Here is a 56,415-nt window from a genome sequence, read left to right as displayed (position 1 = left end):
CCTTCAGCGGGGCCAATCCGGCCCGCGACGCGAAGAACGAAACAAGGATTTACGAACATGACCAAGCTCGCTCTCAGCGTGGCCGCGATGTTGCTTGCTTCGAGTGCCGCCTTTGCCGGCAGCGACCATTTCGACGCCGACACTGCCAATCAGCCTGTCGCTTCCGTCGACACCAATGCCACCGCCTCGATCCCTTACACGGCCCGTGTCGACACCAGGGTGACGACCGGGCCGAGCCGGCCGGCGACCAAGACTGATGCGGACGAACCCGGCCAGGGCATCTGGGGCCGCTGAGTTCAGGGGGCGGGACAGCCCCGAGGTCCTGACCCAGCCCGCGATCAGGACGGAGGGCCATGTGGCGTGGCCCTCCGTCGCCCTTCCGCCACAACAACCCAGGAGACCACCATGTTCAGCATGACACGCCGCACAGTGCTTCAATCCGCCGCCGCCGCCGCCGCTTTCGGCCTGGCCGGCAAGCTCGAATTCACCCGTCCCGCTTTCGCGCAGACCCCGGTCGAGCCGACCGTCGGCTTCTACAAATACACGGTCGGCGACATCGAGGTCACCGCCATCTATGACGGCATCTGGAAGAAGCCGCACGACCCGGCCTTCATCAAGGATGTCTCGGTCGAAGACACCAAGGCGGCGCTCGCCAAGGCGGGGCTGACCACCGACTTCATGCCCATCCCGCTCACCGTCGTCGTGCTGAAGATGGGCGGCAAGCTGATCATGATGGATGCGGGCTCGGGCGTCGGCCAGTGGCAGGCCAATGCCACGCACCTGCCGGCCAACATGGCCGCTGCCGGCATCGACTACAATGCGATCGACACCATCATGATCTCGCATTTTCACCCCGACCATGTCTGGGGCCTGATGGAGAAGGGCACCAACACGCCGGTGTTCCCCAATGCCGAGCTGATCGTCAACGCCACCGAATACAATTGGTGGACCGACCCGACCCGGCTGGCCAAGCTGCCCGAGGGCCGCAAGCCGGCGGGCAAGCGCATCGCCGAAAACTTCCCGAAATGGAAGAACTGGAAGCTGGTTCAGGACGGCGCGGAAGTGGCGCCGGGCATCCAGATCGTCGCCGCCCCCGGCCACACGCCGGGCCACTCGGTGTACCTCGCCAATTCCGGCAAGGAGCAGCTGATGATCTCGGCCGACACCATGTATGTGCCGGCCCTGCTGGCGCCGCATCCGGAATGGCAGGGCGCCTACGACCAGGATGGGCCGACCGCGATCACCACGCGCCACAAGATCATCGACCGGGTGATCGCGGACAACATCCGCATTTCCGGGTCGCACTTCCCGTTCCCGGGCACCGGCGTCTTCGTCAAGGACGGCAATGCCTATGGCTTCACGCCCATGCAAATCTGAGCCCGTTTGGAAATTCTACTCCGGCGGCCATCTGAAGGCGTTTTCTGCGCTTCCGGTGCTCACGTACCCAAACGTACGCTGCGCTCCGGTTCTCGAAACCACCATCAATTTCGAAACGGTCTCTCAACGCTAACGCACAAAACCAAGCGAGAAAGACAATGAAACAGCTTCTTTTGGGCAGAAACGCCCTGTTCGGCCTGCTCGGCGCCATCGCCGTGCTGACCGTCGTTCCCGTCGCAACGATCATGCCGGCCTATGCAGTGGATGATATCGAGGGCGCCGATGCGCCCGACCTCACCGCCGTCCAGGCCAAGATCGCCGCCAAGGACTACAAGGGCGCGCTGGCCGATCTGCGCGACCTCGCACAGGACAACCAGCAGGCCGACGTCTACAATCTGCTCGGCTTCACGCTGCGCAAGACCGGCGACGTCACCACCGCGCTGACCTATTACAACAAGGCGCTGGAGCTGAAGCCCGACCACAAGGCCGCCCGCGAATATCTGGGCGAGCTCTATGTCGAGACCGGCGACATGAACAAGGCCAAGGAGCAGCTGGCCTCGCTGCAGAAACTCTGCCCCGCCGGCTGCGAGGAGCTTTCCGACCTGCAAAAAGCCATCGACACCAAGGTGACGCAGTAAAGCGCGCGCCATTTCCTCTCCCCCACGAGAGGTGGCTCGGCCAAGCCGAGACGGAGTGGGGGGCTGGCGCTAACCCACCCCACGCCAACCACCACAGTTTGGGCGCTCGTGGCTGGCGCCCATTGCCGGAGCCGGCGCCTCTCCCTCGAGCCGGCTCCGGCCTTTTCGAAGATCAGACCCGTCAGGCGCCGTGCTTGCGCGCGTCCCACGGCGGGCGGCGCTTGCCTGTGCTCAAAAATTGGAGGCTGACCATGACACCGAACGAGATCGCCGCGAAGCTCACCGGCCTCGCCACGAAATACCACATCAGGGACGTGACCCTGCTTGCCGGCCGCCTGCTCATGTCCTTCATCTTCCTGCATGAGGGCGTGACGCTGGCCACCCATTTCGACGGCGCCGCCAAGGCGATGGCCGCGCAAGGCGTCGGGCTGCCGCTGTTCGTCGCCACCATCGCGCTGCAACTGGGGGCAGGGCTCTCGGTGGCTTCAGGCCTGCTGACGCGGCTGGGCGGCATCGGGCTCGGCCTGTTCTGCCTGGCCACGGCCTTGCTTTTCCACGTCAACTTCGCCAGCCAGAACGAGCTGCTGCATTTCGAAAAGGACCTCGCCATATCAGGCGGCATGTTCGTGCTGGCCGCCGTCGGCGCCGGCCGGATCTCGCTGGACTGGCTGCTGGCCCGCCACCTGCAAAAGCGCCAGCGCGACAAGGAAATGGTCAGGGCCTTGCTGGCCGTGGAGAACCAGTTTTCGGTGGATGTGCACCTGCCGGTGTGAGGCAGCAAGGCCGGCCGCCTTGCGTATCGGCATGCCGCTCCAGGGCCCTGCAATACGCCCGCTCGCTGGAACCAGTCCCGGTGCCCCGCATTCTATTAGCGGAGGCTCAAGGAGTGTGTGATGAAAGCGGTTCTGGCACTGGTCGCAGGCTTCGTTCTCACCCTTGCGGTCTTTGCCAGCGGGCTGGCTTTCGCCGCCTGGCTGATACTGGCCAAGCCGGTGCATCAGGCCAGGCCCGCCGACAGTGTCTCGCAGCTGTGGACCAAGGACGCACAGCCGGTAGACAAGGCCGCGCCGGGCCTGGAGCGCGTGGCCGCCGCGCAGCCTCCCGCGCCCGACACCGCCGCCAGAGTGCAGTCGCCCGACCCGACCATTACCAGCGCGGTGGCGCCGGAGGCTGGCGAAGAGCAGGCCAGGCTGCCGGCTGCCCATCTCAGCTGGTGCGCGGACCGCTACCGCTCCTATAACCCTGACGACAACAGCTACATGTCCTACAGCGGACAGCAGCGCCCCTGCGTCTCGCCCTATCTCGACACCAGTGCCGACGCCGGCCAGGCCGCGCAGCAGCCCGACGAAGTCAGCTATGTCGAGGGTGGCGCCGCGCCGCTGGCTGCGACAGCGGATTTTTCGGACGACCACGTCCAATCCTGCTTCAGCCGCTACCGCTCGTATCGTCCCGAGGACAACAGCTACCAGCCCTATTCCGGTGGTCCGAGGCGCCAGTGCGAATAGGCGACGCGCGCCCTCCCATCCGGCAGTTCCGCTTGGACCAGCGATCACGCAGATTTTTTGGATCATTCGGATCGATGCGGCGTTCCTCCCTGACACGAAGGAGGAACGGCAATGGGCGACGAACGGCACGAGAAGATCCAGAAGCGCGCATACCAGATCTGGGAGCGCGAAGGCGGCGGCGATCCCGAGCATCATTGGCACCGGGCCGAGGCCGAGATCGACAGGGAAGCCGCCCTGCCGCTGACAGCCGACGACGCGCTGCCGCGCGAGATCGCCAGCACCGACGTGCTGGAGGTCGAGGAACTGGCCATGCGCACCGGCATATCGGGCGACGAGGCGCAGGCGCTGCTCGATCGCCTCGGCACCGACCGCGCTGCGCTGGAACAGGCAGCGCGCAGCCTGAAGGCCAGGAAGCGCGCCAAATCCTGATCAGGGAGAGCGAGATGATCCGCAAACTCAAGGACGGCAAATACCGGCTCTATTCACGCAAGAAGGATGAGAAGACCGGGAAGAGGCGGAACCTGGGGACGTTCGATACGCGCGAGGCGGCTGAGAAGCATGAGAAGGAGGTGCAGTATTTCAAGCGGCATTGAGGGGTGCCTCTGCAGCGCCAGGCGTCGATCTCATCCCTTGGTCGGCTCTTCGTAGATGCCGATGATGAAGGAGCCATGCGCCTGAAATCAGGAAGGCGAACAAAACGATGGTTCCAAGGGCCGCGATGTAAAGGCCGACGCCGCGCCCGAGAATAAGGAAAATCGCGCCTGCAACTTCGGCCAGGTAACACATCGTGCCGCCCGCCAGCCGCGGCCCGGTCAACCCGATGGAAGTCATCCCCGCCTTGATGGCCACGACATATCCTCTGACGAAGATGAATGTTGCTATGACCCAGAGGAAAAGCCATTCGAGGCCGGAAGATATTGACCTCCCAGGAGCGCCAGGCTGCATGCGATGAAAATCGCGCTGAAGCCCGACAGCATGTTGATTGCCCGGTTCTTGTGCGTCGTGTTGCGGACAATGCGTTCGGGATTGATCGCGACGAAGATCAACCCGGCAAGCCCCGCCGCGCCGCCGCCCACCATGACGAAGAAATCAGTCCATTGATCCAACATGACTTGCCCCCCGAGCTTCAGCCGGCTCGATGGGATCAATCTCGAATGGGCGTGTTAGCTTCGGTGGATGCGAGTGTGGACCACCTTCTTACAAGAATCTATCAAGTGATTGAAACACACCCGCGCTTCGCCAAAGAGTTCGGTTACCAACAACATACACAGCCTCCTTGGCGCGCGTGACGGCGACGTTCAGGAGGTTGGGTCGTCCGCCAGCCCATCCTCGTGCGCCGGTTTGCTCGGCATTGGGTGCTCCAAGGATAAAGAAGATCGCCTCGGCCTCCCGCCCTTGGACCGTGTGGACCGTTCCGACACGTTCGTACACCCAAGTGAACGGATTCTCGACCCATCCGTCAAGCAAACCGCTGGAGCGCAGCATTTCACGCATACGGTCCTGCACCACCACAAACGGGGTCACAATGTAAAAGTCAGGCGCTATTTCTTGCTGTCGAAGCTGTTTGAGCATCTCCAATAATACTTCGCCTTCCCTCTGGCACCATTTCTCCTGGCCGCGTCCTTCAACATCGATCCAGCGTGAGGGACCGAGGACATCCCGGATAGCCGAGGTATTTGCGGTCTTGGCCTGGACCATCAGATTCTCGTAGGCGATTGCATTCGATATGCCGAACATCGGCTCTTCGCAGCGCCGATGAACCAAAAGGGGAACTCCGACTTCCCGCGTACCGAAGCTGGTTTCGAAGGTGCCATAATATTCTGTTGCGCTGTCTGCCAGCGTCTGTGCAGACGCCCCTGGCGGGTTATAGATCAAGGGATCAACCCCGAATTGCTGACACATCGCTTCGGTCAGTTGGTCCGGGAGGACCACCACAGGTTCGATCTGAATCGGATCGCCGACAACGACTGCACGCTTTGTTCTTATCAACGCACCAACAGCGGCTTGCGGCAGCGCCTGGCCCGCTTCGTCGATGAGAAGCCAGCCGAATTCCTCGGGTCCGATCTTGGGGAACATACGAGAGACTGATGCGAATGTCGTCGAAACAACAGGCACGAGAAGAAAGAGAGTCGACCACAAGTGTGGGATAAGCGCGTCCTTTTCGTCACTGCCAAGCGAGCGAGTGCCAAAGCCGTCCATTAACGCATTCAGATTGTGCCGGATTGGCTGGGCGGCTGCATCAATGAATGCACGATGTAGTGCCATCGCTGCTTCAAAGACATCATTGCGAAGTCGAGCGGTTTTCTCGTCTAACCATGGGGCGGTCCTTTGCTTTTCTGCATGCCGTCGCTCGAAAAATTCCTCCGATGTGGGAGTTCCAAGATATTGGCTGGCAAGAGACGCGTGGCGTAGTCTGTCTTGCTCAATCGCTGCGATCAGGCTGGAATGCGACCTTCGCAGCCTTTCCATATCTGCCGTCAGCCTGGAATGTTCGGCGCTCTTGGTATCGGCTGCGTTCTTTAACGCAGCTAGCTTGCTCCTCGCTTCAGTCAGCCTTGTCAAAAGGGCGCCGTGCTCTGCTTGCCAAACGCGATACGCAGCAGTTCGGAAAAGGCGACCTAAGAATCCAGGGCGCGAGCGTAAGGCAACTGAGGCATCGCGCTCAAGCGTCTCTACGGTCGGCCGGTGCTTTTGCTGTAGCAAAGCAGCAGCTTGGGCAACTACGGCAGTGCGTTCAAGCAACGGCTGGAGGGACGCAATCTCGGTTTCAACCTTGGCAATCGCTGCCTGTCCCTTTGCAAGAGCTATCAGAAGATCGTGGATCTCCTGCAAATCCACGGTCGCTGTCTTTGCCTTTGCGAGTGCCTTGGCGAACTGCTGGCGTGCCTTGCCCCACCGCCGCAAGGCCTCTTCGTGATCTGCTGGCGGGCTTTCCTGTGCAACGATACGAGGCGGTCTTTGCTGTGTCCCGTTCTCGGTCTTTTCGTTGATCAGCTGCGGATTACCACTTGCCTGCTGCAAATAGCGCTGAAAGCCGATATCCTCATCCCACCAGAAGGTCTGGCGGAAATCGTTTCTATTTCGAGCGTTGCCGAGAACCGCTGCAATGGTGCCCCAGGTCTCGCCCTCCAGCAGCGCGTCTGAGACCGTTTTGAAGTAGCGCAGTTCCATCGCGTCGGCTGCGATAGCACTCATCCCCGGCAACTCGGCACTGACATTTTCCACCGCCTTGTTGTTTGAGGAAGCGACGATGATTTCGTGCCCGCGAAGCCTGTCGTCCAGTTTGTAGAGGTGAATAAACGAATTCCCTCTTTTAAGTTTCTGGCCGGAGGCCGACAGCGCGTCCTTAGGGTCGGTAAAGGAACAAAGAAGCTCTGCGCGCTTCGTGACGATAGCCGCTACAACGTCTCGCAGAAGTGTCGTTTTGCCGGTGCCTGGTGGACCGTTGACGGCGACAATTCCATCTGTTTTCAGATCATGCAGTGCGAGATTTACGGCACATTGCTGGAGCATCGCCAATGGGTGTCGTCCGCTGCCGGGCCAGGAGCCTAAGGGAAACTTTGCAGGCTCCAATGCATCTGCAAGCGCGCGATTGTCGGCCATCAAATTTCGCCGCGCTTTCGGCTTTTGGGCACCGATGTAACGTTTGAAATTGCCGGTAGCTTTGCCATCGGTGACCAACGCCTGCGCTCGGGCGAGATCTTCGAGAAAGAATGAGTTCAGTAAGATCGGTTCCGGTGGACCTTGTAACCTGAAGTATTGGTACGAGCGCACCGCAAAAGCCGGAGCTTTCGTAAAGCGAGAGTCGATTCCGATTTTCGCCACCAGCCAATGATGGGCCGCTTCGATCGCATTTTGCGTGAGAGGTTTAGATCGGCCCTCATTGTCCTCGATTACAACCTTTTGACCAAGCTCCTCGATCAAACGCCGTTCGACTTGGGACCATGTGCCGAGGGCACTCAGTCGTCCGGTCAGGGCCACTGGCACACCCCAACCGAAACTGGAAATAGACACGGAGTCGCCTTCAACGGGGCGGCCCTCCCGATCTACCATGATTGTCGCAAGTACGGCCTCGCCCCGCGCTGCCGGTCTCTCAATTCTGCTATCGGTATAGACCTGCAGAAGCGCAGAAACGGCAGCCTCCATGTCGACGCTACCCAGAATGATCTGATAATAGAGTTTCTGATTGGGCCGGCTGCGCTCACCGCCGTTTTCCCATGGAAGGTCAGGCCTATCGAGCGGCGCAATTCGGGAACGGTCGCCGCTCGCTAGGTCCTCAGGTTTGCGGAAGGACGGAGGTGAAAGGACCTCCATTGCAGTCCATGTTGACAACACATCGGCTGCATTGTTCGTGATGGGTGGCCGTTCCAGCACGGAGCGCGATGCTACCGGTATCGCTTCCCTTTCCGGCAGCGAGGGCTGTTCGATCGGTGAATGCTGCGAAGGCGTTGCCACTCTGGCGGGCGGCTCGGCTCTGGCGGCCGCATCCTGATTTCGGCTGCGGTTGCGTTGTTGGGGGGCCGTCCTCGGATTCGTACCCGCCGCTTGTATCGCTCGGCGCTTCAGTTCCTGCGCACGAGGTACTGTCCTCTCTGATAGTTCAGCAATCAGGAGCTTTAAAAAATCCGGATCATCGCGTTTTTCATCGAAGAGCTTTTCAAGCTCCGCCACCCCTTTTTGTATCAACGGTCTTGGAGGCATAACTCTTTACTCTACCTTGGTCGTCCAAAGTGTTTGCAGGTGATTCTTCTTGCGACTTATCAAGATTTTTGACGCGCCGTCCACGCTGGTGGTTCCCACAGTCGAATGCGAATCTCCGGACATGTTCGTCGCCACCGGCGACCAAGCCCTCGCCCGTCACTCTCAGCAACCTTCTTTCCAACTCCCTCCACCCCCTCGTTAACCATTCGTTAACCATTTCCTCACTAGCGTTTACCTCTCAGTAAGGATTCGCCAGCCGTGACCTTTGCCGCCCCCCTCGAGGCCAAATCCATTCGCTTTCGTGCCCGTTCTTTCGTCGCTTTCACATTGACCCCGGAAGCGCCCATGGTGGAGTGGCTGCAGGGGCTGGATCACTGGATCGGCAATTCGCCGGGCTATTTTGCCGGGCGGCCGGTGCTGCTCGATTTGAACGCTTTGAAGCCCGCTCCAAGCGAGATCGCGGCACTCGTGGCGGAGCTGGGGACGCGCGGCATCCGCATCTATGCCATCGAGCTGGAAGGGGCCTCGCTCGGGTCCGACCTGCCGCCCTTGCTGGTCGGCGCCAAGGAGGCGACGATGGAGGGGCTGCTGCCTGCCCGCAAGGGTGGGCAAGAGGGTTCCGGCAAGGAAGGCAAGGCTGCCGAGGGCAGGGCGCCGGACCATGGCACGGACGCCGGCGGCGTTGCCAAGGGCAAGGCTGGCGCAAGCAAGACTGAGGAAAGCGGGCCGCAGGTTTCGCACTACGATTCGGGCACGCTGATGATCAAGACGCCGATCCGCTCCGGCCAGGCGATCATGCATGCGCATGGCGATGTCATCGTGCTGGGCTCGGTCGCGTCCGGTTCGGAGATCGTCGCCGCCGGCTCGATCCATGTCTACGGCACGCTGCGCGGGCGCGCTTCGGCGGGCGCGCTCGGCAACACCGCCGCGCGCATCTTCTGCCGCCGCAACGAGGCCGAGCTTCTGTCGGTCGACGGCTGGTACATCACCGCCGAGGAGATGGAAGGGGTTTCGCGCGGCAAACCGGTGCAGGCCTTCCTCGACGGCGACGGCCTGCGCGTCGAGACTTTGAGCTGACCGGCCCGCAAGGCGGCTGAGCCAGATGGCAAGCTGGCAGGGCGACTGAATAAAGGCCGGCAAGCCGGCCCGGGACAACAAACGAATAACAACGGAGGCTTTTTTCATGGGCAAGGTAGTGGTGGTCACATCGGGCAAGGGGGGTGTCGGCAAGACCACCTCGACGGCGGCGCTCGGTGCCGCCGTGGCCAAGACCGGCAAGAAGGTGGCGCTCGTCGATTTCGACGTCGGCCTGCGCAATCTCGACCTGATCATGGGCGCCGAACGCCGCGTGGTGTTCGACCTCGTCAACGTCATCCAGGGCACGGCCAAGCTGTCGCAGGCGCTGATCCGCGACAAGCGGGTCGACACGCTGTTCCTGCTGCCGGCCTCGCAGACGCGCGACAAGGACGCGCTGACCGAGGAGGGCGTCGGCGACGTCATCGACAAGCTGCGCTCGGTGTTCGACTATGTCTTCTGCGACAGCCCGGCCGGCATCGAGCGCGGCGCGCAACTCGCCATGCGCTTTGCCGACGAGGCGGTCATCGTCACCAACCCGGAAGTGTCGTCGGTGCGCGATTCCGACCGCATCATCGGCCTGCTCGACGCCCGCACGATGCGCGCCGAACAGGGCGAGCAGATCGCCAAGCACGTGCTGGTCACCCGCTATGACGCGGGGCGCGCCGCGCGCGGCGAAATGCTCAGCATAGACGACGTGCTGGAAATCCTGTCGGTGCCGCTGCTCGGCATCATCCCGGAAAGCCAGGACGTGCTGCGCGCCTCCAATCTCGGGGCGCCGGTGACGCTGTCCGAGCCGCTCAATACGGCGGCCAAGGCCTATATCGACGCCGCAAGGCGGCTGGAAGGCGAGGATCTGCCGGTCGTCGTCCCCTTCGAGCGCAAAGGTTTCCTCGACCGTCTGTTGGGAAGGAGGGCGGCATGAACGTGTTCGACCTTTTCAAGCGGCGCTCCAGCGCGCCGGTGGCGCGCGAGCGGCTGCAAGTGCTGCTCGCCTATGAGCGCCGCAACCGCAGCCAGCCCGACCTCGTCTCCATCCTGCGCGAGGAGATCATGGCGGTGATCGCCAAGCACGTGCAGATCGACCAGGATTACCTGCAGGTCTCGATGGACCGCGGCGAGACCATGTCGACGCTGGAGATCGATATCCAGATCCCCAACAAGAGCGCCGTGCCGATGGCGATCGCGGGCTAGCGCCGACGCCATTTCCTCGCCCCCGCGAAGCGGGGGGTCCGAAGGACGGGCGAGACCCGTGGCTCGCCCCGGCAAGGTGGCCGCGAAGCGGTCGGAGAGGGGGCCGCGCGGCGCTGGCGGGATCCCTCTGAATTTATGTGAGGCCGAGCCATGCCCCCGCTCCGTCTCGGGCTTCGCCCGAGCCACCTCTCCCCCATTTCATTGGGGGCGAGGAACCCAGGTTCTGCAACGCTTGCGCCAGGCGCCCCCCTCTGTCCTGCCGGACATCTCCCCCTCAAGGGGGGAGATTGGCAGTTTCCGTGACAGCTCACCCCTTGCGACGTTGGTGATTGGCGAAGGCCGGCCCGACATCTGATCTCCCCCCTTGAGGGGGAGATGCCCGGCAGGGCAGAGGGGGGGGTGCTGTCCCGCCGACGTTGCCAGCCTCCCATCCCGTCCCGCCGCCGCGAACCGCCGTTTTGCGCGGGGCGGCGGATGACCAGGACGAGGGGGAGGCCGGCACCGCATCTGGAGAGTAAGCGATGGGCACCGGCCCGGGCGAATCGACAGGTCCGCCGCGAAGGAACGGTAACGAGTCCGCGCACCGCATGGCATTGGTGCGATCGCGCAGGGTGCCAGCGGCACGTCGTGGGCACTTGATTCGGAAGGCCGAGGGCCGCACCGGGAATCGCGGCCCCGGCCCTGTCAGTCCTGCGTTTCATGCTGGTAGAGCTCGTCCATCGAGAGCGACGCCAGGGCGCCGAAAGGGGCCTGCTTCTTCACCCGGCCACCGCTCAGGATCACCACGTCGTCGCAGAACGAGATGGTGCTGTGATGGTGGCTGATGACGATGGTCGTGCGCCGTCCCGCTCTCGACTTCAGGGTCTCGACGATGGCCGCCTCCGACAGCCCGTCGACCGCATTGGTGGCTTCGTCGAGGATGAGCAGATCGGGGTCGCGCACCAGCGCCCTGGCGAGCGCGATCCGCTGCCTCTGTCCCGCCGACAGATTGACGCCCCTGTAGCCGACCAGTGTCTCGTAGCCCTGAGGCAGCCGTTCGATGAATTCATGCGCCTCGGCCAGCTTCGCGGCGCGCTCGGCGTCTGCGAGCGTCGCCGCGTCCTGGCCGTAGGCTATGTTCTCGAAGATCGTGCCGTCGACCAGTTCCAGCTCCTGGCTGGCCAGCGCGATGTGGCGCCGCCACTGGCTGGCGTCGATGTGGTCCAGCGGCGATCCATCGACGAGGATCCTGCCGCTGTCCGGTTCCACGAAGCGGCACAGAAGGTTGACGATCGTCGTCTTGCCGGCGCCGGAGCGGCCGATCAGCGCCGTCGAGCGGCCACTGTTGATTTCGAACGTCGCCGCATGCAGCACCACCTCACGCTGGTCCGTGCCGGAATAGGTGAACGTCACATCATCGAACTCGATGCCCCGGCGCAAACCGTGGAACGGCCCGTCGCCTTGCGGCGGCCTGGGCTTGCCTGCCGGATCCAGCATCCATGTCACCTCTTCCAGCGATCCGCTCAGGCCCTGCAACTGGCTCCACGAGCCCTGCAGGGCCCGCATATGCGGCTGCAGCCTGTAGAGCAGGATGACGAAGGCGATGATCAGCGGGAAACTCACCTGCGCCAGCCAGGCGCCGATCACCACCGCCAGGAACAGCATGGCGTGGAGAACCTCCGTCAGCGGCGGCAAAGCGCCCTGGCGGACCTGCAGGACGAAGGAGGCGCGGCGAACCCCGTCGGACGCGGTGTCGAAGATCGCCTTCTCCCGGCCCTCCTGGCCGAAGATGCGGATCAGGCGTCCGGCATGCACCAGATGCAGCATCTGCGAGGCGAGGTGGCTGTTGCGCGAAGCGACGCTTCGGCTGGGCTCCTTCAGATTGGCCGAGAGGATGGCGTGCGCGATCTGGACGAGCGCCAGTCCGAGCGTGACCAGCAGCGTCATGCGCCAGGACAGCAGCAGCAGAAAGGCCAGCAGGATGATGGCGGCCGATGCGCTGACTATCGCCGACAGCATGATCTGGATGGCATCGGACGCCCGCCAGGATTCGTTCGAGATGATGTTGAGCAGGCGTCCGGGGCTCTGCCACAGGAAGAAGGGATAGCCGACCCGCAGGAGCTGCTCCGACAGTGCGCTGCGGATCGAGTGACTGGCCTTGCCGGAGATGAAGGTCGTCAGCAGCGTGTTGGCGAAGGCGAAGACGTTCTTCAGGATGATGGAGCCGAGGATGGCGGCCGAGATGACGACTAGCCGGTCGCGCTCGCTGAAGCCCGATCCGACTTGCTGGAGAACAGCGGAGAAGCCGGCCATTCCCGTCGCGTCGGCGTGCCCCATGATGATGCCCAGCAGCGGGATGATCAGGCCGATGCCGAACCCTTCGAGGGCAGCGCTGACCAGGCCGAGGCCCACCACGGCCGGAACCAGGCGCAGTTGCCGCGTTCCGAAGGCGCGGAACAGCATCGGCAGGCCAGGCGGGAGCAATGGCATCAGAGCGGTGCCTCGGCATTGGCTTGCTGGTCCTGCCGCACCGGCTCGGCCTGCGGCCGTCCTGACAGCAGGAGCAACGCGTATCTGGCGGCGCCGAGCACATTCATGCCGACGATCGGCCAGTGCGACAGATCGAGTTCGCGATCGAAGGCGGGCCCTCCCGTCAATTCCCGCAAGGCGCCTCTCACGGCCCAGTAGAAATGGCGAAGCAGCCAGGGCGCATGGCGGACATGTTTCAGGCAGAGCCCGCCATTGCCCAGGCTGTAGTCGCGGTGGAGCTTTTCGATGGCTTTGCGATCGCGCCGGCCGTGGTGGTGGAATATCGTCATGTCGGGCACATACTCGACCGGGATGCCGAGCAGCACCGCCCGCACGAGGTAATCGGTATCCTCCGCCGACCGCAAGGGCCCGCCCGCGCCGAAGCGCTCGTCGAAATAGCCGATGCGGGCCGCGACGTCGCGGTGCATCGTCATGTTGCAGCCCAGCACGAAGCCGCCGGGATGAATATCGGGCGTCAGCCGCTCGCGCACCCGCGATCGCTTGATCGTGAAAGGCAGGTCCCTGGGATCCCCAAGCTCGACACCGCCTCCTCGGATGAGCCCCTGTTCCCCGGAAGAATAATGCCGTTCCAGATCGCGCAGATAGTCGCGATGCACCGCGCAATCGTCATCGACGAAGACCAGCACGCGCCCCCTGGCGCGCCTCAATCCGGCATTACGGGCCGCCGCCAGTCCGGGGCGCGGCTCGCTAATAGGTGTCAGTGGAATATCCGACATGGCGGCGATGCCGGCCAGGCGTTCCGCCGTGCGGTCGCTCGAGCCATTGTCGACGACCACGAGCTCGGCCGCGAAGCCGGCATGGGCACGGCACGCGGCCTGCACCGACTTGATGCAGGCCTGGAGCACCGCGACGCGGTTGCGCGTGCAGATGATGAAAGTGACTTCCGGCGCCGATCGTTCCGGTCGCGGGCCGGCCGGGGCTCCGACAAGCGCCGTCGAACGATCGCGCCTCAGAGGTTGGTGGGCTTTGACGGTCATGCCTCTAGCCCACCCGATGAGATGCCAGAACCGCCGCGGCGGGCGCGGATTTGAAGAAATATTCCACGGCGTCCGCTTGCTTGCCGGCCGACAGCGAGGCGCGACTGAGCCACGGCGCCCAGGCGCCCGGCCGCAACGCATATTTTTCGCGCCGGCGGATGGCGTTCCACTTCGCGGTCCGCGTCAGCAGTTCATGCGCCAGTGCGGGCTGCTTTTCGTCGGCGACGAGCTGGTAGAGAAAATAGAACAGGTTGAGCGCGCCGGCCTCGAAGCTCGGCCGCGTCTCGTCCGGCAGCGAGCGGATCCGCTCCTCCAACGCGAGAATGAAGTCGGCCGCACGGGTAATCGTGTCGAAATTGACCGCTTCGCCGATGTCGCGCAGGTCCCGCGTGGCTTCCGCGAGGCCCTCGCGCTCGAGATTCTCGGCCACGATGCGCAAATGCGTCCTGCGCATCTCCTTGCTGTGGCGGCTGGTCACGCTTGCCTGATGGACGCGGTAGACGAGCAGGTTTTCGGGCATCATGGCCGCCGGGTAGCGAGCGGTCAGCCGCCTGAAGAGATCGAAATCCTCGGCGTGCCTGTAGGTCGGGTCGTAGTTGAGGTCGGCGTCTTCGATGACCTTCCTGTTGTAGACGACCGTCGGGTGCATGAAGATGGTGAAGAACATCGCCAATATGGGCATGCGCCCGAACCGGAACACCGGATCGGGCTTGCCCCTGGCGATGCGGCCGCGGATCAACATGTCGACGCCGGCGCCGCAGAAGCCGAGCTCGGGCCGCTGTTCGAACAGCGCCACCTGGCGCGACAGGCGCCAGGGATAGGCGACGTCGTCGGCGTCCATCCGCGCGACCAGTTCGCCGCGCGCGACCGCCAGTCCTTCGTTCAGGGTCGCGACGAGGCCGCGGTTCTCGCGCGAGATGATCGAGACGCGGCTGTCGGCCTGCCGGTATCGCTCGAGAATCTCGAGCGAATTGTCGCTCGAGCCGTCGTCGATCGCGATGACCTCCAGGCGGCCGTAGTCCTGCCGCAGGATGCTTCCAAGTGCCGCGGCGAGGTAAGGTCCGGCATTGTAGACCGGCAGCAGGACGGAGACGAGCGGCGCGGCGGTCATCGTCTTGCATCCGTTCGCGGGAGGTCGAGGGATGGCGTGGGGCCATCGGGCGATCCGCCGGGATAGGCTGGCGCCGGCCTCGCAAACCAGCCGGCATGACCGGCCTGGGCTCGCCGGACATAGGGGAAGTGGCGCTTGAGGCTGTTGAGCGGCCTTTCGAAAACCAGCCAGGAAATCGAGGCCACGACAACCGTGGCGGTGCTTGCAACCAGGAACCGCCCCGGCCCTTGCTCCGAGACATTGAGCGGAATCCAGGGCTGCGACTTGATGGCGAGCGACAGCAATATCGGGTGATAGAGATAGACGCCGTAGCTGACGCGGCCGAGGGCGAGCAGCGGCGGCAGTTCCGCAAACCTGCCAGGGATGCCGCCAAGGCCGCGCGAACAGGCGGCGACGACGGCCATCAGCGGCACCAGGGGCAGGATTTGCAGCAGCAGCCAGCGGGCCCACTCCAGCGTCGGATCGGCAGGCGCCGGGACAAACCACTCGATCATCAGGAACGCGGCCGCGAAGGCAGGCCAGCCCAGCCGCATCCATTGCGGCAGGCCGGCGCCCCTCGACCGCCAGCAGGCAAGCAGCGCGCCCGACGCCAGCGCGTCCATGGATGCCGGCGGCAGCAGGTCGCGCGCCAGCGCCGGGGTGGCGGTGACCGGCCAGTAGAAGCGATAGGCCAGCGACAGTGCGATGACGCCGATGCAGATCTGTTCGAAGCGCCGGTATGGGGCCAGCAAGACGACCAGCGGCCAGGCCATATAGAACTGCTCCTCGATGCTCAGGCTCCAGAAATGACACAGCACCCAGGGGTTCCAGTCGTTGCGCAGCGCATACCAGAAATTCGACAGGTAAAGCGCATGCCAGACCAGCGATCCCCTGGACTGCTCCAGGTCAAACAGCCAGACGAAACCCAGCACGGCAAAATAGGGAGGGAATATCCGCAGCGCCCGCCTGATATAGAAGGACCGCAGCGCCGGGCCGGATTCAAACGCGGCGGCCGAACGCGCTTCCAGGAGCAGGCGGGTGATAAGGAAGCCGCTCAGAACGAAGAACAGCCGCACGCCGATATGGCCCCAGAACGAAGATCCTCCCGCCGCGTAGAAATGCGAGTACATCACCATCGTCACGGCGATGGCCCTGAGTGCATCCAGCTGGATGTCGCGGGCGTTTGCCATCAGCGGCTCCCAGGGGCGGCCTGATGTCCGCGATCAGGCTGGCGTGCGATTTCGAGCGGCAGACCAATGCATACGAAATTCGGCGGGACACCATCAAACCCGCGCTGTGCGAGCCTGCCTGCATCGATCTCGCAATCGACGGACGGATGGCTCAAGTCGGTGAACCCGGCGGAATCCTTCACGGCGTATGTCCAGTCGCAAACGAGTCCCCCGCCGGATGGTTCGTTCACCGCATTGTGCAGCGCAACACAAAAAATTTAGCGAACTGAAATACTCATGTGAGCAAGGTCAAAAACTGGCAGAAAGCCGCCGGGTTTTCGGATTTTGGCGATTTTCCACAGCATTTCAACCCTATGGTTCGAGTTGTATTGGCCTGCTCGCTTTGGTTGATTGAAAGCATTTCTATCAAGAGGGTAGCATCCGAAATTTCGTTAAAAAGCCCTCGATGTTTCTAGAATCTACATTTTACCTATTTGGGTATATTCGGAATTCTCTAGTGAATTTACTGAAATCATTGGCTTTTGCGGTGCAGCATAGTCGCCTTCTTTCGTCGGGCGACCACGCGGGCTTGCTTCCCCAAAGGGCAGGCATTCGGCCAAGCCGCAGGGTGTTGGAAGGCCTTTCACACGGCAAAGAGACCGCGGCTCGCCGGCGCCTCACACCGCCGCAAACACCACCGTCTGCGTCAAGACCGGGCCAAGGCTGGCCAAGGTGACGGGCAGTGACCGGTTTGCGCCTGCCATGGAGGCTGCCGGCATTTGCGATGGCGGCCTCATTCGCTTCCGATGCGGGCATTCAGTCCGGTCTGGCCGGCGGCCAGTTGCAAAAGCTGGGCACGCGAGGCGACCTCCAGCTTGCGATAGATGTTGTTCATATGGATTTTCAGCGTGCCTTTCGAGATGCCGATATCGAGTGCTATCCACTCGTATGGCTTGTCCGTGGCAGCGAGCCGGGCAATCTCCATTTCCCGTCTGGTCAGCCGTGACGACAGCTTCTGCCATTTGATCCGGCGGGACGCCTCAATCTCAAGGGCTTCGCCGACAATTTCGGCAGGCAGCCAGTGACCGCCGGAGGCGACCTGGTCAATGCATCTCAGCAGCGTGCCGACGCCGGACTCCTTCAGCACGATCCCGGCGACGCCGGCCATCACCACATCGTAAAGCTGGCCTTGTGACGCGCCAGCCGTCAGCATCACACAGCGCGTGGCCGGCGTTTCCTTGCCGAGTTCGACGGCAACGTCGAGCCCGCTGAACCCCGGCATGTTCAGATCGATCACCGCGATGTCGGGCAAGTCCTGCCTGATCCTGGTCACAGCGCTCCTGCCGTCCAGCGCCGAGCCGACAACCCTATAGCCGGGGTCGCGGGCAATCAGGTTTTCCAGGCCGTGCAGGAGCAGCGGATGGTCGTCGACAATGAACACAGTGGTGACCATACGCTTCAACCCCATCCGGCTCGCACACCCTATGCGATAACCCACCCTGGCATCAGCATCGCGCCTCCGACAAGAATTAGCAACTACTAATTAATGTCGATGCGCTTCCGGCACCAAGGTGCGTGGTGTCGGATTGAAAACAGGGCAGTTACGGGGCGTCATTGCCAGTCCGTGATTTGATAAGATCATGAACCTTGATCAACTGGCCTCGTCTTTGATAGTAAAATGCGGAAAGAGTTTCATACAGTTCGGATAACGTCGTGGTTTTTACTGAAATGACGATGCTATTTAACGATGTTGAATTTTCATTAGCGCCTATAACCACGGTTATATGGACGTGCCCATTGCAACCTGCGAAATATGGTTAGGGGAATATTAAGGTTCTGGCGGTCGGCGTTGATCGGGAGAGCCTGGGCTATGGGGCGTGGGCGTGGCAAGCAGCAAGACGGCACCTGTGTTCCGTCGTCCAGCGACGGCTGGCGAGGCGAGTTCAGACTCCGCCGCCGCTCCAGAACTTTTGTCCAAATTCGCCCCGCCTCTTTTCATCAAAACGATCGCTCATCGGTACGCCGCGTTCCGCGGGAGCCGGGCGCTCGGAGCTTGCAGTCAACCTGGATAGACGGTCGCGACATGAGCGCTGACCGGACGATACTGTGGAGGAAACAACAATGGCGATAGATCTGGGCTCGGGTGTCCTTCTCGAGGCAACGACCGAAGGTTCGGGAACCGGCAACTACGGTTCCTTCCTGCGGCTGCAGGCAACGAATATCGAGCAAGGCTTCAACACCGACCAGAACGGCAACGTCCTCGACAACAAGGCATCCTTCACGCACGATCTGCAATACGGCAACATGCAGTCGATCACGGTCGACGGCATCCAATATATCGAGTTTCGGCTGGACCTAAACGAAAGCAACAATGCGGCAAACGGCGACATCACGCTGACCGGCCTGGACATCTACATCTCCAATGCCGGAGCGACCCTTGCCAACTACACTGCAGGCTTTACGACAGGTTTCACCGGCATCTTCCATCTGGGTCCCGATCAGTTGCTGGTCGATTCCAACCATGGTTCGGGAACGGACGACTATCGGGTGCTCGTCCCGGTCAGCGACTTCACGGCGGCCGGTGTTTCCGCCGGATCCTATGTGACGCTGTTTTCGAGCTTCTCCGGTTCCAATGGCGGCTTCGAGGAATGGCGCACCCTTACGACACCCGGCACCGGCACCAGCACGCCCGGGATCGGCATCGACAAGATCACGATCGACGGAGCGGCAGCGGGCGACGGCCTGACGGTGCTCACCGGCGATGCGATCAGTTGGCAGTACACCGTAAGCAACACCGGCAATGTCGCCTTGTCGAACGTCGCCGTCACCGACAACCAGGGTGTGGTCGTGGCGCCGGTTCTCAGCGGCGGTTTCAACGTCGGCGACGTCAATCACAACAATCTGCTCGACACCACCGAGACCTGGAGCTTCACCGGCAGCGGTACGGCCATTACCGGCGGCTATGCCAATATCGGTCACGTTTCCGCTTTGGCAGGTGCGGTTTCCGTCTCCGACGACGACGGCTCCAGCTATTTCGGCGCCAACCCGCAGATCGTCATCGACAAGGTGACGGTCGACGGTGCGGCCAAGGGCGACGCCCTGACGATCCTGACCGGCGAACCGATCTCGTGGGAATACACGGTAACCAATGGCGGCAACGTCGCCTTGTCCGATGTCACGGTCAGCGACAGCGACGGCGGCGTGACGCCGGTCGCGGTGACCGGCAACGGCCATGTCACCAACATCGGCGACATCAACGACAACAACAAGCTCGACGTCGGCGAAGTCTGGAAGTTCTCGGCAAGCGGCACCTCCGTAACCGGCGCTTACAGCAACACCGGCACCGCCTCCGGCTCCTTCACCGACGATGCCCTCCATACCCGGACCGACACCGCCACCGACGATTCCGGCTATACCGGCGCCAACCCGCAGATCGTCATCGACAAGGTGACGGTCGACGGTGCGGCCAAGGGCGACGCCCTGACGATCCTGACCGGCGAACCGATCTCGTGGGAATACACGGTAACCAATGGCGGCAACGTCGCCCTGTCCGATGTCACGGTCAGCGACAGCGACGGCAGCGTGACGCCGGTCGCGGTGACCGGCAACGGCCATGTCACCAACATCGGCGACATCAACGACAACAACAAGCTCGACGTCGGCGAGATCTGGAAGTTCTCGGCAAGCGGCACCTCCATAACCGGCCCTTACAGCAACACCGGCACCGCCTCCGGCTCCTTCACCGACGATGCCCTCCACACCCGCACCGACACCGCCACCGACGATTCCGGCTATAGCGGCGCCAATCCGCATATCACGCTCGACAAGAAGACCAACGGCGTCGACCACGACCTCAACATCTTCCAGGGCCAGCCGGTTACCTGGACCTACGATGTAACGAATGACGGCAACGTCGCGCTCGCCAATCCAGCCGTCACCGACGACAAGGGCGTCACGATCACCGCGATCCTCGGGGGCGATCTCAGCCATAACATTGGCGATACCAACGTCGACGGCGTATTCGACATTGGCGAGACCTGGCATTACAAGGCCACCGGCATCGCGCAGCTTGGCGATTACGTGAACACTGCAACGGCCACCACCGATGCCTTTGTAGACACCGCCGGACATCCGCGCACACCGCTCGCCACCGACAGCAGCAATTACGAGGGCTTCTCGAACAAAGCGCTGACGCAAGGTTTCTGGGGCAGCCACAGCGATGCCTGGGACGGTGTCGCCGGCCACGAGAGCAATCCTACCAAGAGCGCCTTTGGCAGCGGCGTCATTTGGGGCCTGGACATCAACCCGCGCCACGACGGCAACCTGCTGCTCGGCGACAGCAATGGCAACGGCACTGTCGACGTCGGCGAACACACCCTGCTGATCTCGAACTCCCTGGCAAAGGCCATCGAATCGAGCTCGACTGGTGGCGACGCCCGCATCATCATGCTGCAGCAGGCGATCGCCACCCAGCTCAACATCGACAACCACGTCACCCAGCCCAACGACCTGATCAGCGAGGCGGTGATGTGGCTGAAGGGCGAGGGGGCATGGGCCGGTCTGGTCAATCTCGACACAAACCATGACGGCAAAATCGACACCAACCTCGCCGGTACGGCGCTGGCGGGCAGTGCCGTCAAGACCAGCTCGGATGCCTGGACCAAATATGTCGACGTCACCGATCCAAGCTCCGGCATCACAGACTGGAATGGCGGCAAGGAAGCCGACGGCGAGGGCCTGAAAAACGCGCTGATGTGGTTCAACCAGGGGCAATTGGTGACATCCGGGCCGGGGGGCCATGTAGCCTGGTTCGATGGGACCAACGTCGTCGACGAGCATCCCAATACGCTCGATCAATTCTGGCTCACGCTGCATGATGTGGGGGGGCTGACAGGCGTCGCCTGAGGCAGGCCCCCGGCCTTCCGGCCGGGTGCCTTAGCCGCGGCGCCGCCCGCATGACACGGCATGGGAAGGGGATCCACCATCTTCAGCTTGGCGCAGGCAAGGACCAGGTCCTTGGGTCTGGTTTTGATCGCCTGCGCCGTTTTTTTGGGACTGGGCGGCGTGCTGGCGCGGTCGCCCGGCCTTGTATCGGCCGGCCTGGCTCTGGCGGGATTTGGCGCTTTTGCGCTATTTCGGGCACGCGGTCGCGATAGTGCAGAGTCCGGTCCGGATGCCCCCCGCGTCGCGGCGGCGACGCGAGACCCCGCCAGTCCCGGTGTCCGGCAGCGACCACCCAAAGCCCGGCGGCAGGGGTCGGAACTCGCGGCGGCGATCAAATCCTGCCGCTCGGCCTTCATCGCCATCGCGCTGTTCAGCGGTGTTCTCAATGTGCTGATGCTGTCCAGTTCGATCTATATGCTCGAGGTCTATGATCGCGTGCTGCCGAGCCGCAGCGTGCCGACACTGATCGGCCTCAGCCTGCTTGTGGCCGTCCTCTATGCCGGGCAAGGCGTGCTCGATCTCATCCGCGGTCGCATCCTGGTGCGCATCGGCGGCGCCCTCGACGAGGCGCTGGGCGCTCGTGTCTATTCCAGCGTCCTCAAGCTGCCGCTCAAGGTCGGGCGCAACGGTGACACCATGCAGCCGGTGCGCGATCTCGACAGCGTGCGGACCTTCCTATCGGGCTCCGGGCCGACCGCCCTGTTCGATCTGCCGTGGCTGCCACTCTATCTGGCCATCATCTTCATGTTCCACGTGCTTCTTGGCGTGACGGCCCTGATCGGCGCGATCGTGCTGGTGCTGTTGACCATCTTTGCCGAGCGGCTGACGCGCAAGCCGGTCACATCGGGCACCCAGACCGGCATCGTCCGCAACGGCCTGACCACGACCGGCAACCGCAACGCGGAAGTCATCGCAGCCCTCGGCATGGGCGGCCGGATGGCGAAACGATGGGAAGAGGCCAACCGCGACTACCTCGCCGAGCAGCGCAGCGTCAGCGACATCGCCGGAGGCTTCGGTGCCGTGTCCAAGGTGCTGCGCATGCTCTTGCAGTCGGCCATGCTCGGCCTCGGCGCCTGGCTGGTGATCGACCAGCAGGCGACCGCGGGCATCATCATCACCGCCTCCATCCTGAGCGGCAGGGCGTTGGCGCCCGTCGATCAGGTCATCGCCAACTGGAAAGGTTTCGTGACGGCGCGGCAGGGCTGGCAACGGCTGAACAGGATTCTCGCCGCATTGCCGGCCGATGCCGAGCCGATGGCCATGCCGGCGCCGAGCCGACACGTCTTCATGCAAAACGTCAGCGTCGCCGCGCCCGGCACGCCGCGGCTGCTGGTGCAGGACGCCAGCTTTGCGCTGGAAGCGGGACATGCCGTCGGCATTATCGGCCAGAGCGGTTCGGGCAAGTCGACGCTGGTCAGGGCGCTCGTCGGCGCCTGGCCGTCCGCCGCCGGCAGGATCAGGCTCGACGGCGCCGACCTCGACCAGTGGTCGCCGGAGGACCGCGGCAAGTTCATCGGTTATCTGCCGCAGGACGTCGAACTGTTTGCCGGCTCGATCGCCGAGAACATAGCGCGTTTCGAGCCCGACGCCGATCCCGCACTGGTGATTGCCGCCGCCAGGGCAGCCGGCGCGCATGATCTCATCGTCGGTTTCCGCGACGGGTATGAGACGCAGATCGGCGAACTCGGCGAGGCCGTCTCGGCCGGCCAGCGCCAGCGCATCGCGCTGGCCCGCGCGCTCTATCGCGATCCGTTCCTGGTGGTGCTCGACGAGCCCAATTCCAACCTCGACGCCGAAGGCGAGCAGGCGCTGTTCCAGGCGATCGTTTCGGTGCGGCAGCGTGGCGGCATCGTCGTGCTCGTGGCCCACCGGCCAAGCGCGCTCGGCACGGTCGATTTCATCCTCGCCATGAACCAGGGCCGCGTCCAGGCGTTCGGCCTCAAGGACGAGGTTCTGGCCAAGCTGTTTCCGCGGCCGCAACCGGCTGTGGCCACCGTACCGCACCTCAGGCTCGCCACCGAAGAGCCGGCGCCATCGCCCGGCGTGGTGGCGGCAGGCGAGTGAGAAGCGCAACGATGCAGGGCACCTCTCACCAATCCATCCGGCACTACGTGCATTTGGGCCTCATCGCGGTCGCGCTGCTGGTCGGCGGCGTCGGCGGCTGGGCCTCGCTGACGCGGATTTCGGGAGCGGTCATCGCCTCCGGGGTCCTCGTCGTCGATTCCCATGTCAAGGATGTGCAGCATTCGACCGGAGGCATCGTCGGCGAGATCGCAGCGCGTGACGGCGACCGGGTCAAGCGCGGGGCGCTGCTCGTGCGCCTCGACCCGACTATGCCGGCGGCCAACCTTGCCGTCGTCACCAAGGCGCTTGACCAGCTGTCGGCACGGGAGGCACGCCTTGAGGCCGAGCGCCAGGGCTCCGGCACCATCGTCTTTCCGCAAGACCTTCTCGATCGCCGCGGCGATCCGGCGATCGCCGAGATGATGGCCGGCGAGCAACAAGTTTTCGAGACAAGGCGTGCGGGTCGTTCCGGCCAGAAGAGCCAGCTGCAGGAGCGGATCCTGCAGCTGCAGAAGGAGATTGGCGGCGACACGGCGCAGGTCGAAGCCAAGTCGCAGGAAATCACGCTCGTCGAAGAGGAACTGGCAAGCATACGCGCACTGTGGAAGAAGCGGCTGATCTCGATCGATCGCCTGACCGCCATGGAGCGCGAGTCGGCGCGGCTCGACGGCGAGCGCGGCCAGCTGACGGCGGCCCTGGCACAGGCCCAGGGCAAGATCGCCGAGATCAATTTGCAGATCCTCCAGGTCGACCTGGAACTCGGCACCGACGTCAACAAGGATTTGCGCGAGATCGACGGCAAGGTCGGCGAGCTGACGGAACGCAAGATCGCCGCCGAGGACCAGCTCACGCGCATCGACATCCGCGCGCCGCAGGACGGCGTCGTGCAGCAGTCCATCGCCCACACCATCGGCGGCGTGATCACCCCTGGCCAGACGATCATGCAGATCGTGCCCGACAGCGACAGCCTGACGGTCGAGGCCAAGATCGCGCCGAGCGACATCGACCAGCTCTGGGTCGGCCAGCCGGCGGCGCTGCGCTTCTCGGCCTTCAACCAGCGCACCACGCCGCAAATCAACGGCACGGTCGAACTGACCTCACCGGACACGACGACCGACCAGCGCACCGGCATCAGCTACTACACCGTTCGCATCGCGACCACGCATGCCGAGGTGGCACGCCTCGGCGCGGTCAAGCTGATTCCCGGCATGCCGGTCGAATCCTTCATCAAGACCGCGGACCGGACCGTGATCTCCTATCTCGTCAAACCCCTGCAGGATCAGATCAGCCGCGCCTTCAGGGAATGAAGGAGCTGCAATACCCAGACGGCAGGGCTGCTGGTGATCGTGCCACGGCTGGCGGGGCAGCACACGGCGTCGTGAACAAAATGTGTAACCAAAATCGGGGCCGGCCGTTTATGATGCGACGGAGGCCATGCGATGTCGCGCACCTACGATCTTGCATCCGATGTTATCCGGCGTGTCTACGAAAGGCGCATAGACGCGCCGGCGATCCTGGATACCGCCAGCGAATTTCCGAACGCGGCGAAATTCATCGGCGCCTGGCGCGACATACGCGACGAAGCGCTTGGCGTGCGTCTGGGCAAGGTCCCGCGCTTTCATGACATCATGCCGGAGCAGGCCGATGTCTCGGCCAATGACGGTCTCGACTGGCGCATGTTCGTGCTCAAGGCCTATGACATGGCGGTGCCGGAAAACCTGGCGCGCATGCCGGTTCTCAGCCGTTTGCTCGCCGAATGCCCGGAAGTCAAGTCGGCGGCGATCTCGTTCCTGGCGCCGCGCAAGCACATACCCAGCCATCGCGGGCCGTTCCGCGGCATCATGCGGTTTCACCTAGGCCTGGTCATCCCACGCCAAGCCGATGGCCGCCCGGCAACCATCATGATGATCGACCATCAGGAAAGACGGATCAGCGACGGCGAAGGCATGCTGTGGGACGACACCTATCCGCACGAGGTGATAAACGACGCCGATGAAGCGCGCATAGCCCTGCTCTTGGATGTCTGGCGTCCGGGCATGCCCTGGGACATGGAAATGCTGTCCCGGATGATCGTGCGCGGCGTGCGGGCGGGCATGCGCCGCCGGGGCGTGTCGTTCAGCGGCTGAGATGGCGAGGGCGCCAGCGCGCCTCGACACCTGTCTTGACCCTATCAAGCCGCCTTCACTGCCTCAGGACAGGCGGGCCGGTTGGGCCTATGCCGATACTGCCGCGTCAGCATATCGCGGCAGGGAAGGACAAACCGAAGTGACATCGATGCCGGTTGCCAGTCGCGAAGCGGCGCCTTTGCCTGTCGCGGCGCTGATGGGGGCCATGGTGTCGATCCAGATCGGCGCCGCCTTCGCCAAAACCCTGTTCCCGCAGATCGGCGCGCAAGGCACGACGACGCTGCGGCTGGTGATCGGCGCGCTGATGCTGATCGCGGTGCTGCGGCCCTGGCAGATGCGGCCGACGCGCGCCACCTTGCCGTGGCTGGTCGCCTATGGGGTGACGCTCTGCGCGCTCAACCTGCTGTTCTATGCAGCCCTTGCCAGGATCCCGCTCGGCGTTGCCGTGGCGCTGGAATTTTCCGGGCCGCTGCTGGTGGCGACGCTGGCTTCGCGGCGCGCCAGCGACTTCGCCTGGATCGCGCTTGCGCTGGCTGGCATCATCCTGTTGTCGCCCTTCATCCACTCCTTGCAGCCGTTGGATCCAACCGGGGTGATGCTGGCGCTGGCGGCTGGCGGCTTCTGGGCACTCTATATCGTGCTGGCGCAGAAGGCGGGTGCGGAGCTTGGCACCCGCACCACCGCCTATGGCATGGCGATCGCCGCCGTGCTGGTGCTGCCCTTCGGCGTGGCGCAGGCGGGAACGGGGCTGCTGGCGCCGTCGATCCTGGTCAGCGCGCTGCTCGTCGGGCTGTTTTCCAGCGCGCTGCCATTCTTCCTGGAGATGGTGGCGCTGACCCGCATGCCGGCCCGCATCTACGGCACGCTGACCTGCCTGGAGCCGGGACTCGGCGCGCTGGCCGGCTTCCTGTTCCTGCACGAAAGCCTGACCCCGCCGCAACTGGCCGGCATCGCCGCCGTCATTGTCGCTGCCGCCGGGACGGCGCTGACCTCGAAGCCGCCGGTGCCGTCGCCGGAATAGAGGTGGATGCCAGACCGCATGGCGACGTCAATTCGGCGCGAGCCGACGGCCTGTTGTCGTCAGAACTTGACGCTGAGGCTTGCCTTGGCGCCGTTGTCGACGGCGCCGCCGCCGAACTGCCCGGAATAGGACAGGCCGAGCGTCGCATTGGGCGACATTCTCATGTCGAAACCGGCTTCGATGACTGCCGCATCCCTGGCGATCGGCGCGCCGGCGATGGTGAAGGCGTCGCCGCCGGCGAAGGCGAAGCTTGAGGTCGGCGTGACGGCGCCGAAAGCGTGGCGCCAGCCGAGCATGCCGCGCGCGGTGGCATTGACGCCGCCCAGCGCAAAATCGGTCGAGCCGCGCAGGCCGAGCGTGGTGAAGGTGGCGTTGGTGCTCGTGCCGGCGCTGGTCAGCGCCGCGGCGCCCCCTCGCTCGGTGAAGCCGTCAGTGCGCAGGCTGACATAGGCGAGATTGGCGAAGGGTTCGAACTTGAAGCAGCCGCTGGTCTCGGCCTTGTAGGCGAGTTCGCCGAACATCTGCGCGGTGCCCGCATCGTAGTCGGCCGAGAGCGCATCCGTGAAGCCGCTGAAGGCGACGGAGCGCCTGGTCGAGAGGCTGCTCCAGCTGTAGGCGGCACCGGTGCGGAAGGCGATGGCGCCCCAATTGGTGCCGCCATAGAGGCCGAGATGGTAGCTGTCGCTTTTGCCGGAGGAATTGCGATCATCGGCGTCGAAGGACGAATGGCTGTAGCCGCCGAGAACACCGACGCGCCAGCCGCCGAGCAGCGTGTCGGCGCCGGCCAGCAGGCCGCCGGTCGAACGGTCGAAGGCGGCGGCATTGCCGTCGGAATCCACCTTGCCCCATGAGCCGAAAGCCTGGCCCCAGACGGCAAAACGATCTGTGTCTGCGGCGACCATTTCGGGGCCGCCCTCGCCATAGCCCATCACCGGGAGTGCTGCCGCGCCGGCATCGCCGAAAGCTGAAGCAATGCGATTGCTGGCGGCATCGCGGAGGAAACGGCTGTCTTCCAGCAGCATGCCCTTGGCCGAGGCATGGATCTCGCCCGAGAGCTGGTCGAAGGCGTCCTGGGCGGCCGCCGCCGTCGGCAGCAGCAGGATGGCATCGAAGAGCGGATTGCCGGCGCCAAGGCTGTCGGCGCCGCCGCCGGTGGCGATCTGGTTGGGCGTCAGGCCTACACTGGCAAAGCTTGCCTTGGCCAGGTTGAGATAGACATTGTTCGCGTCATAGGTGAGCGTCGGCGCGATGAAGATCGAGCTGCTGCCTTCAAAACTGACCTTGTCGAAGGCGCCGGTGACACCGCCTGCCGCCGTCACGATCGTATAGGTCGTGCCGGTCGCATAGTCCGGATAGGGGATGACGTCGACCGTGCCGCCGCCGATCGTCACCGTACCGGTGGCGCTGATCCGATCGGATGTGCCGCCGCTTTCGACTTCAACCGCATAAGTCGAGCCCGCCGAGAAGGTTGTGTTGCTCACATTGATCGTGCCGATCGAATTGCCCGGTGCAAAGGTGCCGCCCGAAGCAATGGTCACATTGCCTGCGGTGCCCGACCCGCCAAGCAGGCCGCCGGTGACATTGATCGCGCCGCCGAGCGAGCCGTTGACATAGAGGCCGCCGCCGAGAACGTTCGTCGTCCCGGTGAAGCCGGAGGAATTGCCGGTCAACTTGGTGATGCCGGCGATCTGGTTGATCGTCCCCACTCCGCTGATCGCCGAAGCGAAGCCATTGTTCGTACTGGTATGGTTGAAATTGAGCGTGCCGGTGCCGGCGCCGAACTGGATGCTCGCCGCATCGAGCGTGCCCGCGGCGGCTGCCGGCGATCCACTCGCCGCACCGATGTTCAGCGTGCCGACGGAGCCCGCCAGGACGGCGATGTTGACCGCGCCGCCGGCCGACACCGCGCCGCCATCCGCGACCGTCAGCGTGCCTGTGCCACCGGCGCCGACGTAGAGATCTCCGTTATTGGTCCATGTCGAGCCGGTGCCGCTGACGTTGGCCATACCGATCGACCCGCCAGAAAAGCCCAGATAGCCATCGGAGTTGGCGACCTTGCCGCCGTTCGAGACGGCCAATGAGCCCGTACCACGCTGACCGACGACAAGGAGGTTGCTGCTGGTCCAGGTTGAGCCCGCGCCGCTGACCGCGGCCGTACCCGTGGACCCGGTCTCAAAGGCCAGATAGCCGGCAGCGCTGGTGACCGTACCGCCGTTTGAGATCGCCAGCGTGCCGGTGCCGTTTTCGCCGAGATAGAGGGAAGAATTGTTGGTCCAGACCGAGCCGACGCCATCGACCGTCACGGCGCCGATGGCGCCCGCGGCGGAACCTGCAGTGCTCATCAGGTTGACGACGCTGCCGCCGTTCGAGATCGTCAATTTGCCCGTGCCGAAATAGCCGACGCGCAGGTCCGAGAAATTGGTCCAGCTCGAAGTCGGTCCATCCACCGTGACGGTGCCCACGGACCCCACGTCGTAGCCCACAGAGCCAGTCTGGTTGCTGACGGCGCCGCCATTGGCGATATCGAGCGTGCCGGTCCCTGATTGGCCGACAATGAGTTTGCCGGTATTCGCCCAGTTCGAACCCACGCCATCGACCGTCGCGGTTCCGCTGGAGCCCTGATAGTAACCCAAAATGCCGTCTACGTCGCCGAGGGCACCACCTCCTGACACGGAAACGGCGCCTGCTCCGCCAACGCCCACAGTAAAGCCGCCGATGTTCATCCAGGTCGAGCCGATGCCATCGACAGTTGCCTTACTCGAAGAATCCACCGAACCGCTACCCGCGCTTACGAAGCCGCCATTCGTGATCGCCAATGTGGAGATCGAACCGGCGCCGACCTGTAGATAGCCGCTGTTGGACCAATTCGAACCCGCACCATCCACGATACCGGTACCTACGCCGGCACCGTACCCAAGCACGGCATTGACATCGCTGACACTGCCTCCCTTTGTAATGTTCAACGTGCCGGAACCATCAAGCCCGATCTGCAAATCGCCGCTATTGGCCCAGGTCGAACCCGCGCCATCGACGAATACCATGCCGGTCGAGCCTGCTTTCGCGCCAACGGCCCCCGCGCCATTGCTGACCGTGCCGCCATTCGAAATCGTCAAGGTGCCCGTGCCGGCGTCGCCGACAAACAGGCTCGACGCGATGCTCCAGATCGACCCTATGCCATCGACCGTCGCCGCGCCGGTCGAGCCCGCTGCGGCACCGACAAAGCCGATGTTGCTGCTGACAAGACCGCCTTTCTGGATGTTCAGTATGCCGGTGCCGCCAGTTCCAACGTAGAGGCCGCTCGTGTCGCTCCAGATCGATCCGCTTCCGGTGACCGTAAGGGTGCCGCTCGAATCGGCATTGATGCCGAGGTAACCCGACATGGCGCTCACTGCGCCGCCGTTCTGGATCGTCAGCGCGCCGGCACCGTAATTGCCGATCGAGAGAAGGCCGGAATTGATCCAGTGCGAGCCCGCACCGTCCACCGTCGCGGCGGCGGCCGGGCTGAAATTTTCACCGATATAGGCGTTGGTATTGCTCACCGTGCCGCCGCTCTGGACCGTCAGCGTACCGGCGCCGTTCCAGCCGACATAAAGCTCGCCGGAATCGGTCCAGGACGAGCCGGCGCCGGCGACTGTCACGCTGCCGGTCGAGCCGGATTTGGCGCCGATCTGGCCGTTGGCGCTGCTCACCGCGCCGCCGCTCTGGATCGTCAGCGTGCCGGCGCCGCCCCAGCCGACAAGTAGATTGCCGGAATTGGTCCAGGACGAGCCGGCGCCGGTGACAGTCGCTGAGCCACTGGAACCGGCCTGCTCACCGATCGAACCGAGGGAATTGCTTACAGCGCCGCCGTTGGAGATGGTCAGAGTGCCGACGCCGGCATGGCCGATGAAGAGCGACGAAGTGTTTGTCCAGGTCGAACCCGGACCGTCGACCGTCGCCGTCCCGGTCGAGCCCGCGGAATATCCGAGATAGCCAGCAAGGTCGCTCACGCCGCCGCCGTTCGTGACCGCTAGCGCGCCCGTGCCCGCAACACCAACCTTGAGGTTTCCGCTGTTCGTCCATGTTGACCCCGCGCCGTCGATCGAGACGTTGCCCTTCGAAGCGACGCCTTTGCCGATGAACCCATCGGTGTCGCTGACTGCGCCGCCGTTGGAAACGTTGAGGATGCCGGTGCCGAAATTCGCGACCGTCAAGGTTGAGCTGTTGGTCCAGGCCGAGCCCGGTCCATCCACGGACAGGACCGCAAAGGCATCGTCGGCGTCCCCCAGGAAACCCCTGACATTGCTCATAAAGCCGCCATTGAGGATGGCGACGGTCCCCGTGCCATTCGCGATATAGAAATCGTCGGCGTGCAGCCAAGCCGATCCCGCGCCGTCTACGGTCACCGAACCGGTAGAGCCCGCGAACCTGGCAACGGAGCCTTGTGAATCGGTGAGGGTCCCGCCGTTGATGATTTTCAGCGAACCGACATCGCCGGCATTCCTTCCCACGAAAACCACGATCCCATTGGCGGCAAGGCCGCTTATCACCGTGGGGCTTGGGGTGAGCGTGCTGAGCGTGACCCAGGTAGCGGCGTCGGGCACCCCATTGGGAGTCCAGTTGCCGGGATCGAACCAATCGCTCGATGTCGTACCGTTCCAGACCGCGTCCGCCGCCGCTGCCGGCAGGATCGCTCCCGCCAGGCCGATCGTCAACGCGAGCGAACTGACGCTGGCCAGATGCCGAGGATGGAGCAAGGGCTTGGGGGAACTCGTGGGCGCGGTCGAAGCCGGCATTGCCTTGCGGCCGTCAAATGTATTCTGCGGCATTTAATCCCCTGAGATAACGACAGTTTTTCACCCTGAGGCTGACATGTCATCCGAGCCAGATATTGTCTTGGGCAGGGCCGCATTGAAGTTGGACTGGAAAGAGGTGCCTTGCCTTTTCTGCGCACTGTGACGGTTCAGTACCATCATCAGCCTCGGGCCTCGGCTTTCTCGTTGACAGGGAATCGATCGCGTCGCCTTGCCGGGTTCCGGAGTGCCCCGGCTCTGTTTGGGGGCTTGCTCTATCTGGCGCTTGTCGGCGTGTAGCCGAAGCGACGGCGGAAGCAGCGATTGAAGTAGGACACATCGCTGAATCCACTCATCATCGCAATTTCGCTAACGCGCATATCGTCGTTGTGTCTCTGTGAGAGCATCTTATGGGCTCTCTGCAGCCGCAGTTCGAGAACACGCTCGGAGAAGCTGATACCGGTCTCCTGAAGGATATCGTGAACGTAGCGCGCCGACAGGCGGAGTTCCTTTGCGACGCCTTGCGCGGAGATGCCGGGGTTGGCGAAATTGTCGGTGATCTTGGCCAGGATTGCCTGCAGTCTCGCCGCCCGCAGGCCGCGCAGGCCGGCCAGTTCGGCGGCCTCGCCCTTCGCGCCGGTTACCAGCCCGATCAGATCGACGATCGTTTCCGTGGCATGCGTTATGAGATCGGGCGAGGCGAGAGGGGGGCCGGTCTCGAGCAATTGGCAATAGCGTTTGAGGAAATCGAGAGCCTCGTTTTCGGCGCCGATCTTCAACGCCAGCCTGTCATCGATCTGCGGGAAGGCCTGGGTGAGGACTGCGCGCGGCACGACCACGTTCGTCCACACATTCCAGTCGGCGCCGGTCATTTTCAGCGCTTCCGCCGCGGTGACCAGGACGGCTTCCCCCCGACCGACGCCGTATTCACGGCCGGCCTGCGCCCCGCTCAGCACGGTGTCGGCCTTGTTGATCAGCAGCAGGTAGCCGTCATTGCCGTCATCGGCGATGTTGCTCGCCTTCCGCGTCGCCTTGCGGATCGTTCCGGCCATCTGGCCAAGCACCAGCGATCCGACGGCGGTGGCTTCGATCGCGGCCTGGAAAGGCAGTTTTTCCGATATGCCGTATTCGACCGACCAGATCTCTGCGACATGGATGTCCTGCCAGAGGGAAAAAAGGTCGCGTTCGCCAAGATGCGGCGGCAAATCGGTCGATGAGAACACCGTCTTTCTTGACAAGGAAGCGCCCCCGCTAAACCCGCAGTCGCAAAAAAATCGAACGCGGCGCTTTCCATTCCAGGAATAACCAGCGACATAGGTCGCCAAGCGTTCAACGGATCGAATTGGACCTTTAGTCGAGCTCAATCACGCTTGGCGTCACCCGAAAGTATGACGCCAGCAAAATCGTCCAGACAGGGTCGGCGTCCTTGCACCGACCCCGCCGCACAAAATTGCTGGTTTCATCTTTTGCCCGCCATCCATCATGGCAGGGGCGGGCATGCCGGGGTGTAGGAGAAACAGTGGAAAGGCTGAGCAGCGAAGTCCTTTATTCGATTGTCGGCGATATCTACGACTGCGTGTTGAACCCCGACGGGTGGACTGGGGTAATGGTCCGCATCACCGAAGCCATGGATGCGGCCTATGCCACCATCGCGCTTGCCAGCACCGCCGGCAATCACGGCCGCTTCGCGGCCCAATCGCCGTGGGATCCGGAGCGGATGCGCGTGCTTCAGGAGGATTATGACTTTGATGCGATTCCCGGGCTGAAGGCCGCGGTCGTCGGCGATATCGACACGCCCGTCGCGACACTGTCGCATATGAGCGAAGCCGACCTCCAGCGGACGGCCTTTTTTCAGAACTGGGCCAAACCGCAGGGATTGCGTGAAGGCTGCATCACCAAATTCGTTCATACGCCGGACCGGATCGGGCTCATGGGTTGCACCACGCGGGCAAGCAGGGGGATGATTTCGGCCGAGGAGCAGCGCTTCCTGGCAATGCTCTCGCCGCATCTGCGCCGTGCGTCGCTGATCGGCGATCTGCTCGATCAGGCCCGCATGGCCGCCAATCTCTATCGCGCGGCGCTTGACCATCTCGCCGTGCCGGTCGTTCTGACCGGCGCCAACGGCACGATTCTCCACGCCAATGGAGCCGCCGAACTGATGCTCTCGGGACATGGGCCCATTCTTTCCAGGAACGGTGTGCTGCAGACGGAGAATCCGGCGGTTGCCCGCGCTTTGCTGGAAGCGATCGCCGGCGCCGCGGACGCGGATGGCTCGCTTGGGTCACGCGGCATCGGTCTGCCCATTTCGGCCCCGGGCCAGCCGCCCGCCGTCGCCTATGTGCTGCCGCTGAGCGAAGGCACCGCGCGCGCGGCTTTCCGGCCTGCCTGTGCCGCTGTCTTCGTCTCGACCACGACGTCCTCTTCGCCACTGCCGGAGGCCGTTCTGACCACGCTGTTCGATCTCACGCCGGCGGAGGCGCGGGTACTGCTGCGCATCGGCAGCGGATTGTCCGCGTCCAGAAGCGCGTTGTCGCTCGGCATCGGCGAGAACACGCTGAAGACCCACCTCAACCGCATCTTCGCCAAGACCGGCACGCGCCGCCAGGCCGATCTGGTCAAACTCATTGCGGATATTGGCACGCCCGTCGCGGCTCCCGGATCATAGTGCGGGCCGGCTGAGGCTGCCAATCTCCGCCTCGCCGAGGAATCAGCGATTTCCTGACGATCGGCTGCGGCTGATCGCATTCCAGGGCCATTCCAGTACGATCCTGCCCAAGACGTCAGGCGCGGGACAATGCAACACCGGCGCGTCGCCGAACGCCCCGCGCGCGCTTGCCGCGCGGGGAAACGCGATTCGCCGTCACATCGGCCTTCGCCAATCGGCGCCATCAGTTCCCCATTGGACTTCGCAGGGACACCACCCATATTGAGTCCATGGAGCTTTGAGCGTGTCCTTCGCGCGGGTGGCCTTTCTTGCCGCGGCTTTTGTCGCCGCGGCTGCATTTCCTCCCTTCGCCTCGGCTGGGAGCGAGAAGGTTGCGCTAAGCGTCGCCATTGAGGGCGCGATCGGGCCGGCGAGCACCAGGCAACTCGAGGAAGCGCTCGATGTCGCCGCAAAGCGGGACGCCGCAGTCCTCATCCTGCAACTCGATACGCCCGGCGGGCTGGTCACCTCGATGCGCGAGATGATCGCCGACATCCTGGCCTCGCCGGTGCCCGTTATCGGCTATGTCGCGCCGGCCGGAGGCCATGCGGCGAGTGCCGGCACCTATATCCTCTACGCCACCCATATCGCGGCGATGGCGCCCGGCACCAATCTTGGCGCGGCGACGCCGGTCGAGATGGGCGGGCTGCCGTCGCTCCCGGGCGGCGACAAGGGCGACCAGAAAAACCAGGGCGACCAGAAGAACCAGGGCGACCAGAAGGGCCAAGACGATCGGAAGGGTGAGGACGGTCGGCCGGCGGGCGACGCGATGATGGCCAAGGTGACCAATGACGCGGTCGCCCTGATCCGCTCGCTCGCCGAACTGCGCGGGCGCAATGGCGACTGGGGCGAGAAGGCGGTGCGCGAGGCGGCAAGCCTGTCGGCCAATGCGGCGCTGCAGGAGCATGTCATCGACTTCGTCGCCCACGACACCGCGGAACTGTTGCAACTGGCCGATGGGCGCACCGTCGACGTGGCCGGCAAAAAAGTGGTGCTGGCGACCAAGGGGCTGCCGGTCGAGATGCTGGAGCCCGGCTGGTTCATCCGGCTTCTCTCGGTCATCACCGATCCGAACATCGCGGTCATCCTGATGCTGGTCGGCGTCTATGGCATCGTCTTCGAGTTCACCAGTCCCGGCGCGGTCGCGCCCGGCGTCATCGGCACCATCTGCCTGGTGCTCGGCCTCTATGCGCTCAACCTCCTGCCGATCAACTATACCGGCCTTGCGCTGATGCTGCTCGGCATCGCCTTCCTCATCATCGAGGCCCTCAATCCCACGGTCTTGCTTGGCGTCAGCGGCGTGGCCGCCTTTCTGTTCGGCGCCGCCATGCTGCTGAGGGTGGAGGGGCCGGGCTTTGCCATGTCATGGGCCGTCATCGGCCCCGCCGCCGCGCTGACGCTTGGGCTGGCGCTGCTGACCGGCACCTATGTCTGGGCGGCACGCAAGAACCCGCCGCGCGTCGGCGGCGAGGCGATGCGCGGCCTGCCGGTCGAGATCCTCGACTGGCAGGGCGGCGAGGGCCATGTGCTCGCCCAGGGCGAGCGCTGGCGGGCAAGGGCGGACGAACCGATCGCTACCGGCGACAGCGTCGAGGTCACCGAGATAAGCGACCTCGTGCTGACCGTGCGGCGGCGCGATGCGGCAAGGAATGGAGCAAGACAATGATGGTTGGTTATGTGGCCTATCTGGTCGTTGCGCTGGTCGTGATCATGTTCCTGTCGGCGGCTGTCCGTATCCTCAGGGAATATCAGCGCGGCGTGGTCTTCACGCTTGGCCGCTTCACCGGGGTCAAGGGTCCCGGCCTCATCATCCTCGTCCCCTTCGTGCAGCAGATGGTGAAGGTCGACCTGCGCGTGGTGGTGCAGGATGTGCCGCCGCAGGACGTGATTTCGCGCGACAACGTCTCGGTGAAGGTGAACGCGGTGCTCTATTTCCGCATCGTCGACGCCGAGCGTGCGATCATCCAGGTCGCGGATTACATGGCCGCCACCAACCAGCTGGCGCAGACCACGCTGCGCTCGGTGCTCGGCAAGCACGAGCTCGACGAGATGCTGGCCGAGCGCGACAAGCTCAACAGCGACATCCAGGAGATCCTCGACCAGCGCACCGACGCCTGGGGCATCAAGGTGTCCAATGTCGAGATCAAGCATGTCGACCTGAACGAGAGCATGATCCGCGCCATCGCCAAGCAGGCCGAGGCCGAGCGTCTGCGGCGCGCCAAGGTGATCAATGCCGATGGCGAGCAGCAGGCGGCGGCGAAACTGGTCGAGGCGGGCCGGATGCTGGCGGCCGAGCCGCAGGCCATGCAACTGCGCTATTTCGAGGCCCTGCACGACATTGCCGGCGAGCGCTCGTCCACGGTGGTGTTCCCGCTGCCGGTGGATCTGCTCAGCCAGTTCATGAAGGGGCAGGGTGGGGGAAAGTGAGAACCAGCGGAGCCTAGTCACGCAGCCGTCGCAAAATCGCCGCTCTTGCTGGGAATCGTACGGGCGGCAGCTGCGTGGCACGCGGGGGAGAAGCCATGATGCGACTACCGGTCATGGCGGGCCTCGTTCTGGCAAGTTCTCCGGCGTGGGCAGGCGACATACCCTATGCGCCCTCGGCCAATGTCCCCGACTATGTCGCGACGATGACGGTGCAACCATCGGGAAATTCGGCCGGATCCCATACGAAGATCGTCACACATCATGACGGCTGGGTCCGTGTGGACGAACTGGGGACTGTCATCCACGGAAATCCGGCAAAGCAAATAACAGTCTCATTCGGCAGGGATTCAAACCATTCCTCTGTTTCGGTAAACCGTGAGACGTCGACATCCTACGAACGAATTCGCGCAGTAACGGAAACCGGCCAGACCGAGACGCATGCCGGCGAGCGATGTGACGTGCGGGAAGTTGTGCGGCGCGATCCAGACAAGCAGGCCCCTAAACTGCAATGGCTGAGTTGCCTGACGGCCGATGGTATCGAGATCGCCACGAGGGTGTTTGTGAACGGCTCGCTGTTTCAATCGACGGCGATTGTCAGACTCGAGCGGCGCCCCGTGTCTGCCGAGGAGGTCGAACTGCCTGCCAATTTGCTGGAAATTGCCCAATGGCTGCACTTCGACCATCAGCCACCTCAAGCCGCAACCGCTGTCAAGCGCCCGCCGGATTTTGCCATGCACATGCAATGGCAAGGTGCGGTCAGGGCATTGCGGCGGCACGATCCGTGGACCTACGATGAAACGTCGTATCCCGATGGACGGCGAACCCTAAATATCCGCAACGACCAAACGGGGCAGGGCCTATTCTTCAGGGCCGCCAAGGGCGGCACGTTTGAGCAGCTCTCGATATGCGGGAAATGTCAGTCCGGAGATTCGCCGGCTATTCACCTCGGCCGCAATTTAATCCCGGAGAGCATGGGGCGCACGGACAGTGTTCTCGGCGAGGCGTGCGACTGGTTCGACATGGCTCCGGGTACGTTTGACATAAACCTTTCGCAATGTCTGACGCAGGACAAAATCCCGCTAAAAATCGGCAGTGGTGGAGCGTGGGGGCCACGTGAGGAATTTGTCGCCGATGAGATGCAGCGCCGAGAGCTCAAGCCCGAAGAGATTCTTCCACCCAGCGATGTCCTGAACCGGTCGAACTGGGATTTTCCAGGATAGGTGGGGAGAATGGCGAGAACCGAATGACGGCACTTCATTGCCGCCAGGGCGGTTCCGGCGAAAAGCGCTTGCTGATCCAGTCGGCGAAGGCGCGGGTCTTGGCGGCTTGTCCCTTGGCTGAGGGCATGACGACATAGACCGCGCCTTCGTCTGCCAGCGTCCACTCCTCCAGGACAGGCACCAGCCGTCCGTCGGCGAGTTCGCGGCCGATCAGCCAGTCGGTGCTCATCATCAGGCCGAGGCCCTGCACGGCGGCCTCGACCAGCACCTCGGCATCGTCGCTGACCAACGGCCCGGAAACCTCGACGCGTGCGCGCCGGCCCTCGCGGTCGGTCATCTCCCAGGCCGGAAAAGTCTGGAAGCCGCTGAACCCCAGGCAGGAATGTTCGAGCAGCGCCTGCGGTGTCCGCGGCCTGCCTCTTCGGGCGAGATAGGCGGGGGCGGCGCAAAGCAGCCGGCGCCGCGTCGCCACCTTGCGCGCCACCAGGCGCGAATCCTCCAGCGCGCCGAGCCGCACGGCGACGTCGAAATTCTCGGCGACCAGATCGGCGAAGCGGTTGGAGAATTCGGCCTCGATGCGGATATCGGGAAATTCGGCAAGGAATTGCGGCAGCAGCGGCCCGATCCACATGCGCCCGAACGTGCCGGGCAGCGCCAGCCTGAGCAGGCCGCGCGGGCTGCCGTCGGCATGCGCCGACGCGGCGGCCTCGGCCTCGTCGACGGAGGCGAGGATGGCGCGCACGCGCACCAGGAATTCGGCGCCGGCTTCGGTCAGCGACACGCTGCGCGTCGTGCGATGCAGCAGCCTGACCCCCAGCCGCTCCTCCAGCGCTTGCAGACGCCGCGACAGGATGGTCGCGTCGCGCCCGACACGCGCCGCCGCCCTGGTGAAGGAGCGCGCCTCGGCGATTGCCGCGAAGGCCGCCATTTCGGCAAGGGCCGCCGGTTCGTGAGATTGCTGCATGTCTCGCATTACTCAAATGCAAAATGGAACGATTATCCAGGAATAGCGCAGCAGATAGGTTCACTCAACCATCAATCGCCTCACCGGAGTGAAACCATGAAAGCCATCGAACTGAGCCAACCCAGGCTCGACGCCTTCCGCGCCGCCACCGTCGCCACCCCCGAACCGCAGCGCGGCGAGGTGCTGATCCGCCAGCGTGCGGCAAGCCTCAATTTCGTCGATGTCGCGGTGGCGAGCGGCAATTATCCCGGACCGAGCTTTCCGCTCATCCCGGTCGCCGACGGCGCCGGCGAGATCGTCGCGCTGGGCGAGGGGGTTACGAGTTTCAGCACGGGCGATCGCGTCGTCGCCCATGCCAAGCCGCGCTGGATCGGCGGCCGGCCGCGGCCCTACGAGATGACGCAGATGCGCGGCATCTCGCTGCCGGGGTCGCTGGCCGAATATGTCGCGCTGCCGGCCAATTCGCTCGTGCCGGTCCCGGCGCATCTCTCCTTCGAGGCGGCGTCGACATTGCCGATCGCTGGCACCACGGCATGGAACGCCATCCGCGCCGCCAATGTCGGGCCGGGCTCGGTCGTCGTGCTGCTCGGCACCGGCGGCGTCTCGATCTTCACCCTGCAACTGGCTAAAGCCGCAGGCGCCACCGTCATCATCACCTCGTCGTCGGACGAGAAGCTGGAGCGAGCGAAGGCGCTGGGCGCCGATCATCTCATCAACTACCGCGCGACATCAGACTGGGACGGCAAGGTGCTGGAGCTGACCGGCGGCCTCGGCGCCGACCTCGTCGTCGAGACCGGCGGCACCGCCACTTTCGCCCGCGCAATCAACGCCACCGCGCCCGGCGGCACGCTGTTCACCATCGGTTTCGTCACCGGCGCCGAGGCCACGATCAACCTGCTGCCGATCATCATCAAGGCGCTGAAGGTGATCGGCAACAACACCGGGTCGGTGTCCGACCTTCGCGACGCCGCCCGCGCCATCGGCGCCGCCGGGATCGAGCCGGTCGTCGACAAGGTGTTTTCACCTGGCGAGGCGACCGAAGCCTACGCCCACATGGCCGCCGGCGGCCTGCACTTCGGCAAGCTGGTGTTCGGGTTGGAGTGGTGAGGTTTGCGCCTGGCCGCCCCCCTCTGGCCTGCCGGCCATCTCCCCCTCAAGGGGGGAGATCATTCGCTTCATCGTCTCCGCCAATGATCAAGGCTGTAAAGTTGGCGAAGCGCCAAAGCTGCCAATCTCCCCCCTTGAGGGGGAGATGCCCGGCAGGGCAGAGGGGGGCGCCTCGCACCACGCCTCTGTCTAAATCAACTTCTCCAAGGTAATCGGCAGGTCCCTGATCCTCTTCCCCGTCGCGTGGAATACCGCATTGGCGATCGCGGGCGCGACACCGACGATGCCGAGCTCACCGACGCCCTTGCCGCCGAGCGCCGAGGAGTGCGGGTCGGGAATGCCGACCGAGATCACCTCGATGTCCGGGATGTCGGCATTGGTCGGCACGAGGTAATCGGCGAGGTTGTTGTTGACGATGCGGCCATGGCGGCGATCCATGATGCCTTCTTCCAGCAGCGCCTGGCCGATGCCCATGATGATGCCGCCCTTCCATTGGCTTTCGGCGAGCTTGGGGTTGTAGAGCCGGCCGGAATCCAGCGCCGACACCACGCGCGAGACGCGCACCGTGCCGAAATCCTCGTCGACGCGCACCTCGATGAAATGCGCGCACCAGGAGTGGCGCGAATAGTCGCCCTCGGTGTGAGGCAACGCCATGGCGATGGTGGTGTAGTTCTTGTAGCGGTCCTCGGCGGTCGAATTGGCCGGCATGGTGTCGCCGGTCGCCTCGATGCGGTCGCGCCCGATGCTTTTGAGCAGTTCGGCGATCGAGACATCGGGGCCCTCGCCGCGCGGCGAGCCGATGCGGCCATTGGCGACGACCAGAGTGTTGGCCTGCAGCGCGTGGAAGGGCGAGCGCGGATCGCTGATCGCCAGGCCCACCAGTTGATCGAGCGCCGAGGTCGCGGCCTTGTGAACCGCACCCGTCATCACGCCGGCCAGCCGCGAGCCGCCGCTGACGCCGGCGCGGGCAAAGCGGGAGTCACCGAGCTTCACCACCACGTCGTCGGCCGGCACGCCAAGCGTCTCGGCGGCGGTCTGCGCCAGGATGGTGTAGGTGCCCTGGCCCATGTCGATCGAGGAGCTTTCGACCTCGACCGAGCCGTCTGCCAGGATGCGCACGACAGCCTCGCCATAGGCGCGCCGCACCGGGTAGGTGCCGGCGGCGACGCCCCAGCCGATCAGCTGGTTGCCGTCGCGCATCGAGCGCGGTTTCGGCGAGCGCCTTGACCAGCCGAAGCGTTCGGCGCCCACGGCAAAAGCCTCACGCAACTGCCTGGTCGACCAGGCTTTTCTGGCGTGCGGATCCTGTTCGGCATAGTTCTTGAGCCGGATTTCCAGTGGATCGATGCCGACCTCATAGGCGAGCTCGTCGATGGCGCTTTCGATGCCGAAGGCCGAGGGGTTTTCGCCCGGCGCGCGCATGGCGCCCGGCACCACGGAATTGACCCGCACGACATTCTGCTTCGAGGAGAAATTCGGCGTCGCGTACATGATCGAGGTGACCGAGCCCAGCGGCTCGACCCACATGCCGTCGATGGAGGTTTCATTGACGCCGCGATGCACGATCGACTGGATCATGCCGTCGCGGTCGGCGCCGATCGTCACGGTCTGGCGCGTCGCGGCACGGCCGCCATAGCCGGTAAAGGTCTGCGGCCGCGTCATCACCAGCTTCACCGGCCGTCCCAGCATTTTGGCGGCGCTTGCCGCCACCGCACCGTGGCTCAGCGCCAGCGCCTTGGAGCCGAAGCCGCCGCCAATATAGGGCGAGACCAGCCGTACATTCTCGAACGGCACTTCGAACCATTCGGCATAGGTGCGGGCCATGCCGTCGAGCCACTGGCTCGGCTCCCACACGGTGAGATGATCGCCTTCCCAGCGCGCGATCAGGCCATGCGGTTCCATCGGCGCCTGGTATTCGCGCGGCGTGTTGTAGGCGGCGCAGATGCGCACTGGCGCGGCGGCGAAGGCGGCGGGCGCATCGCCCCATTCCTTGGTCATGGCGTCGATCGCAATGCCGTCGCCGGCCTTGCCGTCGCTGAGATCGACGATGGAAGGCGTCTCGTCGTAGCTGACCTTGACCAGGGCGGCCGCGGCGACCGCCTGCTCGAAGGTCTCGGCGACGACCGCCGCGACGTGCTGGCCCGAGAAGGTGACGTCGCGCGCCAGCGGGCAATAGGGCTTGTCGGGCGGCGGCGTGCCGAACCAGTCCGACGCGGTCCTCAGGCTGATGATGGTGTCCGGGGTCAGCACCTGCAGGACACCGGGCGAGGCTTCAGCACTTGCCGTGTCGATCGCGCGCACCTTGCCCGAGGCGATCGTGCTTTCGACCAGCACGGCGTAAGCTAGTCCTTCGAGATGCTGTTCGACCGCGTATTTCGCGGCGCCGGTGATCTTGGCCGGGCCGTCGACGCGCGACAGCCGGCCGCCGACGGCCTCCGCCAGTGTGCCGTCTGAGGCGTCGCCCCGTTTCGATTCACCAACTCTGATGTTGTGAACGGTCATGCCGTCTCTCCCAATTTGAGGATGGCGCGCGCGACAACGCGCGGCGCGAGCTCGATCTTGTAATGGTTGGCGCCATGGTCGATGGCGCCTTCGACGGCGAGCAGGCTGGCGGCACGGACGGTTTCCGGCGCCAGCACCTTGCCCTTCAGGGCGTCTTCCACGGCACGGACGCGCCAGGGCTTGGTCGCGACGCCGCCGAGCGCGACGCGCAGATCGCGGATGGTGCGGCCATCGGCTTCGAATTCGATGCCGACAGCGGCACTCGCCGCGGCGAATTCATAGGATTGCCGGTCGCGGATCTTCAGATAGGTCGAGCGGCGGGCTGCCGCGGAGCCGGGGATTGCGATTGCGGTGATCATCTCGCCCGGCTCGATCGCGTGTTCCCTGTCGGGCGTGGTGCCGGGCAGCAGGAAGAAGTCATCCACCAGAAGCTTGCGTTCGCCCAGATGAACTGTTGCGTCGAAGGCGACCAAGGCGGTGGCGAGGTCACCGGGACACATGGCGATGCAGGCCTCGCTGGTGCCGAGCACCGCGTGTCCCCTGGTGACGCCGCCGATGGCCGAACAGCCGCTGCCTGATACACGCTTGTTGCAGGCGGAAAAATTCGCGGGATCGCGGAAATAGGGGCAGCGGGTGCGCTGCATCAGATTGCCGCCGATGGTCGCCATGTTGCGGATCTGCGCCGAAGCCGCCTGCCACAGTGCTTCCGAGATGGCGGGGAAGCGGCTCTTGATGTCGGCATGGTCGGCTACATGGCCCATTCTGGCGAGCGCGCCGATGGTGGCGCCGCGCTCGTCGATAGCGATCCGGTCGAGCCCGTTGAGATGGGTGATGTCGACCAGAATGTCGGGCTCGGCGACGCCGCATTTGGCGAGGTCGATCAGCGTGGTGCCGCCGGCCAGCAGCATGGCGCCGGGCAGGGCAGCCGCCTGGCGTGCGGCGTCAGTCGAAGTGGCGCGCAGGTATGAAAAATCCCTCATGATGCGAACTCCTGGGCTGCCTGGCGGACGGCGGCGACGATGTGCGGATAGGCGCCGCAGCGGCAGAGATTGCCGGCCATGTATTCGCGGATTTCCTCGTCGGAGCCGGCATGGCCCTCGCGGATGCAGGCCACCGCCGACATGATCTGGCCGGGCGTGCAATAGCCGCACTGGAAGGCGTCCTGGTCGAGGAAGGCAGCTTGCACGGGATGCAGTTCGCCCTCCCGTGCAAGCCCCTCAATGGTGGTGATGGCGCGGCCTTCGGCTTGCGCGGCCAGCGTCAGACACGCCAGCACGCGCTCGCCCTCCATGTGCACGGTGCAGGCGCCGCACTGGCCGTGGTCGCAACCCTTCTTGGTGCCGGTCAGGCCGAGCCGCTCGCGCAAGGCATCGAGCAGCGTCACGCGCGGCTCGATCTGCAACTCGTGGTGCTGGCCGTTGATATCGAGATGGACGGGGATTTTCGTCATGGGCGTCTGGCTCCAGTTGCTTGACGCTGAGGGGAATGATCTGGTGTCGGGGCGGGGGAGGGCAAGGGCGTCTTGGTCAATCCCCGGCCGGCAGGGGAGCTGTGGCTTGCGGCTTTGAAAGGCGTGACATACCCGTTCCCCTTCTTATATGATGAAGGCACTCCACTAAAGCGGAGGTGCCTCCGTTTATTACGTGGGGGCTGACCCGGCCGGGTTCAAGCCCCTGACACAATGTGGAGAAAAAATTGGCCGTCGAGCCGTCCGCAATCGCCGAAACGAAGACCGCCGCGGAGGAAAAGCCGCTGCGCGCGGATGCCCGGCGCAACCGCGACCGGCTGGTCGAGGTGGCGGCTTCGGTGTTTGCCGAGCGCGGCATCGATGCCTCTCTGGAGGAGATCGCGCGTCGCGCCGGCGTCGGCATCGGCACGCTCTACCGGCATTTCCCGACGCGCGAGCATCTGGTCGAGGTGGTCTACCGCCGCGAGGTCGAGGCGCTGTGCGCCGCCGCCGGCGAGCTTGCCGCGAAACATCCCTCCGATGTCGCGCTGGAAGAATGGATGCGGCGCTTCGTCGACTACATCGCCACCAAGCGCGGCCTGGCGACCAGCCTGCGCATTCTGCTCACCACCAATTCGACGCTGTTTTCAGACACGTCGGGGCGGGTTTCGCAGGCCTTGCGGCAACTGGTCGAGGCGGCGACGGCCGACGGCACCATCCGCGGCGACGTCGATGCTTCCGATGTGCTGCACGCCCTGTCGGGCATCTACTCCGCGCCCGATACGCCGGAGTGGCGTGACCGCTCGCGCCGGCTGGTCAAGCTGTTGATGGACGGCTTGCGGTTCGGCGCGGGGAAGGGCTGACATCGTGGACGACCTCAGCTTACTGCTGACAAGGTTCGTCAGCGGGGAGGACACCAGCCTGGCAGCCGCCAACAGTCTGGAATCGTTGCTCGACGCGGCCTATCCCGACGATGAGCTTGTTCAAGATGTGGTCATAGATCTCGCGAGCTACAGACCCGGCGGCGGCCCGTTTCTCTTCGATACGCTGGAGATTCAACGGCGCTTGCATCGCCTTCGCGATTATCTTTCGCGCCGCACCTAAAGAGAAAGTGGGCGAGGCCGGCATCAAGCCGGTGTTCATGGACAGCATCCCGGTTGGCCTCTCATCTCCAAAGGGATTTTACCTCGATGATCTTGGCCGACAGCCAGGGCAACGGCCAGATCGCGGCGCAGATCCTGGCCTCCTGCATGCCCAAGGGCGGCACGATCGGCCTGGTGAATTTCGGCGTCGACTATTTCAGCACCAATGAGCGCACCAAGGGCGTCCGCGAGTGGATGATGAAGAACCGGCCCGACATCGTCATGAAGCAGACCGACTTCACCGATCCCTCGAAAGTCTCGCAGATCTCCGGCGACTTCCTCACCGGCAATCCGGATGTGAAGGGCCTGTTCGCGGTCTGGGACTAGCCGGCGCTGGACACGCTGTCCTCGATGCGGGCGCAAGGCATCGACATTCCGATCACCTCGGTCGATCTCGGCCTGCAGTCGGCGATCGAAATCGCCAAGGGCGGACCTCTCAAGGCAACCGGCTCGCAGCGACCCTATGACCAGGTCGTAGCCGAGGCGATGGCGATGATGAAGGCGCTGATCGGGCAGCCTACGCCGGCCTGGGTCGGCGTGCAGTCGCTGCCGGTGGTGCAGTCCAACGTGCTGGAATCGTTCAAGACCGTCTTTCACAGGGATCCGCCGGCCGAGCTCGTCGACGCCTGCAACAGCGCCAAGCCGAAGTGCAATTGAGGTAATTGCGTGGGCGCGGGAGAGATCCCGCGCCTTGATCTGCGCGGCTACGCTTTCGCTTCGACGAGGATCACCAGCGATTCCGGCACCACGCCATCGTGCGCCATAGCGTCGGCGGCCGCCTTGCTTTGCATCAGCGCGGCCATCTTGTCCATGTCCGGCACGTCCATCATCACGGCCACACGCTTCGGGTTCTGCGGATCGACGAAGGTGCGGATGTTGGTGATCCCCAGCGAGCCGAAAAGCTCCTTGCGCTTGGGTGAACTGAGCCAGTGCTTGCTGTCTTTCGAGATGTTGTGATGGCCGATTACGGTTGGCATGGCATCCTCCCCAGGGTGACGCCGGCGGTCGATATCGCCCGCCTGATGCTGCGACCCACCTGTACAGGCCCAGAGAGCGCCGTTTCCCGTAGACTGTCAATTAGCTGTTGCTTATGGGCCGCATGAACGCAAACAGCGGTACGAAAAGTCCTTGCCGTAGTGATCTCGTCATGGGAAATCAGGTGCGGGTGCTCGCACGGCTGAACATAGGTCGTCGGGTGCCGGTCCGGCCGCTAGCGCCTGCCGGAAATCACCCGCAGCCAGGGCGCCAGGTGGAAGGCGCTCATCAGGAGATACATGGCCGGCATCCCGGTTAACGGGCCGGTCAGCGGCGAGGCGCCCATGCACAGCATCGCCGCGTCGCCGCCTTGAAGGCAGGAGAGCAAGGCCATCAGGGCGAAGGTGGGTGCCGCCGCGAGGCATAACCAGTCGGCGATGCCAAGGGTGGTGTTTTCAGGGGGCACGCTGCCGGCGCTTATGTGGGTGTCGCTCATGATCTTTTTCCCTGAATGGTTGCGACCTATCAGGACTTAGGCTCCTCTCCCTCGCCAAGGGCGGGGGAGAGGAAATGCTGTCCTGTCCAGTCCCTGCTACTCACCCTTATCCCTGAAGGCGGCTTCGCCGGCGGCGGCCACTTCGGCCCATTTCTTGTCGGCGCCGGCTTCGTAATTGTCGTGCCAGTTCCACCAGCTGTAGAGCGGCGTCTGGGGATAGCCTTCGGGCGAATCCTCCCAGATCTCCTGGCGGCCGAGCGGGGTGGCATCGAGATAGCTCCAGACCGTGCCCATCTGCTCGTCGCCGCGGCTGTTGATGAAATAGGTACGGAAGACGCGGTCGCCGTCATGGATGAAGACGTTGTGGCCGTGCCATTCGTCGACGCCGAAATCCTTGTCGAAACTGTCGGTTATCGTGTACCAGGGCATCTCCCAGCCCATCCGCGCCTTCAGCCTGACAATGTCGGCCTGCGGCGCGCGCGAGGCGTAGGCCAGCGTGGTGTTGCGGGCGTTGAGATGGGCGAGGTGGCCGACCTGGTCGGCGCCGAGCGAGCAGCCGCGGCAGGCATGGTCGGGCCAGCCATAGACGCCCGGCTCGTAGAAGGCGCGGTAGACGATCAGCTGGCGGCGGCCTTCGAACAGGTCGAGCAGGCTTGCCTTGCCGTTGGGGCCTTCGAACACATAGGCCTTGTCCACTTCCATCCACGGCATGCGCCGGCGTTCGGCGGCCAGCGCGTCCCTGGCGCGCAGCGTCGCCTTCTCCTTCACCAGCATCTTTTCGCGGGCGGCGTCCCATTCCTGTCGCGAAACGACCGGCGGCGTCTTCATCGTCATGTGCTTGGTCATTGGTCTTCTCCTTTGTCAGTCATGGCGCCGTCGCGGCCTGCGATCGCGTTGGGATCCAGGCTAGAGCGATAAGGCGGGGTGGGGTGAGTTACATCCGCGACGGGATTTGAATCGTCCGGCCCGGCGCAGCAGGGGTGGCGGGGCCGTGCGCTGTGTTCGAGATTGTCGGTTGCAGGCATTTTCAACTATCCCTAATGAGATGCTTACTATTGATACCTGAGATGCTCAGGTTGGCGGGTGCCGGAATTGGCGTCAACGGTGCCGATGGCGGCCTCAGCCACTTGGCTAGGTCTCCATCGCGCCGTTGCGGCTTGCTGACCGGCGGTGGTGATTTAAGCTAGGGCGCAAACGTGCCGCGGTGGGAGTTACAAGTGTGACGGGATTTGCATGGACTCGCTGATCACCGCGGCGGCATTGGCGCTGGCGGCGGGCGATCCGCTCGGCGCGCTCGACCGCGTCGCCTTGCGCGAGGATGCGCCGGCGCTGGCGCTGCGCGGCATCGCCATGGCGCAGCTCGGCGACTTCGACCGCGCCAAGCTTCTGTTGCGGCGGGCGGCGCGCGCCTTCAGCCCGAAGGAGGCCGTCGCGCGCGCCAGATGCGCCGTCGCCGAGGCCGAGATCGCGCTGGTCTCGCGTGACCTGGGCTGGCCGGCCAAGGCACTCGACGCGGCGCGCACGACGCTGGAAAAGCATGGCGACCGGCTGAACGCGGCGCATGCCGGTCACCTCAAGGTGCGGCGCCTGCTGTTGATCGGCCGGCTCGACGAGGCCGAGCATGTGCTGGCCGGGCTCGACCCGACGCCGCTGCCGCCGGCCGCGCGGGCCGCGCATGAGCTCGCCGTCGCCGGCATCGCCATGCGGCGCCTGCGGACCCGGCCGGCGCGCGCGGCGCTGGAATGGGCGCACAACGCCGCCCGCCAGGCGGGTATTCCAGGCCTCATGGCCGAAGTCGACAGCGCATCCCTGGCGCTGGAAACGCCGGCGGCGCGGCTGATCACCCAAGGCACGGAGCGGCCGTTGCTGCTCGAGGAGGTCGAGGCGCTGCAGGCATCGCCGGCGCTGGTCGTCGATGCCTTTCGCTACATCGTGCGCGCCGGGGACCGAACAGTCTCGCTGGCGAGCCGACCGGTGCTGTTCGCGCTGGCGCGCGCACTCGCCGAAGCCTGGCCCGGGGATGTCTCGCGCGAGGAACTCGTGGCGCGGGCCTTTGGCGGCAAGCATGCCGATGAATCGCACCGCGCCCGGCTGCGCGTCGAGATCGGCCGGCTGCGCGCCGAGCTTGCCGCGCTGGCCGACATCAGCGCCACCAAGCGCGGTTTCACGCTGGCGCCGCGCCTGGCGCGCGCGGTGATGGTGCTGGCGCGGCCGATTGAAGAACGGCACGCCGCCGTGCTGGCCTTGCTCGCCGATGGCGAAGCCTGGTCGAGCTCGGCGCTGGCGCTGGCGCTCGGAACCGGCCAGCGCAGCGTGCAGCGGGCGCTCGAGCCGCTCGCCGAGGCCGGCAAGGTGCAGTCTTTCGGTTATGGCCGGGCGCGCCGCTGGATGACGCCGCCGGTGGCCGGATTCACGACCACCTTGTTACTCCCGGCGCCGCTGCCGAACGGCTAAGGTGTGGCGATATTCAGGTGAGGCCGGTCTGACCGGAATCTCGACACGCCCAAATCCCGTACCGAAGATCAGCGGATGACGACCACAATCGAGGATCAAGACATGAAGCATTCACCGGCGGAAATCCTGCGCGAATACGGACCCTTTCCGGGTGTGGAGCGGATACATGGGGTGAGCTATGACGGCGACAACGTCTGGTTTGCCTCGGGCGACAGGCTGAACGCCTTCGATCCGCAAAGCGGTCAGACGCTGCGTTCGATCGATGTCGCCGCACATGCCGGCACCGCCTTTGACGGCCGGCATTTCTTCCAGCTCGCCAATGATCGCATCCAGAAGATCGATCCCGATACCGGCGCGGTGCTCGCCACGATCCCGGCGCCCGGCGGCGGCCGCGATTCCGGGCTCACCTGGGCCGAAGGCACGCTCTGGGTGGGGCAGTACCGCGAGCGCAAGATCCACCAGATCGACCCCGAGACCGGGAAAATCCTGCGCAGCATCGAATCCAGCCGCTTCGTCACCGGTGTGACCTGGGTGGATGGCGAATTGTGGCACGCCACCTTGGAGGGCGACGAGAGCGATCTGCGCCGAGTCGACCCGAAAACCGGCAAGCTTCTGGAGAGGCTCGACATGCCTGCCGGCATGACCGTCTCGGGGCTGGAATCCGACGGTGGCGACCGCCTGTTCTGCGGCAGCACATCCACCTCGGTGGTGCGGGCGGTGCGCCGGCCGAAATGAGCCGGTTCTCCTGACGAAGACATCAAGTCCGCGAAGTCGCTGGCGAATTTATCCGCCGGCGACTGGTCGTCGTCCGGCACGTGCCTAGATAGGCTGGGTCGGGCGACCGCCCGGACATTTCTTCGCAAAGGATCCGACCATGACCGAACTGATCACGCTGAACGACGGCACCGCCATTCCCCAGCTGGGCCTTGGCGTGTGGCAGGTCGATCACGGCATCACCGCCGACGTGGTGGGCTGGGCGATCAAGGCCGGCTACCGGCTGATCGACACCGCGCAGGGCTACCAGAACGAGGAGGGCGTCGGCGAGGCGATCCGCGCCGCCGACGTGCCGAGGAGCGAGCTGTACATCACCTCGAAGCTGCGCAACGGCGCGCACGAGCGCGACGCGGCCCTGCGCGCTTTCGACGACACGATGGAAAAACTCGGCATCGAGCAGATCGACCTGTTCCTGATCCACTGGCCGGTGCCCAGCCGCGACAAATATGTCGAGGGCTGGAAGACCCTGGTCGAGCTGAAGCAGGCCGGCCGCATCAAGTCGATCGGCGTTTCGAATTTCAACAGGGACCATCTGGAACGCATCATCGGCGAGACCGGCGTGGTCCCGGTGGCCAACCAGGTCGAGCTGCATCCGCGCTTCCAGCAGCGCGCGCTCCGGGAATTTCATGCCGGGCATGACATCCAGACGGAGAGCTGGAGCCCGCTCGGCAGCGGCCGGCTGCTCGGCGATACGACGATCGCGGGCATTTCCCGCAAGCACGGCAAATCCGCCGCGCAGACGATCATCCGCTGGCATCTCCAGCAAGGGCTGATCGTCATCCCCAAATCGGTCCGCCAGGACCGCATCGCGGCCAATTTCGATGTCTTCGACTTCGAACTGGACGCGCAGGACCTGAAGACGATCGCGGGCATGGATTCGGCTGATGGCCGCAACGGACCGAACCCGGCGACGGCGGCATTTTTGTTTTAAAGAGCTTGCAGGGAAGCTGCCGATCTCCCCCCTTGTGGGGGAGATGTCCGGCAGGACAGAGGGGGCGCTGGCCCGCCGGGCTATCAGCCCGTGCCGCCCAAACCTGCCACGATGACAATATGCTGGCAGACATTGTCGATGTCGCGGATCACATCGTCGTTCCAGAACCGCAAAACGGTCCAGCCATCCTGTTCCAGGCGCTTTGTCCTTGACGCGTCGGCGGCCGCAAGGTTTGCATCAGCATGCTGCGAGCCATCGAGCTCCACGATGAGCTTTTTCCGCGGACAGGCAAAATCGACGATATAGCCCGCGATCGGGAGTTGCCGGCGAAAGCCCATGCCCATGAGCCTATGCGCGCGAAGCTCGTTCCAGAGCTTTAACTCGGCATCGGTCATGACTTTGCGCATGGACCGTGCGTTTGCTCGGCTCTTAGGAGGCAATGGAGTATGAGGCATGGCTGCCTTTTAGATTGACGCTAGCGCTCTACGGCGCCCCCCTCTGTCCTGCCGGACGTTCGTCGTTCAGAAAGCCAAGCAATTGGCTTTCTGTCCGCTGCACGAACCACTCCTCAACCCCCACGAGGGGGAGATTGGCAGCTTCGCCGGCCGCGCTCGCTAAATCCCCGAGCCATCCAGCTGTTGCGCGTCGTCGCCTTCCCAGGGGGCGGGCATCGAGCGGCCGCGGCTGAGGTTCGCCGAGGGCATGGGCATCCAGCACTTCAGCTCCGGTTCGGCATATTCGACGACGCGGCCGGGCGAGGAATCCGATGCCCGCCAGCCTTCACCGGCGAACTGGTCGCCGCGCGACCAGTAGGCGAGGTCGACTTCCGCCGGCCCCTGTTCGGAGGGACGGACCGTGACCAGGATCCGGCTGCCGTCCTTGGGTGCCGTCGACATGTGGCGCCACCGTTCGGGCTCGTCCATCGCAATTCCTCCTGCCTTTGGTGCGAGATGAAGTGTCGCCTCGCCATCGATGGTGGTCAACCCACACTTTGTCGGATTGCACCTGCCGGATGCGTCCTTGGTCTGGCATGTTCGCCAGGACCAGGAGACACTCATGAATGACAAGGTCGCGCCGGCCGTGGGCGAAATGACACTGTATTTCAGCCGCAATCCCAATCCGCGCCTGGCGGTCGCGGTGGCGCGTTACCTCGAGGCCGAGGTGGCCTTCGAATTCGCGTCACCCTTTGAGCCGGGACAAGCGGAGCGATTCCGGCCGCTCAATCCCAACCTCTCCATTCCCATCCTGGCATGGCCCGGCGGCAGTCTGTGGGAGGCCGACGCCATAGCCTGCCGGTTGTCGCGCACGGCGCGTTCCGACTTCTGGCGCACCGGCGAGGACGAACCCGACATGATCCGCTGGCTGAGCTGGGGCAAGGAGAATTTCATGCGCGCCTGCGACACCGTGCATTTCGAGCGCGGCACCAAGCAGCGCTATCGCCTCGGGCCGATCGACGAGGACAAGGTCAGGGAGGGGCTGGAAGAGTTCCACAGGGGGGCCGCGATCCTGGAGGCGGAACTGGCCGGCCGGCAATGGCTGGTCGGGACTTCGCTTTCCTATGCCGATTTCCGCATGGCGGCCTTCCTGCCCTTCAATGATGCCGCCGGCCTGCCGCTCGGCGACTATCCCGCGCTCGACCGCTGGTATCGCCGGCTCGAAGCCATCGACGCCTGGCGCGACCCTTTCGAGGGGCTGGATGCACCGCCCCTGGCACCGATGCCGCGGCAAGGTGCGGCGCTGTAACTGACAAAACTGACGACCGGCGCATACAGAAACGAAACTTGAAGACGCCGGCCGCCGTTTGGGGCGTTGGGGTGCATCCCGTTGGGGCGCGATGCAAGGTCAGGCTAAACGGATGGCCGGCCTCCGCAACCGCAACGGCCGCCCATGGTGAATGAGTGGTTACTATCCACAGGGGCGGCTGACGGCGGCCGTTCCTGCCGGCCCTTTCTTCACAACTGTGCGCAACACCGGGCCGTCGGCCATCGGTGCTCGACGGGCCGCGCCTGGGTTGCTAAGCCCCATGCCGCGCAGGAGACCTTTTTGAGTCGAGACATGACCGTTGCGATCGAGATGGGACACACCATGGCGGGCGCCCCAGCGAACCTCGATCTCGAGGAACTGCTGGCGACCCGCCTTCTGGTGCAGGGCAATTCGGGCTCCGGGAAGTCGCATCTTCTGCGTCGGCTGCTGGAACAGAGCGCGCCCTGGGTGCAGCAGACCATTGTCGATCCCGAAGGCGACTTCGTGTCGCTCGGCGAGCGTTACGGCCATCTGGTGATCGATGCCGAGGAGCATACCGAGCGCGGCCTGCAGGCTGCCGGCGAGCGGGCGCGCATCCACCGCGTCTCCACCGTGCTCAACCTCGAAGGGCTCGACGCCGAAAACCAGATGCGCCGCGCCGCCGCCTTCCTCGGCGGGCTGTTCGAGGTCGCGCGCGACCATTGGTATCCGATGCTGGTGGTGGTGGACGAGGCGCAGCTGTTCGCGCCGGCGGTGGCCGGCGAGGTTTCCGACGAAGCCCGCAAACTCTCGCTCGGCGCCATGACCAACCTGATGTGCCGCGGCCGCAAGCGCGGGCTGGCCGGCATCATCGCCACGCAGCGTCTGGCCAAGCTCGCCAAGAATGTCGCGGCCGAAGCCTCCAATTTCCTCATGGGCCGCACCTTCCTCGACATCGACATGGCGCGTGCCGCCGATCTACTCGGCATGGAGCGGCGCCAGGCGGAAGCCTTTCGCGACCTGGAGCGCGGGCAGTTCATGGCGCTGGGGCCGGCGCTGTCGCGCCGGCCGCTCGGCCTGCGCATCGGCCCGACCGACACCAGCCCGCGCAACGGCACGCCGCGGCTGATGGCGATGCCGGAGGCAGCGCTGGAGGATGCCCGCGCGATCATCCTGGCGGCGCCGCCGCCCGAGACGGCGCGCACGCCGCGCCGGGTGGCGTCGCCGGACCTGCTCGACCAGCTGATGGCGGCGAAATCGGCGGCGCTGGAAATCCGCCCCGAACCGGCGGAGCCGCAAATCAGCGCCGAGGACCTGGCGGAGCGGCGCGAGCGGGTCGACCGCGTGCTGCGCGCCATCCTGGCGCAGCCCGATGCGGGTTTTCGCGTGATCGGCGTGCTCTACCAGGAATTCGTGGTGCGCTGCCGCATCGAGGGCCTGGCCTCGGTGGTGCCGGACCTCGCCGAATTCCGCCGCATGCTGACGCGCGCCCGCGCCGGCCTCGGCTCCGAAACGACGCAGGACGACGCATGGCGGGACGTTTCCGTGCGCGCCTCGCTGCTGCCCGACGACATGCAGGGCGTGTTCATGATGATCGCGCGGGCGGCGAAGGAAGGCTGGCCGTGTCCGAGCGACGCCGCGATCGCGCGCGCCTATGGCTCGCACTCGCTGCGCCGCGCCCGCCGCCTGCTGACCTATATCGAGGAGCAGGGGCTGATCGTCTGCCAGCTCGACGGCACGGGAAAGCGCACCGTGACGCTGGTCGAACTCGCCTGGGCCACCGCCCCCGGCGACCCCGATGCCGAGGAGGCGGAGCAGGGGAGCCTGGCGCTGTGAGGGCGGCCATGGCGGCAGGCAAGTCCGGCGCGACATCGATGCTCGGGGCAAGATGACCCTGGGCCGGGCAGGCTGCAGGCTGGGTTCCCTGCAAGGCTAGCGGCCAAATGAACGCGCGCCCGGTGAAGCCCGGTCAGCTCGCCGCCGCGATGCCGGCGTGGTGGCTGCCCAACTGCCATAGGGGCAGGGGAAACCGGCCATGCTGCACTTCGAGCAGGCGAAAGCCTGCCCCGCGATCAGTCGCAGCGGATCGCGGTTGAGGTGGCAGCCGCCGGCAATTGATCCCCACAGCCGGTTCAGGCGCTCCTGCCAGCGGCGGCAGCGCGGTCCCTCGGCCTGACCGTGCTCGATGAGGATCAGTCGGCCCGTCGGCTTCAGCACGCGGCGGATTTCGCTCAGCGCGGCCTCGGTCCGGGATGGTGCAGAAGGCATAGGTGACGACCACCGTGTCGGCGATGCCATCGGCCAGGGGCAGGCTTTGGCCGCCGGCCCGGATGCATTCGACGGCGAACGGCATGGCGCGGCTCTTGGGGCGCGGCGAGGCCGAGCATGGTGCCGTCGGGGTCGACGCCGACCAGCCGCTCCACCCTGGCGGCGTCGTAACAGGGCAGGTTGAGGCCCGAGCCGAAGCCGACCTCGACCACGACACCCCGCGCCCGCGGGATGACGCGACTGCGCATCCGCGTGAATGCGCCGGCCGAACAGCCGGCATGGACGAAATAGGGGGCGACGCAGCGCACATACCAGGAGAGGCAGGTCCGGCACATGGTTCAGCCTCCATGCCCGGCGGCAGGGACGCCGCGAAGCGGTTCCGAAGTGCGATGGCTTGTGATGTATTGACCGGTGACATTTCTCGCTCCAAGGGAGTTGGCTAGGCGCGATGCGGAGATCGTCAATTGCCCGATTGCTTGCGATGACCAGCTTGAACAGCGTCACGCGAACGTACCTAGCGCGCAGTCGAGATCACTTCTTGCAGCTTGGCATTTTTTTCAATGCATCGTTCGCTTCCGCCTCGCTCTTAAACGTGGTCTTCGCAAGGTCTATGACCAAGGTTCCGTCTGGCTTCTTGGTGACCACTTCGCACTGCTTTGACACGGCATCTTTCGCCACCCAATATTCCGTGGCTGCAAAGGCCGAAACAGTAAACTGGCCAACGAGTGCTGTAGCGATTGCGACTTGACGAACCATCTGCACGCTCCCTGGGCTAAACGTGAACCTCCGCCAGCGTGGAACGTGCGGCTTTAGCTTCTGGTTCCGGTGGTGGCTTCGCCCATGATGCCGCACAATGCATGCACTTCCCCCCGCAGCGCAGCCAGCACGATCGGGGCAGAATAGGCTGGAGGCTTTACGGAGATGGGTGGCGCGGCTCCGGGCGCTATTGATTTCGCTCGGCCTACCCCTGGACGACGAGCGAGATCACCAAAGCCAGCAAGCCGATGCTTGTGAGAACGGCCCGCGCGACATGGGCATATTCCCAACGATCACGAAGTTCCGTCCAGCGCGGCTTCGGACCATCACCCTTCTCGCCAACCTCGAAGAAGGCTGCGCCGGACGCCCCCAATGCCGCGCCCTCCATCCAGTATTTGTTGACCGGGTGAATTGCGATCCAATAAATCGCAACCGTCGCCAGCATGGCAAGAAAAGCGATCAGGATAATCCAGAAAGCGGCGGTTCCAAATGGTGCCAGGAATAGCATGAGACCGGTCACGACTATGCTCAGAGGTTCGGCGGCGCCACCGATCGTAAAGCCAGGATAGTAGATGTGCTGCACAGCACGATATGTGCGCTCATCGAGCCGCATCTTGCCCGGAAGCTCCAAGGCATGTGCGACCGACAAAGCCGTGGGTAAAGCGACGATCATTACGGCCGCGACTTGCAGCAGACCGAACATTTGAGCCTCCGCGTTCGCTATCCATATCGCTTGGCACTGTGACCCGAACGCTGTTGGCCGTGCGATGTTCCCACTACAGCTTTTGGATTTAGGGTCCTTTTGACCGGAATGCTCAAATGGGCCGGGAGGAGTAGGTCCGCTTGTCGCCGGGGAAATATGAGAGCGGACCATTAACCTCCACGATCCGACGTGGTGACTTGACGGAAGGCCGACATTGGCGGGCCTCGATGCATTCCAGGCTCGCCATGTCATCAGATGCGCGAGGACAGCTCAAGCAACCATTGCGGGGAGCGGTCGACCAAAAATGTCTCGAGCCGCTTGTCCGCCCCGCTCAGAATCAACAGTCCAGTGATGAGCAACAGACCACCGAGGACCATCTTGCCGCTTTTTCCGGCCTTCAGCATTTGATCTCGCCGTTTTGCCAACCACCCGGGCCGCCTCCAGCCTCGGCGCCGTCGCCGGCCTGCTGCAGGCGCTGCGCGACGCCGACGTGCGGCCGCTGCTGTCAAAAGTCTCGGCCAGGACGCTGGTGCTGCACCGCAGGGGTGACCGGGCGGTGCGGGTCGAGGCGGGGCGGTATCTGGCGGCGCGGATAGCGGGGCGCGGTTTGTCGAGGTGGAGGGGGGGCCACTGGTTCTGGGT

The 56,415-nt window shown here is 64.5% G+C and carries 54 protein-coding genes and 1 pseudogene; 31 read left to right on the top strand and 24 right to left on the bottom strand.

Annotation, left to right across the window (positions count from 1 at the left end; genetic code table 11):
* The first annotated feature begins 57 nt into the window (after positions 1-57).
* From FJ546_RS28595 to FJ546_RS28565, 7 genes are all read left to right on the top strand, one after another.
* Positions 58-294 carry a DUF680 domain-containing protein gene (locus FJ546_RS28595; RefSeq protein ID WP_140892433.1) on the top strand — a complete coding sequence of 79 codons (237 nt, stop codon included), beginning with the start codon at positions 58-60 and terminating at the stop codon, positions 292-294.
* A 111-nt stretch (positions 295-405) separates the two neighbouring features.
* On the top strand, positions 406-1,377 hold the full coding sequence (locus tag FJ546_RS28590; protein WP_140892431.1) for an MBL fold metallo-hydrolase: 972 nt from the start codon (positions 406-408) through the stop codon (positions 1,375-1,377).
* Positions 1,378-1,535: 158 nt separating this feature from the next.
* Positions 1,536-2,015 (top strand): tetratricopeptide repeat protein, encoded by a 480-nt coding sequence (locus FJ546_RS28585; RefSeq protein WP_020628939.1) that lies wholly within the window; start codon positions 1,536-1,538, stop codon positions 2,013-2,015.
* Between the two features lie 251 nt (positions 2,016-2,266).
* The gene (locus FJ546_RS28580; RefSeq protein WP_140892430.1) at positions 2,267-2,788 is read left to right on the top strand and encodes a DoxX family protein; all 522 of its coding nucleotides are present in this window, start codon (positions 2,267-2,269) and stop codon (positions 2,786-2,788) included.
* Positions 2,789-2,908: 120 nt separating this feature from the next.
* Positions 2,909-3,520, top strand: coding sequence for a BA14K family protein (locus FJ546_RS28575; RefSeq protein WP_246687004.1), 612 nt, complete (start codon positions 2,909-2,911; stop codon positions 3,518-3,520).
* Between the two features lie 111 nt (positions 3,521-3,631).
* A complete protein-coding gene (locus tag FJ546_RS28570; protein ID WP_140892427.1) occupies positions 3,632-3,949 on the top strand; it encodes a DUF2934 domain-containing protein in 318 nt (105 codons plus the stop codon).
* A gap of 14 nt (positions 3,950-3,963) precedes the next feature.
* The gene (locus FJ546_RS28565) at positions 3,964-4,113 is read left to right on the top strand and encodes a hypothetical protein (protein WP_010910556.1); all 150 of its coding nucleotides are present in this window, start codon (positions 3,964-3,966) and stop codon (positions 4,111-4,113) included.
* Here the strand turns inward: FJ546_RS28565 and FJ546_RS28560 are convergent.
* The 3 genes from FJ546_RS28560 to FJ546_RS28550 are packed head-to-tail and all read right to left on the bottom strand — an operon-like array spanning position 4,100 to position 8,191.
* Complete coding sequence (locus FJ546_RS28560) at positions 4,100-4,369, bottom strand: hypothetical protein (protein WP_140892425.1); 270 nt, start codon at positions 4,367-4,369, stop codon at positions 4,100-4,102. The two genes, FJ546_RS28565 and FJ546_RS28560, sit on opposite strands and share 14 nt — an antisense overlap.
* Before the next feature lie 29 nt (positions 4,370-4,398).
* On the bottom strand, positions 4,399-4,668 hold the full coding sequence (locus FJ546_RS28555; protein ID WP_140892424.1) for a hypothetical protein: 270 nt from the start codon (positions 4,666-4,668) through the stop codon (positions 4,399-4,401).
* Between the two features lie 49 nt (positions 4,669-4,717).
* Positions 4,718-8,191, bottom strand: coding sequence for an ATP-binding protein (locus tag FJ546_RS28550; protein WP_181168127.1), 3,474 nt, complete (start codon positions 8,189-8,191; stop codon positions 4,718-4,720).
* Between the two features lie 288 nt (positions 8,192-8,479).
* On the opposite strand from FJ546_RS28550, the gene minC reads away from it, so the two are divergent.
* From minC to minE, 3 genes are all read left to right on the top strand, one after another.
* Positions 8,480-9,298, top strand: a complete 819-nt coding sequence (gene minC, locus FJ546_RS28545) for a septum site-determining protein MinC (protein WP_140892421.1) — start codon at positions 8,480-8,482, stop codon at positions 9,296-9,298.
* Positions 9,299-9,404: 106 nt separating this feature from the next.
* The gene (minD, locus tag FJ546_RS28540) at positions 9,405-10,220 is read left to right on the top strand and encodes a septum site-determining protein MinD (protein ID WP_140892419.1); all 816 of its coding nucleotides are present in this window, start codon (positions 9,405-9,407) and stop codon (positions 10,218-10,220) included.
* Positions 10,217-10,489 (top strand): cell division topological specificity factor MinE, encoded by a 273-nt coding sequence (minE, locus tag FJ546_RS28535; RefSeq protein ID WP_027047075.1) that lies wholly within the window; start codon positions 10,217-10,219, stop codon positions 10,487-10,489. The genes minD and minE overlap by 4 nt, the downstream gene beginning before the upstream one ends.
* Before the next feature lie 684 nt (positions 10,490-11,173).
* On the opposite strand, the gene FJ546_RS28530 is transcribed toward minE, so the two are convergent.
* Genes FJ546_RS28530 through FJ546_RS28515 form a run of 4 tightly spaced genes read right to left on the bottom strand, consistent with a single transcriptional unit; the run spans position 11,174 to position 16,275 of the window.
* Entirely contained in the window at positions 11,174-12,958 is a 1,785-nt protein-coding gene (locus tag FJ546_RS28530) for an ABC transporter ATP-binding protein (RefSeq protein WP_140892418.1), read from the bottom strand.
* Positions 12,958-13,995, bottom strand: coding sequence for a glycosyltransferase (locus FJ546_RS28525; RefSeq protein WP_140892416.1), 1,038 nt, complete (start codon positions 13,993-13,995; stop codon positions 12,958-12,960). Before FJ546_RS28525 ends, FJ546_RS28530 begins: the two co-directional genes overlap by 1 nt.
* A gap of 4 nt (positions 13,996-13,999) precedes the next feature.
* Positions 14,000-15,106: a glycosyltransferase gene (locus tag FJ546_RS28520; protein ID WP_140892415.1), complete on the bottom strand. Its 1,107-nt coding sequence runs from the start codon at positions 15,104-15,106 to the stop codon at positions 14,000-14,002.
* Positions 15,103-16,275 carry an acyltransferase gene (locus tag FJ546_RS28515; protein ID WP_140892413.1) on the bottom strand — a complete coding sequence of 391 codons (1,173 nt, stop codon included), beginning with the start codon at positions 16,273-16,275 and terminating at the stop codon, positions 15,103-15,105. The genes FJ546_RS28520 and FJ546_RS28515 overlap by 4 nt, the downstream gene beginning before the upstream one ends.
* Positions 16,276-16,298: 23 nt before the next feature.
* On the opposite strand from FJ546_RS28515, the gene FJ546_RS28510 reads away from it, so the two are divergent.
* Complete coding sequence (locus tag FJ546_RS28510; protein ID WP_140892412.1) at positions 16,299-16,544, top strand: hypothetical protein; 246 nt, start codon at positions 16,299-16,301, stop codon at positions 16,542-16,544.
* Positions 16,545-17,047: 503 nt separating this feature from the next.
* Here the strand turns inward: FJ546_RS28510 and FJ546_RS28505 are convergent.
* On the bottom strand, positions 17,048-17,707 hold the full coding sequence (locus FJ546_RS28505; protein WP_181168126.1) for a response regulator transcription factor: 660 nt from the start codon (positions 17,705-17,707) through the stop codon (positions 17,048-17,050).
* Positions 17,708-18,375: 668 nt separating this feature from the next.
* Between FJ546_RS28505 and FJ546_RS28500 the strand changes: the two genes are divergently transcribed.
* The 5 genes from FJ546_RS28500 to FJ546_RS28480 all read left to right on the top strand — a co-directional run bounded on the left by FJ546_RS28500 (position 18,376) and on the right by FJ546_RS28480 (position 26,409).
* A complete protein-coding gene (locus tag FJ546_RS28500; protein WP_140892409.1) occupies positions 18,376-21,159 on the top strand; it encodes a hypothetical protein in 2,784 nt (927 codons plus the stop codon).
* 369 nt (positions 21,160-21,528) lie between these two features.
* Positions 21,529-23,262, top strand: coding sequence for a type I secretion system permease/ATPase (locus tag FJ546_RS28495; protein WP_246687006.1), 1,734 nt, complete (start codon positions 21,529-21,531; stop codon positions 23,260-23,262).
* Positions 23,263-23,273: 11 nt separating this feature from the next.
* The gene (locus FJ546_RS28490; RefSeq protein ID WP_140892405.1) at positions 23,274-24,569 is read left to right on the top strand and encodes an HlyD family type I secretion periplasmic adaptor subunit; all 1,296 of its coding nucleotides are present in this window, start codon (positions 23,274-23,276) and stop codon (positions 24,567-24,569) included.
* A gap of 132 nt (positions 24,570-24,701) precedes the next feature.
* Entirely contained in the window at positions 24,702-25,388 is a 687-nt protein-coding gene (locus tag FJ546_RS28485) for an aspartyl/asparaginyl beta-hydroxylase domain-containing protein (RefSeq protein WP_140892404.1), read from the top strand.
* Between the two features lie 139 nt (positions 25,389-25,527).
* Entirely contained in the window at positions 25,528-26,409 is an 882-nt protein-coding gene (locus FJ546_RS28480; protein ID WP_140892402.1) for a DMT family transporter, read from the top strand.
* Between the two features lie 59 nt (positions 26,410-26,468).
* Here the strand turns inward: FJ546_RS28480 and FJ546_RS28475 are convergent, their stop codons facing one another.
* Complete coding sequence (locus tag FJ546_RS28475; protein ID WP_140892401.1) at positions 26,469-31,217, bottom strand: autotransporter domain-containing protein; 4,749 nt, start codon at positions 31,215-31,217, stop codon at positions 26,469-26,471.
* 239 nt (positions 31,218-31,456) lie between these two features.
* Positions 31,457-32,419: an AraC family transcriptional regulator gene (locus tag FJ546_RS28470; protein WP_140892399.1), complete on the bottom strand. Its 963-nt coding sequence runs from the start codon at positions 32,417-32,419 to the stop codon at positions 31,457-31,459.
* A gap of 281 nt (positions 32,420-32,700) precedes the next feature.
* Between FJ546_RS28470 and FJ546_RS28465 the strand changes: the two genes are divergently transcribed.
* From FJ546_RS28465 to FJ546_RS28450, 4 genes are all read left to right on the top strand, one after another.
* Positions 32,701-33,846, top strand: coding sequence for a helix-turn-helix transcriptional regulator (locus FJ546_RS28465; protein WP_140892398.1), 1,146 nt, complete (start codon positions 32,701-32,703; stop codon positions 33,844-33,846).
* A 283-nt stretch (positions 33,847-34,129) separates the two neighbouring features.
* On the top strand, positions 34,130-35,551 hold the full coding sequence (locus tag FJ546_RS28460) for a nodulation protein NfeD (RefSeq protein WP_140892396.1): 1,422 nt from the start codon (positions 34,130-34,132) through the stop codon (positions 35,549-35,551).
* Positions 35,548-36,312 (top strand): slipin family protein, encoded by a 765-nt coding sequence (locus FJ546_RS28455; RefSeq protein ID WP_140892395.1) that lies wholly within the window; start codon positions 35,548-35,550, stop codon positions 36,310-36,312. Before FJ546_RS28460 ends, FJ546_RS28455 begins: the two co-directional genes overlap by 4 nt.
* A 95-nt stretch (positions 36,313-36,407) precedes the next feature.
* Complete coding sequence (locus tag FJ546_RS28450; protein ID WP_140892393.1) at positions 36,408-37,532, top strand: hypothetical protein; 1,125 nt, start codon at positions 36,408-36,410, stop codon at positions 37,530-37,532.
* 34 nt (positions 37,533-37,566) lie between these two features.
* Here FJ546_RS28450 and FJ546_RS28445 read toward each other — a convergent pair whose 3' ends face one another.
* Complete coding sequence (locus FJ546_RS28445; protein WP_140892392.1) at positions 37,567-38,496, bottom strand: LysR family transcriptional regulator; 930 nt, start codon at positions 38,494-38,496, stop codon at positions 37,567-37,569.
* A 96-nt stretch (positions 38,497-38,592) separates the two neighbouring features.
* Between FJ546_RS28445 and FJ546_RS28440 the strand changes: the two genes are divergently transcribed.
* Positions 38,593-39,603 (top strand): NAD(P)-dependent alcohol dehydrogenase, encoded by a 1,011-nt coding sequence (locus FJ546_RS28440; protein WP_140892390.1) that lies wholly within the window; start codon positions 38,593-38,595, stop codon positions 39,601-39,603.
* 189 nt (positions 39,604-39,792) lie between these two features.
* Here FJ546_RS28440 and FJ546_RS28430 read toward each other — a convergent pair whose 3' ends face one another.
* The 3 genes from FJ546_RS28430 to FJ546_RS28420 are packed head-to-tail and all read right to left on the bottom strand — an operon-like array spanning position 39,793 to position 43,555.
* Positions 39,793-42,105, bottom strand: coding sequence for a xanthine dehydrogenase family protein molybdopterin-binding subunit (locus FJ546_RS28430; protein ID WP_140892388.1), 2,313 nt, complete (start codon positions 42,103-42,105; stop codon positions 39,793-39,795).
* Complete coding sequence (locus FJ546_RS28425) at positions 42,102-43,085, bottom strand: xanthine dehydrogenase family protein subunit M (RefSeq protein ID WP_140892387.1); 984 nt, start codon at positions 43,083-43,085, stop codon at positions 42,102-42,104. Before FJ546_RS28425 ends, FJ546_RS28430 begins: the two co-directional genes overlap by 4 nt.
* Positions 43,082-43,555: a (2Fe-2S)-binding protein gene (locus FJ546_RS28420; protein WP_140892385.1), complete on the bottom strand. Its 474-nt coding sequence runs from the start codon at positions 43,553-43,555 to the stop codon at positions 43,082-43,084. The genes FJ546_RS28425 and FJ546_RS28420 overlap by 4 nt, the downstream gene beginning before the upstream one ends.
* A gap of 245 nt (positions 43,556-43,800) precedes the next feature.
* Here FJ546_RS28420 and FJ546_RS28415 point away from each other — a divergent pair, with 245 nt between their 5' ends.
* From FJ546_RS28415 to FJ546_RS31790, 4 genes are all read left to right on the top strand, one after another.
* Positions 43,801-44,415: a TetR/AcrR family transcriptional regulator gene (locus FJ546_RS28415; protein ID WP_140892384.1), complete on the top strand. Its 615-nt coding sequence runs from the start codon at positions 43,801-43,803 to the stop codon at positions 44,413-44,415.
* A gap of 4 nt (positions 44,416-44,419) precedes the next feature.
* Positions 44,420-44,656, top strand: a complete 237-nt coding sequence (locus FJ546_RS28410) for a hypothetical protein (protein ID WP_140892382.1) — start codon at positions 44,420-44,422, stop codon at positions 44,654-44,656.
* A gap of 86 nt (positions 44,657-44,742) precedes the next feature.
* Entirely contained in the window at positions 44,743-45,021 is a 279-nt protein-coding gene (locus FJ546_RS31795) for a substrate-binding domain-containing protein (protein WP_246687003.1), read from the top strand.
* 24 nt (positions 45,022-45,045) lie between these two features.
* Positions 45,046-45,351, top strand: a complete 306-nt coding sequence (locus FJ546_RS31790; RefSeq protein ID WP_246687002.1) for a hypothetical protein — start codon at positions 45,046-45,048, stop codon at positions 45,349-45,351.
* 47 nt (positions 45,352-45,398) lie between these two features.
* Here the strand turns inward: FJ546_RS31790 and FJ546_RS28400 are convergent, their stop codons facing one another.
* The 3 genes from FJ546_RS28400 to FJ546_RS28390 all read right to left on the bottom strand — a co-directional run bounded on the left by FJ546_RS28400 (position 45,399) and on the right by FJ546_RS28390 (position 47,011).
* Positions 45,399-45,671, bottom strand: a complete 273-nt coding sequence (locus tag FJ546_RS28400) for a hypothetical protein (RefSeq protein ID WP_019859410.1) — start codon at positions 45,669-45,671, stop codon at positions 45,399-45,401.
* A 233-nt stretch (positions 45,672-45,904) separates the two neighbouring features.
* The gene (locus tag FJ546_RS28395) at positions 45,905-46,165 is read right to left on the bottom strand and encodes a hypothetical protein (protein WP_140892381.1); all 261 of its coding nucleotides are present in this window, start codon (positions 46,163-46,165) and stop codon (positions 45,905-45,907) included.
* Between the two features lie 96 nt (positions 46,166-46,261).
* Complete coding sequence (locus FJ546_RS28390) at positions 46,262-47,011, bottom strand: thioredoxin family protein (protein WP_140892379.1); 750 nt, start codon at positions 47,009-47,011, stop codon at positions 46,262-46,264.
* A gap of 387 nt (positions 47,012-47,398) precedes the next feature.
* Here FJ546_RS28390 and FJ546_RS28385 point away from each other — a divergent pair, with 387 nt between their 5' ends.
* From FJ546_RS28385 to FJ546_RS28375, 3 genes are all read left to right on the top strand, one after another.
* On the top strand, positions 47,399-48,619 hold the full coding sequence (locus tag FJ546_RS28385; protein ID WP_140892378.1) for a helix-turn-helix domain-containing protein: 1,221 nt from the start codon (positions 47,399-47,401) through the stop codon (positions 48,617-48,619).
* A 102-nt stretch (positions 48,620-48,721) separates the two neighbouring features.
* Positions 48,722-49,354: a PQQ-binding-like beta-propeller repeat protein gene (locus FJ546_RS28380; protein WP_140892376.1), complete on the top strand. Its 633-nt coding sequence runs from the start codon at positions 48,722-48,724 to the stop codon at positions 49,352-49,354.
* Positions 49,355-49,493: 139 nt separating this feature from the next.
* Complete coding sequence (locus FJ546_RS28375; protein ID WP_140892375.1) at positions 49,494-50,324, top strand: aldo/keto reductase; 831 nt, start codon at positions 49,494-49,496, stop codon at positions 50,322-50,324.
* A gap of 83 nt (positions 50,325-50,407) precedes the next feature.
* On the opposite strand, the gene FJ546_RS28370 is transcribed toward FJ546_RS28375, so the two are convergent.
* Together FJ546_RS28370 and FJ546_RS28365 are read right to left on the bottom strand one after the other, a co-directional pair.
* Positions 50,408-50,779, bottom strand: a complete 372-nt coding sequence (locus FJ546_RS28370; protein ID WP_140892373.1) for a DUF559 domain-containing protein — start codon at positions 50,777-50,779, stop codon at positions 50,408-50,410.
* A gap of 159 nt (positions 50,780-50,938) precedes the next feature.
* Positions 50,939-51,247 carry a hypothetical protein gene (locus FJ546_RS28365; protein WP_140892372.1) on the bottom strand — a complete coding sequence of 103 codons (309 nt, stop codon included), beginning with the start codon at positions 51,245-51,247 and terminating at the stop codon, positions 50,939-50,941.
* Positions 51,248-51,413: 166 nt separating this feature from the next.
* Here FJ546_RS28365 and FJ546_RS28360 point away from each other — a divergent pair, with 166 nt between their 5' ends.
* Together FJ546_RS28360 and FJ546_RS28355 are read left to right on the top strand one after the other, a co-directional pair.
* On the top strand, positions 51,414-52,067 hold the full coding sequence (locus FJ546_RS28360; protein WP_140892464.1) for a glutathione S-transferase family protein: 654 nt from the start codon (positions 51,414-51,416) through the stop codon (positions 52,065-52,067).
* Between the two features lie 312 nt (positions 52,068-52,379).
* The gene (locus tag FJ546_RS28355) at positions 52,380-53,882 is read left to right on the top strand and encodes an ATP-binding protein (RefSeq protein WP_140892370.1); all 1,503 of its coding nucleotides are present in this window, start codon (positions 52,380-52,382) and stop codon (positions 53,880-53,882) included.
* A gap of 96 nt (positions 53,883-53,978) precedes the next feature.
* On the opposite strand, the gene FJ546_RS31785 is transcribed toward FJ546_RS28355, so the two are convergent.
* The 5 genes from FJ546_RS31785 to FJ546_RS31375 all read right to left on the bottom strand — a co-directional run bounded on the left by FJ546_RS31785 (position 53,979) and on the right by FJ546_RS31375 (position 56,177).
* A complete protein-coding gene (locus FJ546_RS31785; protein WP_246687001.1) occupies positions 53,979-54,314 on the bottom strand; it encodes a hypothetical protein in 336 nt (111 codons plus the stop codon).
* Positions 54,278-54,649, bottom strand: coding sequence for a hypothetical protein (locus tag FJ546_RS31780; protein ID WP_246687000.1), 372 nt, complete (start codon positions 54,647-54,649; stop codon positions 54,278-54,280). The genes FJ546_RS31785 and FJ546_RS31780 overlap by 37 nt, the downstream gene beginning before the upstream one ends.
* Before the next feature lie 196 nt (positions 54,650-54,845).
* Positions 54,846-55,070, bottom strand: coding sequence for a hypothetical protein (locus FJ546_RS28345; protein ID WP_140892369.1), 225 nt, complete (start codon positions 55,068-55,070; stop codon positions 54,846-54,848).
* A 205-nt stretch (positions 55,071-55,275) separates the two neighbouring features.
* Positions 55,276-55,773: a DUF1772 domain-containing protein gene (locus FJ546_RS28340; protein ID WP_140892367.1), complete on the bottom strand. Its 498-nt coding sequence runs from the start codon at positions 55,771-55,773 to the stop codon at positions 55,276-55,278.
* A gap of 251 nt (positions 55,774-56,024) precedes the next feature.
* Positions 56,025-56,177 carry a hypothetical protein gene (locus FJ546_RS31375; RefSeq protein ID WP_181168124.1) on the bottom strand — a complete coding sequence of 51 codons (153 nt, stop codon included), beginning with the start codon at positions 56,175-56,177 and terminating at the stop codon, positions 56,025-56,027.
* A 26-nt stretch (positions 56,178-56,203) separates the two neighbouring features.
* Here FJ546_RS31375 and FJ546_RS31430 point away from each other — a divergent pair.
* Positions 56,204-56,415 (top strand): annotated as a pseudogene (locus tag FJ546_RS31430) (hypothetical protein); the annotation flags it as partial.

Source organism: Mesorhizobium sp. B2-4-19 (assembly GCF_006441315.1).
GTDB lineage: Bacteria > Pseudomonadota > Alphaproteobacteria > Rhizobiales > Rhizobiaceae > Mesorhizobium.
Note: the sequence above shows the minus strand (reverse complement) of the source record. Positions and strands in the feature narration are given on the sequence as shown.

Bases quoted from the DNA above. Each gene is read 5' to 3' on its own strand.
- FJ546_RS31780 (WP_246687000.1), bottom strand. From the start codon at position 54,649: ATGTGCCGGACCTGCCTCTCCTGGTATGTGCGCTGCGTCGCCCCCTAT.
- FJ546_RS28585 (WP_020628939.1), top strand. From the start codon at position 1,536: ATGAAACAGCTTCTTTTGGGCAGAAACGCCCTGTTCGGCCTGCTCGGC.
- FJ546_RS31785 (WP_246687001.1), bottom strand. From the start codon at position 54,314: ATGCCTTCTGCACCATCCCGGACCGAGGCCGCGCTGAGCGAAATCCGC.
- FJ546_RS28510 (WP_140892412.1), top strand. From the start codon at position 16,299: ATGTCCGCGATCAGGCTGGCGTGCGATTTCGAGCGGCAGACCAATGCA.
- FJ546_RS28385 (WP_140892378.1), top strand. From the start codon at position 47,399: ATGGACTCGCTGATCACCGCGGCGGCATTGGCGCTGGCGGCGGGCGAT.
- FJ546_RS28395 (WP_140892381.1), bottom strand. From the start codon at position 46,165: ATGAGCGACACCCACATAAGCGCCGGCAGCGTGCCCCCTGAAAACACC.
- FJ546_RS28360 (WP_140892464.1), top strand. From the start codon at position 51,414: ATGACACTGTATTTCAGCCGCAATCCCAATCCGCGCCTGGCGGTCGCG.
- FJ546_RS28485 (WP_140892404.1), top strand. From the start codon at position 24,702: ATGTCGCGCACCTACGATCTTGCATCCGATGTTATCCGGCGTGTCTAC.
- FJ546_RS28580 (WP_140892430.1), top strand. From the start codon at position 2,267: ATGACACCGAACGAGATCGCCGCGAAGCTCACCGGCCTCGCCACGAAA.
- FJ546_RS28520 (WP_140892415.1), bottom strand. From the start codon at position 15,106: ATGACCGCCGCGCCGCTCGTCTCCGTCCTGCTGCCGGTCTACAATGCC.
- FJ546_RS28525 (WP_140892416.1), bottom strand. From the start codon at position 13,995: ATGACCGTCAAAGCCCACCAACCTCTGAGGCGCGATCGTTCGACGGCG.
- FJ546_RS28390 (WP_140892379.1), bottom strand. From the start codon at position 47,011: ATGACCAAGCACATGACGATGAAGACGCCGCCGGTCGTTTCGCGACAG.
- FJ546_RS28370 (WP_140892373.1), bottom strand. From the start codon at position 50,779: ATGCCTCATACTCCATTGCCTCCTAAGAGCCGAGCAAACGCACGGTCC.
- FJ546_RS28515 (WP_140892413.1), bottom strand. From the start codon at position 16,275: ATGGCAAACGCCCGCGACATCCAGCTGGATGCACTCAGGGCCATCGCC.
- FJ546_RS28505 (WP_181168126.1), bottom strand. From the start codon at position 17,707: ATGGTCACCACTGTGTTCATTGTCGACGACCATCCGCTGCTCCTGCAC.
- FJ546_RS28565 (WP_010910556.1), top strand. From the start codon at position 3,964: ATGATCCGCAAACTCAAGGACGGCAAATACCGGCTCTATTCACGCAAG.
- FJ546_RS28365 (WP_140892372.1), bottom strand. From the start codon at position 51,247: ATGGACGAGCCCGAACGGTGGCGCCACATGTCGACGGCACCCAAGGAC.
- FJ546_RS28450 (WP_140892393.1), top strand. From the start codon at position 36,408: ATGATGCGACTACCGGTCATGGCGGGCCTCGTTCTGGCAAGTTCTCCG.
- FJ546_RS28575 (WP_246687004.1), top strand. From the start codon at position 2,909: ATGAAAGCGGTTCTGGCACTGGTCGCAGGCTTCGTTCTCACCCTTGCG.
- FJ546_RS28595 (WP_140892433.1), top strand. From the start codon at position 58: ATGACCAAGCTCGCTCTCAGCGTGGCCGCGATGTTGCTTGCTTCGAGT.
- FJ546_RS28445 (WP_140892392.1), bottom strand. From the start codon at position 38,496: ATGCAGCAATCTCACGAACCGGCGGCCCTTGCCGAAATGGCGGCCTTC.
- FJ546_RS28420 (WP_140892385.1), bottom strand. From the start codon at position 43,555: ATGACGAAAATCCCCGTCCATCTCGATATCAACGGCCAGCACCACGAG.
- FJ546_RS28355 (WP_140892370.1), top strand. From the start codon at position 52,380: ATGACCGTTGCGATCGAGATGGGACACACCATGGCGGGCGCCCCAGCG.
- FJ546_RS31795 (WP_246687003.1), top strand. From the start codon at position 44,743: ATGATCTTGGCCGACAGCCAGGGCAACGGCCAGATCGCGGCGCAGATC.
- FJ546_RS28440 (WP_140892390.1), top strand. From the start codon at position 38,593: ATGAAAGCCATCGAACTGAGCCAACCCAGGCTCGACGCCTTCCGCGCC.
- FJ546_RS28425 (WP_140892387.1), bottom strand. From the start codon at position 43,085: ATGAGGGATTTTTCATACCTGCGCGCCACTTCGACTGACGCCGCACGC.
- minD (WP_140892419.1), top strand. From the start codon at position 9,405: ATGGGCAAGGTAGTGGTGGTCACATCGGGCAAGGGGGGTGTCGGCAAG.
- FJ546_RS31375 (WP_181168124.1), bottom strand. From the start codon at position 56,177: ATGCTGAAGGCCGGAAAAAGCGGCAAGATGGTCCTCGGTGGTCTGTTG.
- FJ546_RS28500 (WP_140892409.1), top strand. From the start codon at position 18,376: ATGGCGATAGATCTGGGCTCGGGTGTCCTTCTCGAGGCAACGACCGAA.
- FJ546_RS31790 (WP_246687002.1), top strand. From the start codon at position 45,046: ATGCGGGCGCAAGGCATCGACATTCCGATCACCTCGGTCGATCTCGGC.
- FJ546_RS28345 (WP_140892369.1), bottom strand. From the start codon at position 55,070: ATGGTTCGTCAAGTCGCAATCGCTACAGCACTCGTTGGCCAGTTTACT.
- FJ546_RS28340 (WP_140892367.1), bottom strand. From the start codon at position 55,773: ATGTTCGGTCTGCTGCAAGTCGCGGCCGTAATGATCGTCGCTTTACCC.
- FJ546_RS28455 (WP_140892395.1), top strand. From the start codon at position 35,548: ATGATGGTTGGTTATGTGGCCTATCTGGTCGTTGCGCTGGTCGTGATC.
- FJ546_RS28475 (WP_140892401.1), bottom strand. From the start codon at position 31,217: ATGCCGCAGAATACATTTGACGGCCGCAAGGCAATGCCGGCTTCGACC.
- FJ546_RS28530 (WP_140892418.1), bottom strand. From the start codon at position 12,958: ATGCCATTGCTCCCGCCTGGCCTGCCGATGCTGTTCCGCGCCTTCGGA.
- FJ546_RS28375 (WP_140892375.1), top strand. From the start codon at position 49,494: ATGACCGAACTGATCACGCTGAACGACGGCACCGCCATTCCCCAGCTG.
- FJ546_RS28430 (WP_140892388.1), bottom strand. From the start codon at position 42,105: ATGACCGTTCACAACATCAGAGTTGGTGAATCGAAACGGGGCGACGCC.
- minE (WP_027047075.1), top strand. From the start codon at position 10,217: ATGAACGTGTTCGACCTTTTCAAGCGGCGCTCCAGCGCGCCGGTGGCG.
- FJ546_RS28380 (WP_140892376.1), top strand. From the start codon at position 48,722: ATGAAGCATTCACCGGCGGAAATCCTGCGCGAATACGGACCCTTTCCG.
- FJ546_RS28400 (WP_019859410.1), bottom strand. From the start codon at position 45,671: ATGCCAACCGTAATCGGCCATCACAACATCTCGAAAGACAGCAAGCAC.
- FJ546_RS28590 (WP_140892431.1), top strand. From the start codon at position 406: ATGTTCAGCATGACACGCCGCACAGTGCTTCAATCCGCCGCCGCCGCC.
- FJ546_RS28490 (WP_140892405.1), top strand. From the start codon at position 23,274: ATGCAGGGCACCTCTCACCAATCCATCCGGCACTACGTGCATTTGGGC.
- FJ546_RS28570 (WP_140892427.1), top strand. From the start codon at position 3,632: ATGGGCGACGAACGGCACGAGAAGATCCAGAAGCGCGCATACCAGATC.